Origin of the sequence: Demetria terragena DSM 11295, assembly GCF_000376825.1 — a bacterium.
GTDB lineage: Bacteria > Actinomycetota > Actinomycetes > Actinomycetales > Dermatophilaceae > Demetria > Demetria terragena.
Genome location: NZ_AQXW01000004.1, coordinates 1,771,748 through 1,828,320 on the forward strand (window position 1 = coordinate 1,771,748; position 56,573 = coordinate 1,828,320).

A 56,573-nucleotide genomic window follows, 5' to 3' on the forward strand; every position below is an offset into this window, starting at 1 on the left:
GACAACGAGAAGCCATTGAAGACGCCCGCCACTGCCGTGCCGAGCGTGTCTGCGCGCAGACCATTGGTGACGGTGTCGCGGTCCGCCGGCTTCTCACACACCTCGCCGAGCGCGAGGATGTCGGCCGTCGCCTCAGTCATGATGACGAGCATCACGATGAACAGCGAAATGATGGCGCTCGCCTCAAAAGTGGGCGCTCCGAAGTGAAAAGGCGTCGGCACTTGGAAGGTCTTGGCTTCACCGATCGCGTCGAGGTTGGCCATGCCGAGGGGAATGGCGATCAGAGTGCCGATCACCAATCCGAGCAGGATCGCGATCCGCCCGAAAAAGCCCGGCAGGAACCGATAGATCAGCACAATGATCAGGACGGTCAGTCCCGCCATACCTAGATGTTTGGCCTCACCGAATTCGGGTGACCCCACGCCGCCCATCGCCCAGTCGACCCCGACGGGTATCAGTGACAGGCCGATCATCGTGATGACCGTTCCGGTCACAACCTCAGGGAAGAACCGCAGCAGCCGAGTAAATACGGGCGCCAGGATGAATCCGGCGAGACCCGCGACGATCAGGGCGCCGTAGATCTGCTGCAAGCCCTCGTGCCCACCGCCGGTCGAAGCGCCGATCGCCAACATGCTCGACACCGCCACGAACGAAGTGCCCTGCACGATGGGCTGACGCGCGCCGATCTTCCAGAAGCCCAAGGTTTGAAGCAAGGTCGCCAGGCCAGCCATAAACAGCGAAGCCGAGACGAGGTAGATCTGGTCAGCCGTCGACAGCTTGAACGCACCACCGATGATGATCGGCACCGCGACCACGCCGGCATACATGCTCAGGACGTGCTGGAAGGCGTAGAGAAGTGAAGGCCCCGGTGGCAGGACCTGGTCAACCGGGTGCTTCTCGGTGGCAGGCGCGGACATCTAGCTCACCAACCTTGGCCAGGGTCGAATGCGCTTGATTGCGAAGAGTTTTCGTCGCGTTGGATGGTTGCTTCGATGAGCCCGTACGGCCGGTCGTCGGCGTGGTGGACTTCGCAGTTGTTTTCCAACCCGAACGGCGTCAGGTCGAGCACGAAGTGGTGGTTGTTTGGGCAGGAGAATCGGATCTCCTCTAGTGAGTCGGCTGCGTCCAGGGCAGCGGTCCCCATTTCCCAGATCGTGTGCTGGAGGGCATAGGAGTAGGCATTGGCGAAGGCTTTAGTGATCGCGTCGTACACCGCTGCGAAGGACGCCTCCCAGTCGACCTCCGTCGACCCGTGCCGCCATTGCGCCGTGACGTCCGTTGCCATGACGCGGTCATTGGTCGGCTTGAGCGTCGTGTATTTCTCCTCGTAGAACCCATGGAACTCCGAGTCCGTGGTCTTCAACACGGTCAGGTCTTTCAGCCCGGAGACGACCGCTTCCTCATCCGATGACTTGGTGACGGTGACCGTACGGACATAGTCCTTGTTGCGGACGAACCCGTGCGGGGTTCCGTGAGCGCGCTCCCATGGGAACGCTTCGACCTTGACACGGCAACTCGTGATCTGCGGTACGTCATCGACGAAGTGCCTCGCCAGCGCGAGCGCCAAACCCTCTGGTGTTCGGGCCTGTTCACCGTGTTCCTTCATGAACGCGTTGACGGTGTTTTTGGTGGCGTCAGTCGTCAGGACCTGGGCTTGATCGCCGGTCTGGTGGGCATCGACGAAGTCGCCTTGGTGCGCAACACTGACGTTGTAATCGACCAGGTCGTGTTCGGCCTCGCGGCCGCCGTCGCGATAGACGCGCACGACGTGGATTTCGGCCTTGCCGTATTGGTTGTGCCCCAGCACGTAGGACATGTCTTAGCTCCCTCGATAGGTAGAGAAGGCGAACGGGCTGAGCAGCACCGGAACGTGATAATGCCGGTCGGTGTCCACCAGGAAAGTGATGGCGACCTCGGGGTAAAAGCCCTGAATTCCTTGGGCCTGAAACCAGTCACCGGTGGCGAAGGTGATGCGGTACGTGCTGGGCGCCAGGCCGTCGGGTGCGAGGTCGGGCACTCGCCCGTCGTCATTCGTCCTTCCCGCGCCGACTATCGCCTCGCTGGCGGCATCATCCGCACGGACCGTCACGCTGACCTCGACTCCACGCGCCGGGTTTCCGGTGACGGCATCGAGTACGTGCGTGGACAGTGTTGCCATATCAGCCTCCTGGTGGGGGTCAGTCGGTGAGCAGTCCCTCGAGACGCAGCCGAGTGATCTGTCGAAGTTGTTCGCGGACCTCGGCCCGCTCGGTGTGGTCGTCCTGATCTAGCCGTCGAGTGAGTTCGGCGAGCATGTCTTCCGGGCTGCGACCGGCGGCGCGGATCAGGAAGACCCGGTTGAAGCGTTCCTCGTAGGCGACATTGCCTGCGCGCAGACGGGTCTGAACGTCGGCGTCCGCATCTGCCACGCTCGCCTGTTCCTCGCGGCTCCACTGCGCGTCGGCACCGCTGCCGGCGGCGCGGTCACCGATGCGCGGGTGACCCGACAGCGCGTCGTCAATGGCGGAGTCGCTGATGCCCGCAAACGCACGGTCGCAATCCGCCAAGACATCCTCAACGGTGGCGAAGGGACGATGGGCTAGCAGCGCACGTACCCATTCTGGGCTCGCGCAGCAGGCCAACAGCACGTCACTCAGATTGGTCGATTCTGCCGAGTTCAGTTGTTCCAGAGACAGTTTGGTCGTCATGACGCCTCCGCGCCGCTGTCGAGTTGGGCTGCGAGGCGTCGGGCGACCTTCTGTAGCGCCGGGAGAATCCGGTCCTCCAACGCTGGGTTGAGCCGCGGCTCGGGCGCCGAAAGCGAAACGGCGAATTGGGCCGTTGCGCTTGGGACCGGGACGGCCAGGCATCGCACGCCCGCCTCCATCTCGCCGGTTTCCGCGGCAAAGCCAAGCGTGCGGACCTCGGCAAGTTGGGCGATGAGCGCCTCGGGGTCAGTCATCGTGTGCGGCGTCTGCGCTCGCATCCCGGTACGCCCGAGAATGGCGCGAGCTTGATCGTCCGTCAGCATGGACAACAGCGCTTTGCCCGCCGCTCGGCAGTGCAGCGGTACGTGCTTGCCGAGTTCGGTGAACATGCGCATCGCACGAGGTGCCGGCACTTGGCTGACGTAGACCAACTGATCGCCATCGAGCGTCGCGAGATTGACTGTCTCGCCGAATTCTTTGACTAGAGAGTCAATTTCGCGCGTGCTTCGGGATCCGAAACCCTCACGTGCCGTGTTGCCGAGCGGAATGAGCCGGACGCCTAGGGCGTAGCGACGGTCGGGCAATTGACGCAGGTAGGAGCGATCGACCAGCGTCCTGACCAAGCGATGAATCGTCGGCATCGGCAACTGAGCCTCGGCGCTGATGTGGCTGAGCGTCGCCTCTCCACCAGCGGCGTCCACGACTTCGAGGATCTCCAAGGCGCGCGTCACCGACTGCACACCGCTGGGTCGTGGTTGGCTACACATGGTGTCGACATCCTCCAGATTGAGACACTCTCGTAATTCCGTGCTACGGAATCTACACTCCACAATGTAGAAATCAAGTGCATCGTTGGTGACAAGGAGAACTAGATGTCAGCGCCAAGTCCCGGGTATTCGATCACCGTCCGAGTCGAGTGCCCGACTGACCCGTCTGCGACCGCACGACTTTCGACAGCAATCGCTGAGGCGGGCGGGCAGGTCACGGCGCTCGACGTCGCGGAGAGTCGCCACGACGCGATGATCGCGGACGTCAGCTGCAACGCGTCCGGCGAGGACAACGCCGAGCAAATCACTGACGCCATCGACGCACTCGACGGTTTCGTCGTCAAGAAGACCTCAGACGCGACGTTTCTGCTGCACATTGGCGGCAAGATCGAGGTCAGGCCCAAAGTTGACCTCAAGCACCGTGACGACCTGAGCCGGGCGTACACCCCCGGCGTGGCAAGAGTCTGTCTTGCCATCGCCGAGAAGCCCGAGGACGCACGGCGACTCACCATCAAGCGCAACACAGTTGCCGTCGTGACAGACGGGTCGGCTGTGCTCGGGCTTGGGAACATTGGGCCGGCTGCTGCCCTACCGGTCATGGAAGGCAAAGCGGCGCTGTTCAAGCAGTTCGCTAACGTCGACGCCTGGCCGGTTTGCTTGGACACCCAGGACGCCGATGAGATCGTCAACATCGTGAAGGCGCTAGCGCCGGTCTATGGCGGCGTAAACCTGGAGGACATCTCCGCCCCAAGGTGTTTCGAGATTGAGGAGAGACTGCGCGACGAGCTCGACATCCCGGTCTTCCACGACGATCAACACGGCACGGCCATCGTCACGCTGGCAGCCCTCATCAATGCGCTCAAGGTCGTCAACAAGCGCATCGAGGACGTGCGGATCGTCGTGAGCGGCGTAGGGGCGGCCGGCACCGCGATCATCAAGCTGCTGATTGCGGCCGGTGCGCAAGGAAAGAACATCATCGGCTGCGACAGCAAGGGCGCGGTGACCCACGTCAAAGAGGGCTCCGGCGCAACCCGCGAATGGTTGGTCGAGCACACCAACCCAGAGAAGCGCTCTGGCTCCCTGTCCGAGATGCTCGCCGACGCTGACGTCTTCATTGGTGTCTCCGCCCCGAACATCCTTACGGTCAACGACGTGGCGACGATGGCCGATGCTGCCATCGTGTTCGCCATGGCCAACCCCGTGCCCGAAGTCGATCCGATCGGCGCCGCCGAGCACGCTGCGGTCGTCGCGACCGGACGCAGCGACTTCCCCAACCAGATCAATAACGTGCTCGCCTTCCCCGGCTTCTTCCGTGGACTCCTTGATGGCGGCACCAGCGATATCGAGGACGAGATGTTGTCCGCCGCAGCCGAGGCGATCGCTGGCTGCGTCGCGGACAGCGAACTCAACGCGAGCTTCATCGTGCCCAGCGTCTTCGACCCCGAAGTGGCACCTGCGGTCGCCGAGGCCGTGGCGGAGGTCGCCAAGGCCAAGCGGCAATGACTGAGAACCCACCTCCAGTCGAGTCACTGCTCACCACTCTCGACTCCACCCTCGCCGATGCGGATTCCTTTTTAGCGCAGCACTATCCGGGAGATCGCGTTGACCGGCAGCCGGTGCACACGGTGTATGTGCCTGCCGACCGTTTCTCGGCCGACGCTGTGAGCCAGTGGGGTGCGGAAGCGCGTCGGCTCCTCGATACCTTCGCGCCAGACGTGGGCTCACTTGCTCGCGCCGTGGACGCGCCAGAAGATGAGGTTGCACCGGCATACGAGGCGATGCGGACCAAGTTGGAGCACGAGCCTGTTGAAGACCTGCGCGTCGACTTCGAAGACGGCTACGGAAGGCGTCCCGACGACGTCGAGGACAAACACCTGAGTGCGGCCATTGCGGGGCTCAAGGCGATGGCCGACAGCGGGACCCGTCCGCCTTGGTTTGGCATCCGCTTCAAGTGTTTCGAGGCGCCAACTCGCGAGCGCGGCGTGCGAACGCTCGCCCAGTTTGTGGAAGGCTTCGCCGAGGCCAGAGCGCTTCCGGACGGCTTCACGCTCACTCTGCCGAAGGTCACCTCCGTGGACCAGGTGGAAGCCATGGTGACCGCCGCAGAATGGCTTGAGGCGACGTACGAACTCGATTCTGGCGCTGTCGGATTCGAGATTCAGGTCGAGACGGCACAAGCGATCTTGGGCGCGGACGGCGCCGCTACCGTCGCGGCCATGGTGCACGCCGCACGCGGGCGCGCAACGTCACTGCATTACGGGACATTCGACTACAGCGCGGGCCTTGGCATTGCAGCCGCCCACCAACGCGCCGATCATCCGGCGGCCGATCACGCGAAGTTCGTCATGCAACTGGCCGCCGCGCAGACTGGCGTACGGATGAGCGACGGGTCCACGAACGTGATCCGGTTTGGCTCAGCTGAGGATGCTGCAGCGACGTGGCGGCTTCATGCCGGATTGGTCGACCGTGCACTGGTGCGCGGCATCTACCAGGGCTGGGACATGCACCCTGGCCACTTGGTATCCCGCTACCTGGCGACGTACCGCTTCTTCCGCCGGGCCATGCCAGATGCCTGCGCCCGGCTGAAGTCCTATGTCGCCAAAGTCGAGGGCGACGTGATGGACGAACCCGCCAGTGCGCGCATGCTCTCCCACGCCCTGCTGCGTGGAATGCAGTGTGGCGCCGTGAGTTCCGCTGAGGTTCAGGCCATTTCTGGGCTGGATGAAGACGCCCTCGTCGCGCTTACTCGCTGATCCGGCGTAGGTCACGGACTCGATCCGTGAGTCGGATGGTCTCTTCAATGTTGAGCGCGACAGTGGCTCGACCGAGGAGGTCCGGCAGTTCGTCGAGCGCATACGGCCTCGCCTGTGGTCGCTCTCCGCGACGCCCGACAGTCACAGTCTCGTGCGTGATCGTCGTGAGTGCAGGGGTCCCGTCGCTGGCAACGCCGTGCTGATTGACGGTCAGGCTGCGCCGGAAATGTGAGGCGGGCGCAGTGCTCGTCCAGTGATGACCCATCTCGACGTCAACCGGACGCACGGGCAACTCATCGGTGACGTGCATTCGCTCCCACTTGCCGGTCCGGTTCCGCCACAGTTCCCATGCCACTCCGCCGGGCTGCTCGGCCTGGGTGGCACGGATTCGATGTGGCCATAGCCCACCCCGCAGTTCGCCGCCGTCGCGCAACTCGATCGGCCCAAGCGGCGGCACCCCGATGCCTGGATCGACGAGATAGCGGCGGCCGTCAAGCTCGACGACCAGGTCGAGGTGCGTGCGCGGCGCCGCGTCCGGATCACCGACACGAGCCAGGTGCGGCTGCACGTGATAACCGAGCCGGTCCAGAACGGCGTGAAAGAGCGTTGCGTGTTCGAAGCAATAGCCGCCCCGCCGCCGTTGAACAAACTTCTCCTGCACGGCTGCGAGCGAAACGCCTTGATGCTGAGCCAGCAGAACGTCGAGGTTCTCGAACGGGAAGGTCCGCGCGTGCGCTGTCTGGAGCCGACTCAACGCAACGAGTGAGGGCTCCTCTTCCGAGGCTCCTATCCGGACGAGATAGGCCTCCAGGTCGAGCGCGGTCGTATTCCAAGTCACGTGCGAAGCATGCAACCTCAAGTCGACCTGAAGTCAAGCGAACCCTTGCCCTGAGGCAGGACTACTGCAGTTCGCCACCACATCAATGTGAGTCGCCTGGGTTCGCCCTGCCCAAGGACTGAACTGCCGTAGGAATGTCTGGGCCGAAGAGATTGGTTCTCGCCGTGAGCCGGGGCAGGATGCACGTATGAAGGTCGTCGTCGCCGTAGACAAGTTCAAGGGCTCGCTCACCGCAGCTGAGGTGGGCGACCACCTCCGCCGCGGCTTGACCGCCGACCGCAATGACCTCGAGGTCGTGTGCGTACCCATCGCAGACGGCGGGGATGGCACGCTCGCGGCCGCCCTTGCCGCGGGGTACGCCCCCGTCTCCGTGGAGGTGCGCGGGCCAACTGGCCAGGCGGTCCACACACAGATCGCCGTCTACGAACACACAGCGGTCGTCGAACTTGCGACCACCTGCGGGCTGGAACGTCTCCCGGAGGGTCGCCTCGCCGCACTCACCGCTTCGACCGAGGGCGTGGGCCAGGCGATCGCGGCAGCGTTGGACGCTGGCTGTCGCACGATCGTCCTCGGGCTGGGCGGCAGCGCGAGCACCGACGCCGGAGCCGGCATCCTGACCGCGCTCGGGGCCCGCATCCTGACCGCCGAAGGCACACCGGTGCGGCCGGGTGGGGAGGGATTGGCCTCCGCGGTTGACCTCGAGCTGACTGCAGCGATTGATCGACTGCGCGGTATCAACCTCATCATTGCCAGCGACGTCGACAATCCCCTCACGGGCCGCAAGGGCGCGGCGGCGGTCTACGGGCCACAGAAAGGGGCGAGTGCTGACGAGGTCCGCGTCCTTGACTCCGCGCTCGCGCGGTTTGCTCGCCTCGTCGCAGACGCCACCGGGACGGACTGCAGCCCGCTGCCGGGTGCTGGGGCGGCGGGTGGCGCCGGATTCGCGGCCTATGTCCTTGGTGGCACGTTTCGCCCGGGCATCGAGCTCATCCTCGAACTGGTCGACCTGGAGTCCCACCTCGACGACGCCGATTTGGTCATCACCGGCGAAGGCTCCCTCGATGAGCAGAGCCTCAACGGCAAAGCTCCCGTTGGCGTAGCGGCCGCGGCGACGCGGCACAGCGTGCCGGTGGTGGCCGTTGCGGGGCAGGTCTCGGTCGACCCGGAACGATTGCGTGAGAATGGGATTCGACGGACATACGCCCTGACGGACCTCAACCCCGATGTGGACGAGTGCATCGCGTCTGCCGGGCCGCTCTTGCAGCAGCTCGCTCAGCAAGTCATCGCCATTCACGAGGCAGGAGAGCCGATTTCATGACAGCCCAGTTTGATCTGGTCTTCCGCGCTGACCGCGCAATTGTCAATGGATCCGAGCGTGCCGTGAGCATCGGCATACGCCGCGGCCAGGTCGTCGAGATCGCGGACCGGGATGCGGACCTATCTGCCGCCGAGGTGATCGAGCTCGGTCCGGACGAAGTTCTGATGCCGGGCTTCGTCGATGCCCACGTGCACGTCAATGAGCCGGGTCGCACCGAGTGGGAAGGCTTCGCGTCGGCTACCCGTGCGGCCTTGCGAGGTGGAACCACGACCATCATTGACATGCCGCTCAACTCGCTTCCTCCGACAACGAATGTCGCTGCACTTGAGGAAAAGAAGGCAGCGGCGCAGGGTCAGTGTTTCGTCGACGTGGGTTTCTGGGGCGGTGCTGTGCCAGGCAACATCGATGACCTGCTCCCCCTTCATGACGAGGGCGTATTCGGCTTCAAGTGTTTCCTCCTCGATTCCGGCGTTCCGGAATTCCCTCCCCTGTCACCGGAAGAACTACGCGAGGACCTACGCCGCACCGCACTGATAGGGGCGCTGATGATCGTGCATGCCGAGCGCGCCGAGGAGATCGATGCGGCGCCGCACGTACCCGGCCCCCACTACTCCGACTTCGTTGCGGGACGACCAGATGCCAGTGAGGTCAGCGCAATTCGCTTGGTCATCGACACGATGCGGGACACGGGGGCACGGGCGCACATCCTGCACCTATCCAGCGCGGAAGCACTGCCTCTGATTCGAGACGCAAAGGCCGAGGGGCTACCTCTCACCGTTGAGACCTGCCCGCACTACCTCACATTCACCGCGGAAGCGATCCGAGACGGGTCGACTGCCCACAAGTGTTGCCCGCCCATTCGCTCCAGCGCCAACCAAGATCGCCTATGGGAGGCACTTGCTGACGGGACCATCGACTGCATCGTCAGCGACCACAGCCCAAGCACTCCCGATCTCAAGACTCCGGACTTCGAGTCGGCCTGGGGCGGTGTCTCCTCAGTGCAGGTCGCCGCTGCTGCCGTCTGGTCTGGTGCACGCGAGCGCGGGCACTCGTTGGTAGACCTGGTGCGTTGGATGAGCGAGGGGCCGGCCAGAGTCGCTGGCGTCACCGACAAGGGCGGCATCCGCGTCGGCGGGGACGCTGACCTGATCGTCTTCGCCCCCGAAGACACGCAACACATCGACGCCGCCACACTCGAACACAAGAACAAGGTCAGCGCCTACGACGGTCTTGAGCTTGCGGGCGTCGCCCGCCGAGTCTGGTTGCGTGGCAATGAGATCAGCACCAAGCGCGCTGACGGGCGCTTCCTGACGCGTACGCCCTGACTTGCCCGACAACGCTGGTCGAGTAGCCGCGAGGAACGAGCGGCGTATCGAGACCACCTACTTCGAAGGAGCACGATGACCTACTACGTCCCGCGCGGCGGGCTCCCCAGCCAGACCGACCTGACCACCGAGCGATCGGTGTTCACCGAGTCCTATGCCGTCATCCCGCGGCGCACCATGACCGACATCGTGACGTCATTCCTGCCGTTTTGGGAAGGCATGCGCATGTGGATCATCGCGCGGCCGCTCTCCGGTTTCTCAGAGACGTTCTCGCAGTACATCGTCGAGGTGCAACCCGGTGGCGGCAGCGACAAGCCTGAACTCGACCCGGGTGCGGAGGCGGTGCTTTTCGTCACCACCGGCGAGCTAGAACTCACCATCGACGGCGAGCAGCACACCATGACCGACGGCGGGTATGCCTTCCTGCCGCCAGGCGCTCGCTGGACCCTGCACAACCGAGGCGATGAGGTGGCTGGCTTCCACTGGATCCGGAAGTCCTACCAGCACGTCGACGGCGTGGAGGCGCCCGAGGCCTTCGTCACCAATGAGAAGGAAGTCGCGCCGACTCCGATGCCCGATACCGACGGCGCCTGGGCCACAACGCGATTCGTGGACCTCGCGGATATGCGACACGACATGCACTGCACCATCGTGACCTTCCAGCCCGGCGGAGTAATCCCCTTCCCGGAGACGCACGTCATGGAACACGGGCTGTATGTCCTGCAGGGCAAGGCGATGTATCTCCTCAACCGCGACTGGGTCGAAGTCGAGGCAGGCGATTTCATGTGGCTGCGCGCCTTCTGCCCGCAGGCCTGCTACGCCGGCGGACCGGGCCCGTTCCGCTACCTGCTCTACAAGGACGTCAACCGGCACGCGCCGCTGACGGGGTACTTGCGCTAAGGCCATCGCTCACCAGACGCGTACCGCTGCTGCGTCTCATGTCACCTCGGCCGGGTCGCATGGTGGACATTTGAAAAGTCCTTCGGGCGAATAGACATCACGAGGGTGAATCTTTGCCAGGCTTGTCGACGTCACTGGCAAGAACTACCTCGAAGGATCTTGATGCATGACTCCCGCGCCCTTGTCCGTGGTCGACTGAAGCGTTTCCGGCAGGAGTACCTACCCGCCGCGCTCTACCGCGACCGCACGCCGCTCACGCTGCGGCGCTGGGATGCGCCCGGGGAGCCGGTGCCGTTCGACGAGGCGGCCGGTCAGATATTCGAGCCGTTCGAGGCGGGCGCCGGGCCTGCCTCGCGGTGGGGCAAGCCGTGGGGGACGAGCTGGTTCCGGGTCACCGGTGAGGTGCCGGATGAGTGGGTCTCGACAAGGTCGACCGGCGTAACAAGCTCGACCGGCGTGGTCTCGACAGGCTCGACCGGCGTGGTCTCGACAGGCTCAACCGGCGATGGGCGCTCGACCGGCGATGGGCGAATCGAGGCCGTGGTCGATATCGGCTTCAACTCTGCCGGGCCGGGCTTCCAAGCCGAGGGCACCGCCTATACCGCCGACGGAACCATCATCAAAGGCATCGAGCCACTGAATCTCTGGGTACCACTCGACGGAATCAGCCCAGACGGCAAGCAGATTGACTTCTTCGTCGAGGCAGCAGCCAACCCGTTCATCTCGGAGAACGGTTGGTTCATCCCCACCCCGCTCGGGTCCAAGTCGACTGCCGGAGACGCCGAGCTGTATGAGTTCCGCAGCCTGGATCTCGCAGTCCTGGACGTCGCGGTGTGGGAGTTGACGCGCGACATCGAGGTGCTGGCCGGATACATGGAGGAGTTGCCGCAGGACTCGCCGAGGGTTCACCAGATCGAGGCGGCGCTCGACCAGATGCTCGACGCGGTCGACCCGCGCGACCTCGCCTCCACCGCGTCCGCCGGGCGCGAGGCACTCCAAGGGGTGCTTGCGGCCCCCGCCGTCGCCAGCGCCCACCAGGTTCTGGCCACCGGCCACGCCCACATCGACTCCGCCTGGCTCTGGCCCACCCGCGAGACCGTACGCAAGTGTGCACGCACGTTCTCCAACGTCATCGATCTGATGGACGACGACCCGGACCTGGTCTTTTCATGCTCCTCGGCGCAGCAGTTCGAATGGATCCGGCTGCACTACCCCGCCCTGTTCGAGCGACTCAAGGAGAAGGTTGCCGCCGGACAGTTCGTGCCGGTCGGCGGCATGTGGGTGGAATCCGACACCAACCTTCCCGGCGGGGAAGCACTGGCGCGCCAGTTGATTGAGGGAAAGCAGTTCTTCCTCGACCAGTTCGGTATCGACACCCAAGAGGTATGGCTGCCGGACTCCTTCGGCTACACCGCGGCGATGCCGCAGCTCGTGGAGGCCAGCGGGTCGCGCTACTTCCTCACCCAGAAAATCTCTTGGAACGACACCAACACCATGCCGCACCACACCTTCCAGTGGGAGGGCATCGACGGGACCCAGGTCTTCACTCACTTCCCGCCGGTCGACACTTACAACTCGGACCTGTCTGCGAAGGAGATGCTTCGCGCCGAGCGACAGTTCCGTGAGAAGGGCGCGACCAACATCTCGCTCGTGCCCTTCGGCTGGGGCGATGGCGGCGGTGGCCCCACCCGCGAGATGCTCGGGGACGCCGCACGCCAACGTGACCTCGAAGGCGCTCCACGCGTCGAAATCGGCAGTGCCCAAACGTTCTTCGAGCGCGCCGAGGCCGACTACACCAAGCCCCCGATCTGGTCGGGCGAGCTTTATCTTGAATACCACCGCGGCGTATACACCTCCCAGGCCAACACCAAGAAGGGCAACCGACGCAGCGAACATCTGCTGCGTGAAGCTGAGTTGTGGGCAGCCACCGCGACCGTACGCACCGGTATCGACTACCCCGCCGAAGAACTGCAACGCATCTGGCGCGTCGTGCTGCTCAACCAGTTCCACGACATCCTGCCGGGTTCGTCCATCAGTTGGGTCTACGAGGACGCTGAGCGCGACTATGCCGAGATCGAGAAGAGCCTTGAATCGATCATCGCCCAGTCGCTGGATGCTGTTGTGGGGCAAGGTGATTCCACGATCTGCGTGAACGCCGGCCCGCATGAGCAGGAGGGGGTCCCGGCGCTAGGTGGCACAGTCGCGGCGCATGCGCGAGCCACACGTACCGTCTCGGAGCAAGACGGCGGGGCCGTCCTGGCCAGCGAGCACCTCCGCGTGACGATCGACGCCAATGGCGAGATCGCCTCGATTAGGGACCTGCGGCATGATCGGGAGGTTGTCCCTGCCGGCTGTACCGCAGCACGACTGGAACTCTTCGAGGACATCCCAAACGAATGGGACGCCTGGGACGTCAACGAGCACTACCAGCGAAATGGTCTCGATACGGCCTCCGCAAGCTCCGGCCTACTCGACCAACGTGGGGATGGTCTCGATACGGCCTCCGCAAGCTCCGGCCTACTCGACCAACGTGGGGTTGGGCTCGACCAGGGGGGAGAGGCAGTGGTGATTGCCCAGACAGTTGGCAATTCGACTGTTCGGCAACGTATCTCGCTCAGTCCGGACGGCACCGCGATCGACATGTCCATCGAGGTGGACTGGCAGGAGCGGCAGCGGCTGCTCAAACTCGCGTTCCCGATCGACCTGCACACCGAGCGGGCAACGTCGGAGATCCAGTTCGGCCACGTACACCGCCCCATCCACCAGAACACCTCCTGGGACATGGCCCGGTTCGAAACCTGCGCGCACCGGTGGGTGCATGTCAGCGAGCCCGACTATGGCGTGTCGGTGTCCAATGACTCGACGTATGGCCATGACATTCAACGCATTTCGACCGAAGCCGGGCCGGCCACCCAGGTGCGCTTGTCTTTGCTTCGCGCGCCACAGTTCCCTGACCCCGACGCCGATACCGGCAAGCACTCCTTCACCGTGCGTCTTACCCCCGGCGCAGCCATCGCAGATGCCGTGGCCGAGGGGTACCGGCTCAATGTTCCGCTGCGTGAGGTCACCGGAGCCGAGGCACCCAAGCCTCTGGTGACGTTGGATAACCCTGGCGTCGTCGTCGAAGCCGTCAAACTCGCGAGCGATGGCTCTAGTGACGTGATCGTCCGGGCATACGAGGCGTACGGCCAGCGCGCGACCGCCACCGTCAGCACCTCGTTCAATCATCACTCGGTGGTTGAGACCGATCTTCTTGAGCGTGAGGTGAAGCGCAAGTCCCTACACGAGGATGCGCTCTCCCTACGGCCATTCCAGATCGTGACCCTTCGATTCCGTCGGTGAGGTGATGACGATGCCAGACGTGAGCAGGCGGTCGGTCCTCCGCTTCGTCGGAGGCGCCGTCGCCGTCGCGCCTCTGACGGCGTGCGGCTCCGATCACGCCAACACCCTCCGGATCAGCTACCAACAGTTCGGATCCGGGCGGGTGATGGAGGCGTACATCAAGCAGGCGGCAGCGGACTTCAGTAAGAACCGTCCCGGCACCGCCGTCGAGTTGGTTCCGCTGGTAGCGGCCGAGAATGACTACTTCACCAAGAACGAGCTCATGATGAGTTCGTCTCGCACGGCCTGTGACCTCGTATATGAGGACACGTTCATCCTCGAATCCGACGTGGCTGCAGGCTATTTGCGGCCCATCGACGAGTACATCTCAAAGTGGCCGGAGTGGAAGCGCTACCACGCTGTGACCCGAGAGGCGGTCAAAGCAGAGGACGGCAAGACCTACGGCGTTCCGATCGCCACCGATACTCGCGGAATCTGGTACCACTCAGAGGTTCTCGAGAAGGCTGGCATCAAAGCACCGTGGCAGCCAAAGACCTGGGACGACCTGCTCGAGGCTGCCCGCACCATCAAACGTGAGCTCCCCGGCGTCATCCCACTCAACATCTATGCGAGCAAGGCTTCGGGCGAGAAGACCTCCATGCAGGGCTTCGAAATGCTGCTGTATGGAACGGATTCCACGCTCTATGACGAAGACCAGAAGAAGTGGGTCATCGGGAGCCAGGGTTTCCGTGACAGCCTGCAGTTCATCCGCACGGTGTACTCCGAAAAACTTGGTCCACCCTTGTCGAGCGCGCTCGATCCCAACCTTGCCGAGACCGCTCAGAACGGGTGGTTCCCCAAGGGTGAAATGGCCATGATGATTGACGGTAGTTGGATCAGCCGGGCCTGGTTGGACGACGGTCCGGGCAAGTGGCCGAAGGCGACAGAGGTGGTCAAACTCGCGACGATGCCCACTCAGCGCGGCCAGGGCGCAGGCATCACCACGCTCGCCGGTGGGCACAGTTGGGCCTTTCCCGCCAAGGCCCAACAGCACGATCTCGCGTTCGAGTTCGTCCGTCATCTCTGCTCACTCAAGAACCTGTCCGAGGTCACCATTAACGACCGCAACGTGACAACCCGGACCGACATCGCCGAGTTGCCGGCATACAAGAACTCCTCAACGTTCTTGCCCTTCTTCACCAACCTGGTCAAGGACGCGACCTACCGCCCGGCACTAGCGCCCTACCCACAGATCTCGACGGCCATCCAGGTCGCGTGCGAGCAGGTCATGACCGGCTCCCGTAGCCCCGCTCAGGCGGCCCGGGCCTATGACAACGCTGTCATCGAGATCGTCGGACGCGACCACACCACGAAGGAGGCATGATGGCGACCGCCACGACCTCTGCGCAGTCCGCAAAACCGCGACCGCACATCCGGTGGTCCCGCGGCATGCCCATGCTGCCCACGCTGGTCATTCTGCTGCTGTTCCTTGCTGGCCCAGTGCTTTACAGCGTCTACCTCGCGTTCACCAACCGGGCGCTGCGCGGCGAAGGGGCCAGCGAAACCAGCTTCGTGGGGCTCGATAACTTCACGCAAGCCTTCGACACCAGCGCGTTCTGGAATTCCTTCACGCTGACGATCATTTTCACGCTCGTCTCAGGCGTCATTGGTCAGACCGTGCTTGGTATGGCGCTCGCGCTACTCCTGCGTCGGGCACCCTCGTGGGTGCAAGCGATCACCGGTGCCGTCGTCGTCGGCGCGTGGATCGTGCCGGAGGTGGTGGCCGGATACCTCTGGTACACCTTCCTGTCCGAGGACGGCTCGCTCAACAACATCCTTGACCTCCTGCACCTGCCAAGTCAGGACTGGCTCATCAGCGCACCGATTATTGCGGTGTCATTTGCGAATATCTGGCGCGGCACTGCCTTCGCGATGCTGACCTTCTCGGCGGCGCTCGCACAAATCTCCCCCGAGCTGGAGGAGAGCGCCCAAATCGACGGCGCTGGGCCAATACGTCGCTTTTGGTCAATCACGCTGCCACTGCTGCGACGCGCCATGATGACCGCGCTCATGCTGATCACGCTACAGACTCTCTCAGTCTTCGGACTCATCTATGTGATGACCGGCGGAGGACCCAGCGCACAGAGTCAGACCCTGCCGCTCTACATGTACGAGCAGGCATTCAGTTATGGCCAACTTGGCTACGGCACGGCAATCGCCCTGCTATTGCTCGGGATCGGAGGCATCGCCGCCTTGGCCTACCTGCGCGTGCTGCCGAAGGAGGACAAAGAATGACCACCGACGCCATGACCTCCACGGCAACGTCAACGGTGCCAAAGCGCAGCCGCGCGAGCCGGGTGGAACGTACGACCACGCTGGGCTCGTCGTTACTTCTCATCGGCATCGCGGCAGCGTTCTCGGTCCCGCTGCTCTGGGTCATCCTTGCCTCGCTGAACCCGCAGGCTTCCCTGTCCGTTGAGTGGCCAGCCGAGGCCGGTCTGGACAACTACCGCGGTGTACTCAATACCGAGACGACCTATCGGCCGATCTGGAACTCGTTGCTGCTGTGTGGCGGCGGCACGATCATCACCATGATCTGTGCAGCGTTGGCGGCCTACCCGCTGAGCCGCTTCAGCTCTCGCGCCAAGCGACCGTTCCTGCTGACGATCATCTTCGCGACCGGTTTGCCTATCACCGCCCTCATGATCCCGGTCTACGCGCTGTTCGTTCGGGTCAACCTCATCGACTCAATGCTGGGAGCGGTGTTGTTTCTGTCGGCATCATCTCTTCCCTATGCGATCTTCCTGATGAAGGGCTTCATGGACGGCGTACCCAAGGAGCTCGAAGAGAGCGCCTGGACCGAGGGAGCCGGAACACTTCGCGCACTGTGGGCCATCGTGCTTCCGCTGATGCGGCCAGGAACCGCCGTCGTGACCATGCTGACCTTCGCCAAGATGTGGGGCGACTTCTTCGTGCCGTTCATGCTGCTGCTGTCGCCGGAGAAGCTGCCCGCCTCGGTGAGCCTCTACACCTTTTCCTCGCAATACGGACAGGTGCAGTATGGCCAGCTCGCAGCGTTCTCAGTGCTCTACACCTTGCCGGTCGTGCTGCTCTACCTCGTGCTCGGCCGACGCCTGCGCGACGGCTTCGTGGCACAGGGCGGGCTCAAGGGGTAGGACATCCACGGCCCACTGGTGGGTTGTTGCCCGACTGGTGCGAAGTAACGCACCTGCCGCGTAACAACCCACCAGTGCTTCACCAACTCGCGCGGGAGATGGCCGCGGCCCACCCGAACCCGCCCGTCCAGCTGCCCGGTTCACCCCATCCGCAAGCGCGGCCAGGTCGACCACCCCACGCGCCAGCGCCGCATCCGCGGGGATCACTGCGTCCACCAGACCACCGGCGCATGCACCTTCACTCCCGGCCGCCGAGGCGCCGTGACCTGCGGCCCCACCGACATCACATGGACCGTCGCGACAGGATCCGGAGCCTGCAGCCGGGGCAGATCGTGCAGGCACAACGCCGAGCCGTGACTTGCCACGAACGCGGCCGGGAGCACGTGCAACACCGCCCGGATTCGAAGTCGCTCATGCTCGACCTGCTGTTCGACCGGTGACTGACGTTCCCAACCTGGCTCGCGCTCAGGCGATAGGTAGTACGCACCCCGCGCGGCCTTGACCACTAGCCCGGCGCGTACCCACATCGGAAGGTCCCTGTCCGCGTGTCCGCAGTCGATCGCCTCCGAGCGACTAAACACTCCCCCCTGGCTGAGCGCCCGCAGATGCAATTGCTCGGATAACGACCTCGGCGGCGATGGCATGCTGATGAGCCTGCCGCCGGTGCGCCCTCGGCGCGAGGGGCGCTGCTACGCCTGTGGATTACTCCTCGAACTGTCAGCCGCGCAGACCACGCAACCACTCTCGTGCGCTGGCGTACGACTCATCGGCGGCGGTGCGTACGACGTCAGACGCCTGGCCGTCAGCCCTGGGATAGGACCCCAAGAAGCGGATGTCCGCACTCACCCGTCGCAGCCCGAGCAAGGCCTCAGCGACGCGCTCGTCGTCAAGATGCCCTTCAAAGTCGACCGAAAAACAGTAGGACCCCATCGCCGCGCCCGTCGGGCGAGACTCTAGGAGGGTCAGGTTGATCCCTCGCGCCGCGAACTGCTCCAGCAGCTGGAGCAGGCCGCCGGCGTGGTCGTCGTGCTGGAAGAGCACGACGCTGGTCTTGTCGGCACCGGTCCGGGCCGGCACGAGGCCGCGTCGCCCCACGAGCACGAATCGCGTGACAGCAGAAGCGTTGTCGCCGATGTCGTGCGCCAGCACCTCGAGGTCGAAAACGTCCGCGGCAAGCGGCGCGCATACCGCGGCCTCAAACGGCTGCGCCTCACCCGAAGCCAGTGCCTCCGCGGCCGCCGCCGTCGAGAGCGCGGGCACGTACGCCGCCCGCGGCAACTCCTTGGCCATCCACGCGCGGACCTGCGGCCAGGCGTGCGAGTGCGAACCGACGCCGTTGATGTCCGCACGCTGGGTCCCAGCCCGCGCGGCCAACACAAACTTGATCGGCACCAGCACCTCGCCCTGGATCGACAAGGGGTCACCGCTGTTGAGTGCGTCAAGCGTGGCCGAAACACCACCCTCCACCGAGTTCTCGATCGGCACCATCACGACGTCGACCTCTCCCGTCCGCACCCCATCGAGGGCCGCCGGAACGGTCGCAAATGGCACCGCCTCGGCAAAAGCCGCATCGTCGTCGGCTAGCCAGTCACGCAACGCCATCTGGGTGAAGGTGCCACGTGGGCCGAAGTATCCGTGTCGGGTCATTCGTGCGTCCGGTCCTTCGAACTATCGCGAGCGGCGGTGAGTGCCTGCCGCTCTTCGGGGGAAAGGGTGATCTCGCTGACGCCACCGACCACGCCCTTGGCGTAGGTGCGTGACTCGCCGCGCGCGTGGATCGAGGACAGCACCAACCCATCGCCGGTGTCGTCAACCAGTGCCGCCGAAAAACTCAACCGGCCGCCCATATCGCCGAACGCGTCATAGCGAACCACCGCCACATGGCGCAGCCCGGCAGCCGCCTGACCGTCTAATGAGTCGATCCGCGTGCTCAGTGCCGTGAGGTCACTGCCAAGGCGCGAAACCCGATCGTGCTCTCGTGCCAGCAAACTCACCACGTCGTGGTCCCCATCGGCACCCAGCGCAAGGAGTTGCCGATGGATGGCCCCGGCACGCAGCACCGCGACGAGTGCCACCAGCAGTGCCACCACCGCCACGACACCCGCCACCAGAGCGAGGGTGCTTGAGTCCACCCGATTGAGCGTAGTCACGGGCTCGACCGCCACCATCTCGGGTTGTTCAGGTTTCATACATGCGCCACGACTTAGGCTTGCCCGGTGACCCGCCGCTGGATCGTCCTGACCGCACTGGCAGCGGCGACTTTCTTTGTGGCCAGCCTCGGCCTGTCCTGGATCCTGGCCCGCCCCCCGCACCAGGCCATCAAGCCCGCTGGGCCGATCGTCATGATCACCATGCCCACCCTCACCTGGGACGACGTGTCGGCCAAGCGCACTCCTCATCTGTGGAAGCTCAGCCAGAACGGCGCCGTTGGAAACCTGGTGACCCGTACGACCTCTGGCCACAGTTGTTCCGATAATGCGTGGACCAGCGTGTCGGCCGGAACCCGCACCTCGATCGGCAAATCCCCTCCCGAGACACCGCCAGGCGAGCCCGTCGGTTCCTGCGGTAAGACCGCCGCTCCGATTGTTTACGACACCAACCGGGCGTGGCTGAGCGGCTGGCAAGGCTGGGCCGAGAACGTCGAAGACAAAGGCTTCAAGGCCCGCATCGGGTTATTGGCCGCTTCCCAAGAGAAGAAGGGGCGTTGTGTCGCGGGCGTTGGCGGGATGGCGGCGTACGGCGCCGCCGACCGTGACGGCGAGATCGACCCGTTCTACCCGAACGTCAAGGACGCCGACTTCGACGCTTGCCCGATCACGCTGGTCAACCTGGGCAGCACCCAGGACTCCGCGCTCGGCACTCTGCTCGACAAACTCCCGGACGACGCCACCCTTGTGGTGTCGGGGCACGCCGACGACGCCACCCGCGAGCGACTGCGTACGGTCATCATCTCCGGGCCGGACGTCGAGGAAGGCCTGCTGCGTTCGACCAAGACCCGCCAGCCCGGCCTGCTGCAAGGCACCGACCTCACCGCCCTGCTCATGCAGGGTGCGGCGGCTCCACCCAAGCGCGCACCCTACGAAGCCCGCGAACCCGTCGTTCAGCCCGAGACCGACATGGTCAGCGCCGTCAAGCACGTTCGCGGCATCAGCGTCGCCCTGCGTGACGAGCACCGACTCGTCCCGCCGTTCTTCTATACCTACACGACGCTCGCACTCCTCGCGATCGTCGGCGGCTTGGTCCTTCTGCGCCGCTCGCCACGCCAAGGCCGTCGGTTCTTCGCCGCGTTCGGAGCGTGGGCGGCATCGGTGCCCGTCTCGACATTCCTCATCGGACTGGCGCCCTGGTGGCAGGCAAGCCGGCCCGGAGTCGCACTGATCGGGGGGGTGCTCCTGACCGCCGTGGCCATCGCCGCCATCGCTCTCACTGGCCCCTGGCGGCGATGGATCGCCGGGCCCGCTGTGCTGATCGCAACCACGACGGCCGTGGTCATCGCCCTCGACGTCACGCACAGTTCGCGCCTTCAGCTCATTTCGTTGATGGGCCTGCAGCCGGTCTACGGCGGCCGCTACTTCGGGATGGGCAACGTCGCATACGCCCTCTATGCCAGCTGCGCTCTCCTGGTGACGGCGCTACTCGCGGGACGGTGGATCCAGCGCGGGCAGCCCAGGTTGGCGGCCGCAACGGTAGTCGTCATGGGTTGCTGCACGTTGATCATCGACGGGCACCCGAGTTGGGGCGCTGACGCTGGCGGACCCCTCGCGCTACTGCCCGCCTTCGGGTATCTCGCGCTCAACGCCGGTGGCCTGCGGGTGACCTGGCAGCGAATCCTGGCCGTCGGTGGCGGCGCGTTCGTCGTCGTTGGCGGGTTGGCCTATCTCGACTACCTGCGACCCCCTGCCTATCGAACCCACATCGGCAACTTTGTCGCCGGATTCGTTGAGTCAGGCAGTACGTCAGCGCTAGAACGCAACATCCAGCTCAATCTGAAGATGCTGACCTCCCAGTGGATCAACTTGCTGGTTCCCGTGATGCTCGCGCTGACGATGTACGCCTTGATGCGACCAGAATCCCGCCTCGGCCGCCCATTGCGGAGGCTGACGTCCCGAGTTCGCTTCTTGGGTCACGGCCTGGCGGCGGTCACGATCTGTTGGCTGATCGGTTTCGGCGCCAACGACTCCGGAACGGCCATCCCCCCGTCGGGGATGATCGTCATGTTGCCGTTGGTGATTCTGATCGCGGCCAGCAAGGGACGGTACGCACCCCGCGACGCGCCCGTTACCGCCGGCTCGGTGTTGGAGCCGAGCGCTGGCGGTCCTCGACCTTAGGCGTAGTCCATGCCATGCGCGCCAAACCGAACAAGGTCAGCAGTCCGACCAGGGCGAGGGCATTGTGCGGCACCGCCCACAGCGGGTTCCCGGTGGCGAGATGCCGGTCGAACACCGCATGGCCATTGCCCATGAGCCGCCAATGAGCCCACCACGTGATGTGGAGCGTCAGGATCAGCCACACCGCTGCGCCTGCCGCGATGACGCGACGATCGCGGGTCACGAATCCCCGCGCGACCAGCCAACACACTCCGGGAAGCAGCCAATGGAAGTGGTGCGACCACGACACCGGGGAGACAAGCACGCCCACCATGGCGACCAGAGTGAAGGCCAGGAGCAGTTCGTGGTGGTCATACGCACGCTTGGCGGCGGCATACCCAATGATGACGACGACTGCGATCAACCCGAGCAACAGCAGCGTGCCGAGAGTCCCCTCCGGGCCGACTCGCAGGATGACCGCTCGGATCGACTGATTGGCTGTTCCGTCGTTGTGCCCCAAGCGATCTGAGGCGAAGAGCGCGTCCGTCCAGAAGTCGAGCGACAGTCGAGGCGCGATGAGCAGCACGCCCACGATGGAGACCGCGACGGTGACGATTGACGTTGCGGCTGCACGCCACTGCCGGGTGACCAAGAAGTAGATGATGAAGACGCCGGGCGTCAGCTTGATGGCGGTAGCGAGCCCGACCAGAACACCGTGCAGGGGGAAGCCACCGGGCAGCCGGATCCGCCGCACCAGGTCTGGGCGAGCCACATCGATGAGCACCGCGAGGACGAGGAAAGCATTGACCTGGCCGAAGCGCAGACCGTCGGTGACGGGCAGCGTGTAGGTGATCGCTAACGCGAGCAATCCCCACACCACACCGTGACGCTCGACCCTGGCCAGCAGCGGTGCGGCAGCGATACGCACGGTCACCACGATCGCGACGAGCTGGGCATAGAACCAGATCCAGCCCAACACGGTGAAGGGCACCCAGGCGAGCGGTATGGCGAGGAGCGCCGCAAAGGGCGGGTAGGTAAAGGGCAGTTCCTGCGGCGGCGGGGTCACGTGGTCATAGACCGCGCGCCCGTCAAGGAGCGAAATGCCCGCTTCGCGATAGACGCGCAGATCGACCATCCAGTGACCGGAGTCGGGCGAGAGAAGGAATGCGTATGCCAGGGGCACAGTCCCGACCAGAACAATGAGGATCGGGACCGCCCAGGTACGAGGGGCTGCGCGGCTCGACGATGTCACGCCACCATTGTGGCGGCTGGGGCATCGCACAGTCGCGGCACCTAAGGTGACCCGCATGGTGCGCAGGTGGGTCTACGTCGTGGTGGGTTCTGTGCTCGCGTTCGCTGCGTTGAGCATGGCCGTCAGCCAGATCACCCCGGAGCAGACGCGGCACGCGATGCCGCAGTCTGGGCCGACGGTGGTGGTCGGAGTTCCCGGCTTGGAGTGGTCGGACATCAGCAAGTCCTCACAACCCGGTCTGTGGGCGTTGCTCCAGGCCTCCGGCACCGCGTCCATGACCCCGCGGGCAACATCCTCCCCGACGTGTACGGCCGACGGATGGCTCTCGCTCGGCGCGGGCCGCGCGGCGGACGCGCACTGCAAACTCCCCGGCACCCTCACCAGCGGCAAAAACGTCACCGTCCCCGGCTGGTCAAAGCTGCAGGATCAAAAGGGCGACGCCACGCCGGGTCTCTTGGCATCGACGCTGCGCAAGAACAAGCAGTGCACCACGGCCGTCGGGGTCGGTGCCGCGCTGGCCGCTGCGGACGAGCAGGGCAAGGTGGCCCGCTATTTCGCCGCGCCGTCCGCCGAAGCAATGCAGGCGTGTCCGGTGACGTTCGTCGACGTCGGCACATCCACCGGCGCAGCGCCGAAAAACCTCGAAAAGGCGCTGCAGCCCATCTTCTCCAACATCAAGACGGCGCCGACTGTGATCATCGCGGGCATCTCAGATGGCAAAGACAGCACGACCAAACCGCGGGCACTCTTCGCCGTCGGAGCGACCATCAAGCGTGGCACGCTGACCTCAGAGTCGACCCGCCAGCCTGGCTTCGTCAGCGCCCCTGACATCTCCGCCCACGTCCTCGACCGCGTCAAGAACCCACCGGCTGAATTGGTCGGCTCGGTGTTCACGGTCCGGCCCACCGACGGCCCGGACGCGGCCGTCGCCCAGGAGCGGCGGCGTACGGACATCATGCTGATCCGCTCGCAGGCAGCGTCAATGCCCTTCCAGATCGGCGCCGGCATCCTCACCGCGCTCGCCTTGGGAATCGGTGTATGGCGTTGGAAGAAAAGCGGATCCGCGCCCGCATGGCTGGCCCCGGTGAGCGTGACGTTGGCCTGTTTCCCAGCCGCGTCCTGGCTGGTCGGTTTGGTCCCGTGGTGGCGGGGCGGGCCGACAACTCTCTTCTTCCTGGCCGCATTTGTGGTCGCCGTTTCGCTCATCATGTCGGTCGCGTATGCCGGGCCTTGGCGGGAGTGGTCGGCAGGTCCGCCTCTGATCGTCGCGGCAATCACGCTGGCAGTGCTGGGGATCGACGTCATCAACGGCTCTCGACTGCAGTTCATCGCGCCACAGGGCTTGCAACCACTCGAGGGCGGCCGCTTCTTCGGCATGGGCAATGCAGGCTTTGGGTTCTTCGCCACCGCTGCCCTCCTCCTCGGCGGCTTCATCGCCGCACGACTCGTGTGGTGGGACGATGCCGACGACACCGACGTACGCCTCGCCGGGGCCTCCGTGGCCGTGGTGGGGTTTGCGGCTGCGGTCATTGACGCCTGGCCAACTTGGGGCGCCGACTTCGGCGGCCCACCCGCGCTGCTCGTCGGCACCGGCGTCGCGGTGGTGCTGATTCTCGGCTTGAAACTCTCGGTCAAGCGAGTGCTTCTCATCGCTGCTGGAGCACTCGTCGTCGTCGCGATCGCCGCGCTGGTCGACTGGCGCCGAGACCCCGGTTCGCGTACCCACCTGGGGCGGTTCGTTCAGCAGATCATCGACGGCGACGCCTTCGGAGTGATCCTGGGCAAGCTGGGAGCCAACCTCGCGCTGCTCTTCTCGTCTCCCGTGGCACCGCTCGTCCCGATCCTGATGGTCATCGGCTGGCTCGTAGTCCTGCAACCGGCTGGTCGCTTCGGTCGTCCCGTCGCGTGGCTGTGGGAAGAGATGCCGGTGCTGCGCTGGGTCTGCCTCGGATTGCTGACCTGCTGGTCAATTGCGTTCCTGCTCAACGATTCCGGCGTTGGCGTCCCCGCGACGGGCGCGCAGTTCGCCATTCCGTTGCTCGTGGCCATCGCGGTCGTTGCCCGCCGCGAGCGAGACGCCCCGGTCTAACGGGTCAGCTGGCGACGTGATCACGTCGTGTTGACCACCGACCCGGATCGCGTGGGGATCCACTCGTTGTGTTCAATTCTTGACGCCAACACCGTTGTGGGTCAGGCTCTGCGTGTGACCCCCGCCTCACCTGGCTCTCAAAGCGCACTCCGCCGCCGCAATCGCGAGACGGTGCTCAGCGCACTGCGCTCCGGGCCGTCCACGCAGGCCGCTCTCGCGCGCCGGACTGGGCTGAGCGGAGCAACCATCTCCAACATCGTCCGCGCTCTCACGCACGAGGAACTCGTGGCGACGTCGCCCACCACCACCTCGGGTCGACGAGCGGTGTCGGTTCGCCTGCTCAACCGGGAGAGCGCGGTCGCCGGAATCGATATCGGCCGGCGCCACGTTCGCGTAGTCGTGGCCAGTCCTGGCTATGAGCTTCTGGGTGAGCGAACTCGGGATCTGCCCGTGGGGCACAGCGCTCAGGATGGCACCAACGCTGCCGTGGAGACCTACCACCAGGTCCTGAGCGATGCAGGCCTTGAGGCGAGCGCGGTCGTGGGGGCCGGGATCGGGCTGCCCGGACCGATCGAGCGGGGAAGCCGCCTCGTGTTGGACGGTTCAATCTTGCCCGAATGGGTGGGCGTCGACATCCAGTCCGAGTTCGAGCGGCGCCTCCACGTGCCCGTCCTCATTGACAATGACGCCAATCTTGGCGCGCGCGCCGAGGTCACATGGGGTGATCACCAGCAGGTTGAGGACCTGATTTTCGTCAAGATGGGCACGGGCGTCGGCGCAGGTTTGATCATCGGTGGCCAACAGCATTACGGCGCGAGCGGGCTGGCCGGCGAGATCGGGCACGCGACCATTGACGAGCGCGGGCCCACCTGCCGATGCGGAAATCGTGGCTGCCTTGAGTCGTATGCCTCGACTTCGGTGATGATCGATGCACTGCGGACCGGAAGCGAGCCACTCGGCACAGCCGACCTCGTGCGCCTGGCACTCCAGGGCGATACGGCGACGTTGCGCATTCTTGATGACGCTGGCTTCGCCGTCGGCCGGGTCATCGCGAGCCTCGCGAACTTCATCAATCCGCATGTCGTCGTGATCGGCGGCCCTCTCGCGGCCGTCGGAGACGCGCTCACCCGCCCGGTTCACCGCGGATTCGTCAAGCACGCACTCCGCGCCATTGGTGACGCCACACCAGTCGTAGTCTCCGAGCTCGGCGACCGCGCGGAGGCCCTCGGCGCCGCTGCTGCCGTCATCCAAAAGTCGTCGGGTACGGCGACTTTGTCTTAATTGCTTGACAGCAACTAGAACCTGCGCCTTAATTAAACGAAGTGTGAAGCCGGACACAATCGCCCAGCCTGGGCGGCAGTCGGCCAGATACCGGAGGGCACCCATGCACACGGAGACGCCCGGACCCGGACAACACCTCCTGCAGATGCGGGACATCACCAAGCGATTTCCCGGGGTCTTGGCTCTCTCCGAGGTCAACCTGACGGTGTCCGTCGGCGAGGTCCATGCCATCTGCGGTGAGAACGGTGCCGGCAAGTCGACGCTGATGAAGGTGCTGTCCGGCGTCTACCCCCACGGCTCCTACGACGGCGAAATCCTCTACCGGGGAACTCCCGCCGCCTTCCGGACCATCCGGGACTCCGAGTCCGAGGGCATCGTCATCATCCACCAGGAACTCGCGCTGATCCCCGAGTTGTCGATCACCGAGAACATCTTCCTCGGCAACGAACCCGCGCGACGGGGCGTCATTGACTGGGGCCAAGCCAAGCAACGGGCCCGGGAACTCATGGACTGGGTGGGCCTTCGTGAAGACCCTGACACGGCCATCAAGGAGATCGGCGTCGGTAAGCAACAACTGGTCGAGATCGCCAAGGCGCTCAATAAGGACGTCAAGCTCCTCATCTTGGATGAGCCCACCGCCGCTCTGAATGAGAACGACTCCGCACATCTGCTTGGTTTGATCAGCGATCTGCGCGAGCGCGGCATCACTTCAATCATGATTAGTCACAAGCTCGGCGAGATCGAAGCCGTCGCCGACTCCATCACGATTCTGCGGGACGGGCGCTCCATCGAGACTCTCGATGTGCGGGCCGGGCAGGTTGATGAGGACCGCATCATCCGTGGCATGGTCGGCCGCACCCTCGGACACCGCTTCCCAGATCGCAGCGGAACCGCTGGCCCGGTCTTCTTTGAGGTACGTGACTGGACCGTTCGCCACCCGCGCGCCGCCGATCGCCTGGTGTGCAAAAACGCCTCATTCACCGTCCGTCGGGGCGAGATCGTGGGCTTTGCCGGTCTGATGGGGGCGGGGCGTACCGAACTCGCTCGCTCGATCTTCGGTCGCTCCTACGGCGGGTATGTCTCGGGCACGATCATCAAAGACGGCCGCGAGATCGCCCCCACGAGCGTCGCCGCCGCCATCGCCGAGGGTTTGGGCTACGTCACCGAAGACCGCAAGAGTCTCGGACTCAACCTGCTCGACGACATCAAGCGGACCACCGTCAGCGCGGCCCTCGACTCCATCTCCCGGCGCAGCGTCGTGAACGCGCACGAAGAGCACCGCGTCGCCGAGGGGTACCGGCAGAAGTTGCGTACTAAGGCCCCGTCCGTTGACGTCGGCGTGTCCAAACTGTCCGGCGGCAACCAGCAAAAGGTCGTCCTGGCCAAGTGGCTCTTTACCGACCCAGACCTCCTGATCTTGGATGAACCCACCCGCGGCATCGACGTGGGCGCCAAGGCTGAAATCTACGGGTTCATCAACGAACTGGCCGACCAGGGGAAAGGCGTCATCGTCATCTCCTCCGAGCTACCCGAACTCTTGGGTCTTTCCGATCGCATCTACACCCTCTTCGAGGGCTCCATCACCGGTGAGCTCGCTCGTGGGCAAGCCGACCAGGAGTCCTTGATGCGCCTCATGACCCAGCCGTCCGCCCACACCCGAACCGCCTGACTCGGCCACGAAGGAATCCCGACGCCATGAACGCTCCTGCCGATCCTCCGGTCGCCGCTTCGCACCTCGAACCCGAGGCCGAGGTACGTGGCGGTAACGCCTTGAACCAGCTCTTCGGTGGAAACCTCCGCCAGTTCGGCATGGTGGGTGCCCTGCTCCTCATCGTGGTGGTCTTCCAGGTCTCGACCGGGGGCACGCTGTTGACCTCCGATAACCTCATGGCGCTCCTCAACGGCAACGCCTACATCCTGGTCCTCGCCATCGGCATGGTCATGGTCATCATCGCCGGGCACATCGACCTCTCGGTCGGCTCCGTCGCAGCCTTCGTGGCCATTCTGGTGGCCAAGTCCGTCACCGAATGGGGATGGCCCTGGTGGTTGTCGGTCCTGTTGGGGCTGGGCGTGGGTCTCCTGGTCGGTCTCTGGCAGGGCGTCTGGGTGGCATACATCGGTGTTCCCGCGTTCATCGTGACCTTGGCGGGAATGCTCATCTTCCGCGGTGCCAACCAGTTGGTCGGTAACTCCCAATCGGTCCCCGTGCCCGAGCAGATCCAGTACCTCGGCGGTGGATACCTCCCCGAAATTGGACCGAACACCGGGTACAACAACCTGACGCTGCTCCTGGGGATCCTTGGCTGCCTCGTCGTCGCCGGTGGTATCTGGCGAGCCCGCCTGACGGCCATCCGGCTGGGCTCCACGATCGACCCGCTCTGGGTCACCATCGTCAAGATGGTGGTCCTGAGCGGTGCGATCCTCGCGCTGACCTACCAGTTCGCGACCGGCCCCGAAGGCACCTCGTTCCCGATTCCCGGTCTGGTGCTCTTGGTCCTGGTCATCGTCTACACCTTCATCACCTCACGGACCGTCCTCGGCCGGCACGTCTACGCCGTCGGCGGCAACAAGCAAGCCGCTGAACTGTCTGGGGTGAAGAGCAAGCAGGTCAACCTGCTGGTCATGACCAACATGGGCTTCCTCGCTGCGATCGCCGCCATTCTGTTCATCGGCCGGTCGACTGCGTCCGGTCCGGCCGACGGAGATATGTGGGAACTCGACGCTATTGCAGCCGTCTTCATTGGCGGTGCCGCAGTCAGTGGTGGAGTCGGCACCGTTCCCGGGAGCATCATCGGTGGCCTGGTCATGGCCACCCTCAATAACGGTCTTCAACTCGAAGGCATCGGGGCCGACGTCACCTCGATCATCAAGGGCCTCGTCCTCTTGGCCGCGGTGGGCATCGACGTATGGAACAAGAACCAGGGCAACTTTTCGATCATCGGCTCCCTCATGAAGTCTGGGCGCTCCCGTCAAGAAGCCCCAGCACACCCGAGCTAGGCCACCGGCCAGCACAACATGGAAGGAACCATCCAATGACACACAACCCACACTTCCGGGTGGCGGTGGCCGGGGCCGCCGTTCTGGCGCTCACCCTAAGCTCCTGCGGCGGCCGCGATTCCGGTGGCGGCAGCGACTCCTCAGCAGACAAGGGCAGCGACAAAGCAGCATCCAGCGGCTTCGCAAAGGACGCCACCATTGGCGTCTCGCTACCTCAGAAGACCAGCGAGAACTGGGTCCTAGCCGAAAACCTGTTCAAGGCGGACCTCAAGAGCGCTGGCTTCAAGCCCAACGTGCAGTTCGCCAACGCCGGCGTCAGCGAGCAGCAGAACCAGATCAGCAGCATGATCACCAACGGCGCCAAAGTGATCGTCGTCGGCGCAGTCGACGGAGCACAGTTGGGCACCCAGCTCAAGCAGGCTAAAGACGCGGGCGCCACGGTCATCGCGTACGACCGCCTCCTGCTGAACACCCCCAACGTCGACTACTACGTGGCCTACGACAACTTCAAGGTTGGCGAACTCCAGGGCAAGGCTCTGCTGGAGGGCATGGAAAAGAAGGGGAAGAAAAACAGTTACAACATCGAGCTCGTCGCGGGCTCGCCCGATGACGCCAACGCGAAGGTCTTCTGGGACGGTGCCATGTCGGTGCTGCAGCCCAAGATCAAAGACGGCACGCTGAAGGTGGGCTCGGGTCAGAAGTCCTTCCAGCAGGCTGTGACACAGGGCTGGAAGCCGGAAAACGTGCAGAAGCGTTTCGACGCGATCATCCCCGGAACCTACGGTTCGAAGTCTCTCGATGGTGTGCTGTCGCCCAACGACACCCTGGCGCGGGCCGTGATGACCTCGGCGAAGTCCGCAAAGAAGCCGAATCCCGTTGTCACTGGCCAGGACTCAGAGAAGGAGTCGGTGAAGTCGATTGTGGCCGGCGGCCAGTACTCCACCATCAACAAGGACACCCGCAACCTGGTCAAGCAGACCATTGCGATGGTCAAGGACCTGCAGGCAGGCAAGAAGCCGAAGGTCAATGACACCGAGAGCTACAACAACAAGGTCAAGGTCGTTCCGGCCAACCTGCTGACCCCGGTCATCGTGACCAAGGACAACGCCAAAGAGGCATACGCCAACGACCCGACGCTGTCGAAGATTGTCGCGGCGGGCAGCTAAGTCAAAGATCTCCTCATCCAAACGTCCCGTCGGCCGATGGCCGACGGGACGTTTGCATGGTGACCTTAGGTCTGGTGTTGCAGCGGTGGCTTGCGCGGTGGAATCGGTGGCAGGTTTTGCCGGTGTAGTTCACGCCAGCACAGCCACACCAGCAGGACCAGGAAGAGCGTGGTGAACCACGGCGCGATGTTGATCCGGAAGTTCAGCGTGAACGCCTCGACTCCGGGGCTTAGCCCGAGTACACGACCCGGCACGTAGGCCAACACCATGAAGAGCGCTCGCCCGACGAGCGCTGCGTCCCAAGCCATTTCGAGCAAGATTGGCAAAAGCGCCCAGACCAGTGCGTCGTACCACGGCAGCGCGTAGGGCGCACAGAAGACATACGCCGTGGAGAGCGCCCAGGTCGTGACGACAGCTTGGCGAGTGATCGCGTCCGGGATGCGCCGCCCGAGGCGAACTCGATAGGCGACCCGATGCAGCAGCCACGCCAGCCCGATCATGGCCGAGGCAGCCAACACGAATACCACTGCACCGACAGCCCATTCGGGCAGCACATGGCGCAGGGCAATCCACAGCGGCGCAGCAGGTGTGGCGAACGAGAACGATCCCCCGGCGGCTCCAAGCTGCTTCAAGACATGCGGCCCAGCGACGAGATAGCAAGGCACCACGACCGCCAACGCTCCGATCACGAGGTCACGCACTCGCTCGCGTGTGCCTGAGGTACGCCACGGGTCGACCAGTTGCCGCAGTCGCCCTCGCGCCGAGTCGACGCGCCAGGCGGGATGACGCAACACCGCCGCGCGCCAGGCCCACACGATGCCCAGGGCCACGACCGCATAAGTCACCTTGGTGCTCGCGGCAGCCCCTACGAACATGCCTGCGACTAATGGACTTCGCGGCAAGGCAACCAACGCTGCCACGGCCAGCGCCGCAGCGATCAGATCGACATGGGCACCCAGGACCAAGGGTCCGAAGACGAGCGGGTTGAAGGTCCACAGCACATCAACGCGCCCCTGAGCCCGCTCACCGTCGCACAGCCGAAAGAGCAACCACCGCATCGCTAGCCATGCGCCGACGATGAAGACCTGCCAGATGCCCACCGTCAGACGCAGGTTGTCCCCGCCGATCCACGAGGACACTGCCATCAGGGCGGTCGCAAACGGGCCGTAGATGCTCGGCGTATCGCGCCATGGCGGCTGCACCGAGGCCGTGATCGGATCGAGCCCGCCCCGCCAGTCCTCGGGGGATGCGCTGTAAGGGTCACCGCCTTGAATAGCGATCCGCCCATATGCCGCGTAGTTGGTGTGGTCGCCACTGCCGATCGGCGACGTGAGGAGGACCAGCGCACCGAGCAACAGCACCCATGCGGTTGCTCGTCGGGCGATCAATGGACGTGCCAGCCCGGCGAGTACGGCGAGCGCACCGGCGATGTAGGCACCGAACAGCAAGATGGTGACCGCACGGGCGCTGGGGTAATACCCCATCTCTGGCAGCCAGGTGGTGGTGCCCAGCGGCGGCTTTGCCGCATTTGCCTTGGCCGCGCCGACGAGCAGCAACAGGCCAAAAGACACCAGCAGTAGCGGGATACGAGCGGGCGCAAGGGCTTTCACCGTTCAACCCTCCGGTGCCGAAGTCGCCGCACAGCCAGGGCTAGCGCGACATCGCGGTACTGCGCGGCCCGATGCATCTGCCCTCGCCAGTCCGCACCCGTGACGCGATGGTGCAACTGACATGGCACCTCGCGCACCACTAGGCCAGCGCGCAGCACATCAATCGTCATCGCCGTCTCAACGCCCCAGCCACGGGCGAAAGGCTGCGCAGCGGCGTAGGCCGCCCGCGTCATACACCTCATCCCCGAGAGTGGTTGCTGGGCCTCGTATCCGGTGAGCGCGCGAATTCCCTTGCGGGACAGTCGTACGACGAAACCTCGGCCCCCACCGGCGGAGGTCTGAGGGGGCAACACCGCAATGGTGAGATCGGCCTGTCGCGACAGCACCGGATCGATCAGCACTCCCAATTCTACGGCGGAGTCCTCCAGGTCAGCATCGACGAACAGCACGGGGGCATCGGTATGCCCGGCCGCCCAAGCATGCTCGGCACCGGTCATCATGGCGGCCGCTTTGCCTCGGTTGCTGGCGTGGACGACCACGTCTGCACCGGCCTCTCGGGCCAACTGCGCAGTGTCGTCACTGGACCCATCATCGACCACGATCACCGCGCCGACCGTCGGCAACGAGGCGACAGCGCGGACCGTACGACCGATCCGCTCGCCTTCATCCTTGGCCGGTATGACCGCGGCGCACTCCCCCATGGCGTTCCCAGCCCTATCGCAGGGTGATCTGCCGGCTCACGAATCCGTTGCGCGCGCTTCGCTCCTGCGCGGTGAGCGGGGTGTCCTCGGCGAATGCGTCATCGAATCTCGACACAAGGTCGGCCATTGGGTCATTCCACGCGGCTGCCTCGGCCTGCGCGTCGACTTCCCATACCGGCACAAGCAGGCCACACGCTCGGAACGCTCCGAGCAGTCGGCCGTCGCCAAGGCCACCGCGACCGGCGGCGGACAACCTCGCGAGCGCATTGGTTGCGGCGTCGTCATCCTGCGGAAGCACCCAGCGCACATAGCACCGGTCGCCGATCTGGCACCAGAAGGCTGAACCGCCATGATCGAGCCGAACCGTCGGGGCAGCTGCTTCGTTGGCGCGGGAGAGCGACTCCGCACTGTTGGCGTCGAGCTCGGCCTCCCCGACCCAGAAGTCGAAACCGTCGTGGACGTCCGCCTTCAGCGGGGTATCGGTGTCGAGCAGGTCTTGGAGTCGTGGACTGGAGGCGGTGGCGGCCGGAGTCCGTTCCAGCGGCTGGCCCGGCTCAGTCGAGGCTGCCGCGACCAGCGCCACCGCGATGTCTCGACTCACGTCCCCACTGGTGCCACCGGCCTGCAGTGCTACGAATAGGTCGCCGTTGTCGCGGTGCATCGCGGGCCAGGCGAGTGGGAGCACGGTGGCGATCGTCGCCTCACCCTTGAGGCCGTCGATCTGATAGCTCACGCGTGCCGTTGCGGCGGGCACGATCTCCCGCATCGCGACCCACTCGGTCTCCCCGGGGAGTCCCTCAAACGGGCGGCGCGCGTACGGCGGTGGCATCGCGCTCGGGTCCTTCGGCGCCTTTTTCCGGCGGCTAGCTTTTCCCATGGTTCGCCAGCCTAGTCGGCGTGGCCTGCTAGGGACGGCGGCGGGACGGCCCGCCGAGTGAAACCCAGACGGTACGTCCCACCTTCTCGTCGGCCACGCCCCACTCATGCGCCAGGCTGCGCACGATGCGAAGGCCACGACCAGCGGGGGCCCACTCGGCCTGCGGTCGCGGCATGGGGATCTCAGGCCCACCGCCATCGGTGACCTCGAGTTCAACCCGCGGCGCTCGCACCTTCCAGTGCACCCGGATGCTGCCATCTGGCAGCGCCTTGGCATGGCGAACGGAGTTGGCGACCAACTCGCTGACCACGGTCTCGGCCTCGTGCACCGTGTCCTCGGCGACCGCACCCTGAAGGTCTTCAACGATGTCGTGGCGGATCTGCGTGACGGCCTCAAGGCTCCATGGCAGGCGCACCGTACGCACACGTGAGCGGGATCCGCGCTTGGACTGGGCAGTCTCGTCGTTGGCGTCGTCATCGTTCACGTGCAGAGAATCCCACACGCCCGCAAGGCCGGCTGGCCAACCCCCACGGGTACGCGGCACGGACCGATGCCCCCTGCCTATGGTTTGGGCATGGACTCCATCGCACAGGACCCACAACCCGCTCCCGGCACCGAGGAGGTTCTGCACGTGCGCACCGGCGCGGTCGCGCGGATCATCCTCAACCGACCGCGCGCGATCAACGCGCTCACCCTGCCGATGATCGAGGCGATCTCTGCCCTGCTCAATACCTGGGCGGACGACACGAGCGTTCAAACGGTGACGATCGAGGGCGCCGGAGAGCGGGGGCTGTGCGCTGGCGGCGACGTCGTCGCAGCCCGGCGCGAGGCTCTCGCCGGGACCGACCACATGGCGTTCTTTGCGGCGGAGTACGCCATGAATAGTCGCCTGGCGAGTTATCCGAAGCCGGTCGTCGCGTTCATGGACGGCATTGTCATGGGCGGCGGCGTCGGAGTGGCCGCCTTTGCCCGACAGCGACTGGTGACCGAGCGGTCCAAGGTGGCGATGCCCGAAACGATCATCGGCTTTTTCCCTGACGTCGGCGCGATGTATCTGTTGAGTCGCGCGCCGGGCGAGCTCGGCACGCACCTGGCCTTGACCGGCGCCACCGTGCGAGGCGGCGACGCGATCGCGACCGGACTCGCGGACAGGCAGATCGACAGCGGCCAGTGGCCCGAGTTGCTCAACGCGCTCGCCGACGGTGGCCCGTTGCCGCCGGTAGGCGATACGGCGCCATCCAGCGAGCTCAGCGACCAACGGTCGTGGATCGATGAGTGCTATGCCGGGGACGACGCGGCGGCCATTGTGCGGCGTCTTGAAAACCATCCGAACGAGCAGGCGCGCGGAGCGGGCGAGATCCTGCGACAGCGTTCTCCCCTATCCGTGGCGGTGACCCTTGAGGGGTTGCGCCGCGCAGCGACGATGGAGACCGTCCAGGAGGTTCTTGACCAGGATCTGCAGATTGCCGACCACCTGGTGACGAAGGGTGACTTCGCCGAGGGCGTACGCGCTCAACTGGTTGACAAGGATCGTTCACCGAAGTGGAAGCACGCCCGGCTCGAAGATGTGACACGCGATGAGGTCATCGCCGCGTTTGGCTGAGACGGGTCCGCCCGTCGGCGGGTTGTTTACCGGATGGCGCGGTGCAGCCTGCCACCCTGTAAACAAGGCACCGACCGACTGCGTCATGGGCAGTCTCGGAGGATTGCCGCCCGAATTCGGCGGACTAGGGCCGGGATGTCCCTGAAATCCGCCCACGTAACCCGGACGACTACGTACCCGGCCCGGTGCAGTCGCTGCTCGCGGATCTTCTCCCGATGCAACTCCTCTGGACCGCGATACTTGTCGAGACCATCGAACTCCAGCACTGCCCGCGTACCGTCGACCAGAAGGTCGACCCGGCCGATTCGCTTCGTCCATCCACGAGCCCGACCACCTCGGCCAGGCCGGTCGACCCAGGCAATCCGGCAGCGCGGGCGATCGCCTCGTCGAGCTCTGCCCTCTCGAGGTCCCCTCGAGCCACGGCCGCGTCCGCCGGGATCAGTGCCCCGATGAGGCCTCCCTGGCAGCCGGCCTGCGCGATGGCATCCGCGACCGAGACCGCTCGAGCAGGCCGCAGGACGGTCCGAGTTCCAGCCGGCATCCGGTGTGTCTTCACGCCGGGGCGCCGTGGCCGGGTCGGCGTCGCGGCGGTCGCCATGAGGTGGACATCCGCGCACGCCGTCGGGGTCGAAACGGTCGGCAACCCGTGCAAGCGCAGCGCGGTGTCATGGCTCGCCGCGAAACACTCCGGCACGACGTGTAGTACCGCGAGCGCTCTCCTGCGTTCATGCTCAAGTTGCTGCTGAGGCGACGTCAGGTCTGACCATCCGACGCCGTCGTTCGGCGTGAGGTAGTAGCCACCGCGGGTGGCCTGCAGGACCTGGCCGGTGCGTACCCACAGATGGAGGTCCATGTCGTGATGACCCAGATCGATCGCATCGCGGCGACTGAACACCCCACCGCGAGCGAGTGCTCGGGTGCGAAGCCGGCTGGAGATGGGGCGTGCGCGCCGTGTCATGACACGAGACTGAAGCGCCGGGCGACCCGTGCGCACCCTCGGCACCCGCGTCTGTGGACAAGATGACTATGTGCGGACTATGTGGTGGGTTATTCACACTTAGGCGTGAAGCATCACGCAAGGTTGTGAACAACCCGCCAGTCACTCGGCCAGGAGTTCGGTGACGACGGTGGCATCGTGGAAGTCGACGTCGCCAGTCGGCAGGTGCTGTACGTGCTCATGGCCCTTGCCTGCGACCACGACAACATCCCCGGGACGCGCAACCTCCAGCGCCTGCCGGATCGCCGCGCGCCGATCGAGCACCACCGTGGTGTCACGGGCATCGGCACCTGCCATCACCTGATCGGCGATCTGCTGAGGATCTTCGGTGTAGGCGTCGTCAGTGGTGATGATGTTGAGGTCAGAGAGCCGCGAGGCCACCTGTCCCATCAACGGCCGCTTCGCCGGGTCCCGATCACCGGCAGCGCCATAGACACAGATCAGTCGGCCCGTACCGCCTTGCGCCTGAAGCACCTCGCGGGCTACCTGCAGGACCAATTCCAGACCAACATCGGTGTGCGCATAGTCAACGACCACCTCAAAGCCACGCCCCCGAGCCTCGGGCACCCGCTCGAATCGCCCTGGCACTTGGGCCATTTCGGTGACGGCTCGCTCCAAGACGTGGGCGTCCATGCCGGTCTCCAGCGCGATCGCGGCCGCGCCGGCGACGTTGTGCACGTTGTAATCCCCCAGCAGTGGGGTCTTCAGCCTCAGTTCGCCATGCGGAGAATTCAGGACGAATTCGGTGCCCGCCCCCACCACGCGCACGTCAGCGATGCGGTAGTCGGCGTCTTCGGCGCGACCAAACGTCAGCGTCCCGGGAACCTCCTGGGCCAGTCGCGCGCCGTACTCGTCATCGACGTTGCTCAGTTTGGGACCGTCACACCATTCGAACAACTGGCGCTTGGTCAGGTAGTAGTCCTCCATGGACCCGTGCAGGTCAATATGGTCACGCGTGAGGTTGGTGAATAACGCTGCGGCATAATGGGTTCCGCGCACCCGGTGCAGGTGGATTCCGTGCGAGGACGTCTCCAACACCACATGAGTGACTCCGGCATCGCGCATCCGATTGAGATTGCCCTGGACGACTGGCGCCTCGCCCGTGGTGCGTACGGCCACCTCGCGGTCGTGTCCGACCACGATCTCGGCAGTAGTCATCACACCGGTGCGTTCGGCGCCGTAGGCAGCAGTGAGGATCGCATGGAGGACGTACGAACTCGTGGTCTTGCCATTTGTTCCGGTGATGCCGTAAACGACCAGGTCGCGCGAAGGGTGTCCAGCGATCGCGGTCGCCAGGTCCGCCAGCGCAGCACGCGCATCGGGAACGACCACGGTCGGAGCGTTCGAGACATCCTGTTCGGCCACAACCAGCGCGGCACCACGCTGCATCGCCTGTGGAACGAAAGTAGTGCCATCGACGGTGAACCCGGGGATCGCCACGAACGCTCCGCCCGGCTCGACGGCGCGGGAATCGTGGGTGACCGCCCCGACCGAGCGGACTGACTCCGGGACGTCGACGCCGAGAATCTTGGACAGTTGTTCACGCTCGATCTGCACCGGCCGACTCTAACAACCGCCTCGCTACCGTCGAAGCAGTTACTCGATGTTGGCGTATCTCAATATCTATGGTGAGTCTTAGATTTGTTTAGACACTGGCATCGAGTTGCGCGATCAGGCGCTTCGGCGCGGTGTTGCGATAGGACATGTCGAGCAGTTCAGCGATGAGTTCCCAATCTGGGTCGGTCTTCAGGTCGCATGCGACCCAGCCCGAGGGGCCGATATAGCTCGGCGCGAACCAGCCTTCCTCAAGCAGCGCTAGCCGCTCCTCCGGATCGGGCTTGATGGCCACCGTCTGGAACGTGTCGGGATTGCTGTGATCGCTCTTGGCGCGAAAGCCGTAATAGGCGAACACCTTGGTGGTGAAAAAGTTCGGATGCCCGTGACTGACCTTCTCGGCAGCCCCCGGGAACGCGAGCGCGAGCTGTCGCACCCGAGCCAGCAGCGGATCATCCGGGTCAAAGCGAGAGGGGTGACTCATAGCCATCACGGTAGACATTGCCGCGCCTACGCGACACCCATCAACTCAAACGTCGTCTTGCCGTCTAGTTGCTCGCGGATGATGTCCGCATGCCCCGCGTGCCGGGCGAGCTCTTCAATCTGGTGGAGCAGATAAAAGCGGGCCCGGATCGGCACCGCCTCCATTCGTCCAAACCACGGCGCGGCAGGCTCCAGCACTTCCTCGTCAGGGTCCATCTGCGCGATGGCAGAGAGATAGCGCTCGGCCGCAGCGTCGTACGCCTCCAGTGTCGCCGCGAACGACTCGGACTCAAGCAACCGAAAGCCGTTCTCAAACATGGGAAGCAGCCGCTCGTATTCCTCTTGTGTCATCGCTCCGGTCGGATTCGCCGCCCGCTGCGCGGGGCCCGAGAAGACGAAGGTGACGTGCTTGAGCAGCCCGCCGATCGACAGGGCGCTTGCGGTCGGCGTCTCGCGAGCCTGGTCTTCGGTGAGGCCTGAGGCGGCCGCCCGCAGTGCCTGAGTTTGCTCGGTGATGTAGGCGAGAATCTCTTCGCGTTCGGTACGGATCGTGGGCTCGGTCAACATAATGCTGTCCTCCTGGGTGGGGTGCTGAACGCAGCATCTCCACCCAAGAGGACAGCATCGGTCCTCAAGCGCCCATCGACTTCCCGGTTTCCAAGAGAGTCTTGAGCCCGGACAGGCACCATGGCCAACCACCGCCTCCCTGAGCGGGCTCTCCGCCGCCGGCGACTTCGGCGGCATACTCCGGAGCGGCCGTCAGATCGTGGGTCAGCACGACACGCGTCAGGCCGGACGGGAATTCGGTGAGTTCCCAGGTCAGGCGAGTCGGATTCGATTCCGGGTGCCACGCAGGCGACCAGTCGAGCACAAGCCTGGTCGGCTCCTCGACCTCGACGACCGTCCCGCTCACCGCGACGTCGCCCATGCCCATCTGCTTCATCTCGTCCGTGGTCAGGTTCCGGTAGTCCCCGCCTGGAGTCAGGTCGTACTCGGTCTCGCCGCCGTAGCCCCACTGGGTCGTGTATTCCGAGGTCGTGATCGCATCCCACACCTTCTTTGCGGGTGCGTTGATATAGATGCTGTAGACCTGGATCTGGCTGTCACTCATGACTTTTCATCCTCCGTGGACTGGTCCGGGCCGGATGCCTCGGACTCTTCGAGCCGTCGTTTCATGCCGAGCAAGGCGGACGCGACGCCCGCACGTTCGGCGTACTTGCCGATCCAGCGCTCATGGATCTGCTGGATCGGCACTGGATTGAGGTGGTGGACCTTGGTCCGCCCGTCTTTCCGAGAGATGACGAGATCGGCCTGTTCCAGCACCTTCAGGTGCTTGGCCACCCCGAACCGGGTCATCTCGACCTGCGCGTTCACGGCGCGCTCGATGTCGCCGAGGGAACGCCCGTCCTGTTCAAACAACGCGTCCAGAATCAGCCGACGGATCGGGTCCGCCATGGCCTTGAACACGAGGTCTTCCTGCATGACTTAAACAATAGGTGACCATTTGGTCACCTGTCAACGGCCCCGTACGCTCCTCGTCATGTCGGAGCACATCGCCCAGATCAGCTGGAGCCGGGACGGCCGCGAGTTCACGTATGACACCTACGACCGCGATCACACCTGGAGCTTCGATGGGGGTGTCACCGTGCCGGCGTCGGCCAACCCCGCCTTCTTGGGCAGTCCCGGGCCGGTCGACCCTGAAGAGGCGTTCGTTGCCGCGCTCTCCTCGTGCCACATGCTGACCTTCCTTGCGATCGCCGCGCGCAAGCGACTCGTGGTGGAGTCATACGACGACCGCGCCGTCGGCGTCATGGAGAAGAACGCCGCCGGTCGCCTCGCGGTGACCCGGGTGATCCTGCATCCGACGATCACGTGGGGAGGCCCGGAACCGGACCCGGAGCAGATCGAGAAGGTCCACCACCTCGCCCACGAGCAGTGCTTCATCGCCAACTCGGTAACGACTGAGGTGACTGTTGCCGGGGATTCCGGCATTTGAGGTGGCAGTTCGATGAGCCTTGCGTCCAGTTTCCCGCAATGTCGGGAACACCGTCAGCGACCTTCGTCGAACTGCCCCCGCAAATGGTCGGCGTGGCTACCGTGAGAACCATGACTGCGACGCCTGACTCGACCGAGGCCTACCGCGCTGCCCGAGACCAGCTGCTCGACTGGCGCGGCCAGCCCGCCCGGGCAGCGTCAGAGTTCCAGTGGCCAGACGTCGGCGACTCGTTCAACTTCGCGATCGACTGGTTCGACGCGAATGCCCGCGGTAACGACGCCCCCTGCTTGACGATCGTCGAGGCTGACGGCGCCACCCTCACCGTGACGTATGACGAGATGGCCCGCCGCTCGGACCAAGTCGCCCAGTTGTTGAGCAAGCACGGCGTTCGTCGCGACGACGCCGTCATCGTCATGCTCGGCAACCAAGTCGAGCTCTGGGAAACGATGCTCGCCATCATCAAGCTCGGCGCTGTCATCATGCCGACGACCACCGCGGTCGGGCCGGCCGACCTCGTTGACCGGATGGAGCGCGGCCGGGCCAAAGCGGTCGTCACGAATGCGAGCGAGACGCACAAGTTCGACGCGGTGCCAGGGGAATACGTGCGGGTCTCGACAGGCTCGACCGGCGAGGTCTCGACAAGCTCGACCGGCGAGGGCGAGGGCGAGGGCGACGAGAGCTCGACCAGCGCAGGGTGGGTCAGCCTGCGCGACGCCTACAACCTCAACCCCACGCCCGCGCAACACCCGGGCAACGCCAGCACTGACCGGATGTTGCTCTATTTCACCTCCGGCACGACGTCCAAGCCCAAGCTGGTCGAGCACACCCACGTGTCCTATCCGGTCGGGCATCTGACCACGATGTATTGGCTAGGCCTGCAGCCGGGCGACGTGCACCTCAATATCTCGAGTCCAGGGTGGGCCAAGCACGCCTGGTCGTGTTTCTTCGCTCCGTGGATCGCCCAGTCCACGATCTTCATCTACAACTTCGAACGGTTCGAGCCCGCCGCGCTGCTGGAAACGCTCGCCCGGCACGAGGTCACCAGTCTGTGCGCGCCACCCACGGTGTGGCGGATGCTGATCAAGTCCGACATGGGCCACAAGCCCGCCAGCCTGCGTGAGGTTATCGGCGCGGGCGAGCCACTCAATCCAGAGATCATCGAGCAGGTACGCGCCGCCTGGGGACTCGCACTGCGCGACGGCTACGGGCAAACCGAGACCACGGCGTCGGTCGGCAACGTCCCAGAGGCCGAACTCAAGCCCGGGTCGATGGGGCAACCGCTGCCGGGCGTACCGGTGGTGCTGGTCGACCCACTGACCGGCACGCCTGCCGAGCCCGACGAGCAGGGAGTCGCCGAAGGCGAGCTCTGCCTGGACCTGGCCGCCAAACCGCTCACGCTCATGACCGGCTACCAAGGCGACCCAGAGCGCAATGCCGTTGCCATGGCGGGCGGTTTTTATCACACAGGTGACGTGGCGACCCGCGACACCGACGGCTACATCACCTATGTCGGACGCACGGATGACGTGTTCAAGGCCAGTGATTACAAGATCAGCCCGTTCGAGCTGGAGTCGGTGCTGATCGAGCATCCAGCCGTCGCCGAGGCCGCGATCGTCCCGGCGCCGGATTCGGTGCGCCTGTCGGTGCCGAAGGCGTACGTCGCGCTCGCGGCGGGCCATGAACCCACCGGCGAGACGGCAGAGAAAATCCTGCGCCATGCCCGCGAGCGCCTGGCGCCGTGGCAACGCGTACGGCGAATCGAGTTCTACGAGTTGCCCAAGACGATCAGCGGCAAGATTCGCCGGGTCGAACTGCGCCAGCGGGAGGCGTCCCACCCCTCCGACCAGCCGCGTCCCGATGGGGTCATCGGCGACGGACGCGAGTGGCGCGACGACGAGTTCGGCTTGCGTGAGTAGATCTTTCTTCTTCTGATGACAACCTCACGGGTTGGTGTGACGTCCTCCACGTATGAAGCCCGCCGCAGGGGGTGGCGGGCGATCAGATAAGGGGAAATCACATGCGACGCACCATCGCGATCCTGGCTACGACCGCGGCTCTTGCCGGGGGCATGACCGTGACGGCAACGTCATCCAGCGCGTGCCACGGCGGCCCGGCACCCGTCCCAAGCGCATCATCCAGCACAGCGACTTCCCTGGAGAAGGCCACCAAGGCACTCCAGAAGAAGACCGGTGAGGAGCACGTCACCGTCGTTGCTGGCAAAGGATTCTCCGGACAGTCGATGTACTTCGGCATGGTGATCGATCAGGACAACCAGGCGACGTTCTGGGAGCGGGACGGCTCCACATGGACGATCACTCCGGGACGCGCGCCCGTACCGCTGCCAACCTCTATCGACACCTGCGACCTTGGAACTGAAGGGGTGTTCGTCGATGGTGTGACCTATCCAGTCTTCATCGTGCAGGGCCGCTTTGACTCCGTGGGCGCGGTCAATGCGGTCGCGGTCGGCTACAACAAGGCCACCGACGCTTGGGGCCCGCTCCTTGGTAGCGGCGAACAGCTTTGGCCCGCCTCGCACTTTGGCCTCCCGCCGCACCTTGATGGTGCGGAGATCAGTTACTCGGTCGAGGACGGCGAACTGGTCACGCGGTCTCTATGGGGCACCGACGACCCAACCTATGACGAGCTTCGCCAGCAGATTGCCGACCCGATTCTGCGCACGTGGTCTGGAAACGGGGACGAGGTCCTGACCATGCGCTCGGAGACTGGCGGCCCGACTGACTGACGCAAGACCTCTGCGGGGGCGGTCGCCGATTGGCGTCCGCCCCCGTACTGCGTCTTATGGTGGCTCGGCAGTTTCCATGAGGGAACTGGCGAGAAAGGCAGATGCGAATGTCGACCGCTACATCGTCCACCGGTTCTGACAAGACGTTCTTGGGCCATCCACGTGGCCTCTCGACGCTGTTCAACATCGAGATGTGGGAGCGCTTCTCCTATTACGGAATGCGCGCGATCCTGCTGTATTACCTGGTCGACACTGTCGCCAATCACGGCCTCGGACTTGAGGATTCGATCGGCGAAGCCGTCGTGGCGACGTACGGCGCCTCGGTCTATCTGCTCTCGATCGTCGGCGGCTGGCTCGCCGACCGGCTGATCGGTGCACAGCGCAGCGTGCTCTATGGCGGCGTTGTCATCATGGCCGGCCATCTGTCGCTGGCAGTCCCGGCAGCAGCGTTCTCCTGGTTGGGAATTGCGCTGGTTGCCTTTGGCACCGGCTTGCTCAAGCCAAACGTCTCGACCATGGTCGGTCACCTCTACGAAGATCGTGACCCACGGCGCGACAGCGGCTTCACCATCTTCTACGTCTCGATCAACATCGGGGCCTTCTTCGCACCGTTCGTCGTCGCCTTCCTGCGCGACCATTGGGGCTATCACGCCGGATTCGCGGCGGCCGCCTTCGGTATGGGTCTCGCCCTGGTGATGTACGTCCTCGGCAAGGGCAGCCTCGCGCCAGAGAGCACGCACGCACCCAACCCACTCCCACAGGACGACCGCACCCGCGTCGTGCCCGTGATGTCGGCAGCGGCCGTAGGCACTGTCGTCGCCGTCATCCTGCTCGCTCGCCTCTGGCGGGACTCCTGGATCGGTGCCGTCATCGACTCGGTCGCGATCCTCTCGGTCGGTGCGTCAATCGCCTATTTCGTCGTCATGTTCCGTAGCCCGCGCGTGACTGCGGACGAACGGCGACGGTTGCGGGCCTACATCCCCATGTGGATCGCCGCGGTGCTCTTCTGGATGATCTTCGAGCAGGCCGCGGTCAAGATGGCCAGCTTTGCCGCCAACCGTACGAACCTGGACTCCCTGGGCTTCATCACTTTTAAAGAAGAGTGGTTCCAGTCGATCAACCCCATCACGATCACTCTCCTGGCCCCGCTCTTCGGCCTCCTGTGGCTGAGGCGATCTGGTCGATTCCCCAGCACGCCAATGAAGTTCGCGATCGGTGTTGCGATCGCTGGCCTATCTTTCCTGGTCCTCGGCTTGGGGGCCATGGCGTACGACGGCCCGACTGCGCCGGTGATCTTGCTCGGCAGCGTGTTCGTCATCCAGACCATCGCTGAGCTGAACATCTCCCCGGTGGGCCTGTCGGCGACGACCGTGCTGGCGCCGACCGCGTTCGCCTCACAGGCCATGGCCCTGTGGTTTCTCTCTTCGGCCACCGGGCAATCCATTGCTGCGCAAGCGATTCGGCTCACCGAAGACATGCCCGACGCGCAGTTCTATCTGATCCTCGGCACGATCGCAGTCGCCTTCGGTGTCATCCTCGCAGCGCTATCTCCCTGGGCACACCGACAGATTGCCGACGCCGAACCCGAGACCAAGGAGCAGTACGACGCCGAGCACGCGAGCTGATCGCGACCGGACTCAGGCCAGCCGCGCCACAGCCTCAATCTGCGCCAAATAGCGGTGACCGAAGTCGGTCACGGTGAAATCCTTGCGCTGCGCGCCGGTTCGCGGCACCGGCACGTCGACAGTGGCCAGCAGGCCGCTGGAGGCAAGACGCCGAAGCGTGCGATAGAGGCCGCGCTCGGTCAGGTCCCAGCCGGTGCGTCGCGCCAACTCTGCACCGATCTCAGCTGCCGGGGCCGGTCCGATCGCGTCAATGATGCGAAGCAGGACGAGGGACGTCGCGGACTTCTTGTAGACCTCGACCCAACTGCCGACCAGCTCCTCTAACCATTCGTCGGCCGCATCGTCCTCGGACACTCCGCTCACCGAGACGCCTCAAAGCCCCGGCTTGTGGCCGCCCCCACGCCATGCAGCACCAGACCGACGCCCCACAGCGCGGGCATAGCCACCGCCGCGCCAAACCAGCCGCCATCCATGACGAATCCGCTGCCGCCCGCACCTGCGACGACATCGCTATCCATCACCGCGAGGATGAAGAAGTGCAACCCGAAGCCGACGTTGACACAGGCATAGGTGATGGCGTGGACGACAAACTTGCCGAATCGGAGCTTGCCGAGAGCGTCGCCGTAATGCAGCAGATAGGCCGCATAGCCCACGGCGATCACCGCTGTGAGGGTTCCCGCAAGGAGGCCAATCTGATTCCCTCTGGCCGCAATCACGATCTGAAGCAACAGGTTTGCCGCAACCATCGCGCCCGCGAACGCCGGCAGGCTCTGCGCTGCTGATCCGATTCTGTGCTCAACCGAAGTCTCCATCGAACTCTCCCCAATGGTACTGAACCTTAGGTTCACTACCTTAGTGGAGGGCGCTGGTCAGTCAAGGACGAATTCGCCGCCCACCGCCAGTACCAGGTCTGCGCCAAACAGCCGAGCCGGAGTCCACGCCCCCGGATGCCCTTCACCCCGCGCCAACCGGAGCGCAACCTCGGCCGCCGTGGCCGCCGTGAAATCCATCGCCTCCCCAGCGCGCATCCAGCCCTCGCGGACCAGCCCCGAGGGCCACTCAACACGCGCATGCCCCCAGGTCGACTCCCGCGGACGCTCCTTGGCCTTCTTCACCTCGATTTGCGCAAGTCGCCGGGTAGCGAAGTCCGCGACGCCGGGCGCGCGCAGCACCGCACCCAGTCCGAGCAGGCCAGCGCGCGCGATCGGGCCGGTGGGCGCCAATCCGGACGCACCGACGACGACACTCGCACCCGAAGCCTTCCAGGCGGCGAACAACTCGCCACTGCTCATCGCAGCCGTGCGCACCTCATCACCGTCTGGCGATGTCAGCGGCTCGACTGCAGCTCCGGCGCGCGTACGCACGAGGCGTCCTCCCCGCACCTCGCGGCCGCCATCGCGGAGGCCTGACATGATGCTCGCGGCCAATGGCTCACCGACCCGGCCAGGCTCGGTCGCGACCGAGCTGATCGAGTCGACCCGCACTGCAGACGGGACGCCCCGCCCCTCCAGCAGTCGGACAAGGATGCCTTCGGTGCCGAGAACGCCAAATCCAGCGCCCGACACCGCAGTTCGCCCGCTGCCGAGGAGCTCGCCATCCATGCGTTGCAACGCCTCGAAGGAGCTCAACTCATTGGAAACATCGACATAGTGCGTCCCCGAAGGACAGGCGCGCACAACCTGCTCGGCGCGACTGGCATACGGCCCGACCGTGCTGAGCACGACCGCCGGAGCCTCCACGGTGATCCGCTCACACACCTCTTCCACCGAGCCGACCACCGCCCTGGCTTCGGGCGCGACCGCCGCCAGCCGTTCACGGCTGCGGCCCGCCACGACCACCCTGGCTCCGGCCGACTGCAACCGCGGGAGCACCTCTCGCCCAACCCGACCGGTCGCGCCCAGCACCCAGATCTCATCCCTCACGGCTCCTCCTTCATCGATGACACGTCGTGTCATCACTATGGCACATGACGACACGTCGTGTCATCACGGTTAGGGTGGCCACCATGAGTCGATGGCAGCCGAACTCGCGTGAGCGCCTCGAGCAAGCCGCGCTCGAGCTATTCGGCGAGCAGGGCTTCGATGACACGACGGTGCCGCAGATCACCGAGCGCGCCGGACTGACTACGCGCACGTTCTTTCGCTATTTCGCGGACAAGCGGGAGGCGTTGTTCGGAGGCGAGGAGCACATCCCAGAACAGGTGGCCGCCTTCATGGCGGACGTCCCGCCCTCCGTCGGCCCGATGGAGTTGATCGAACGCGGCCTGGCACCCGCCGCCGCGGTCGCGTTCGAGGGACGCAACCTGGATTACCTCCAGCGCCGCCGTGCGGTCATCGCCGCCGAGCCTGCGCTGCGCGAGCGCGAACTACGGAAGTTCGCCCTCATGTCGGATGCGATGACTCAAGGATTCCTCGACCGCGGTCTGAGCGCGCTCGACGCCCGGCTCGCGGCAGAGGTCGCTGTCACCGCTTTCCGCATCGGCGCGACGCAATGGATTGACCAAGGCTGCACGTCCGACCTCACCACGACCATACGGAAAACGTTGCGGGCACTGCAGACCCTCGCGACGCCATCGAGTCGTTAGTTTCTGCGGGTGATCGTCGCCTGACACCCGCAGAAACTCCCGAGTCGATGCCTCCTGTGGATAAGTCGGCCGGGGCGGACGCCGGATCTGCCACGGTTTCTGCATGCTGCGCGCTCCGCTCCCGGACGACCTCCCATCCACATTCACCGTTCGCGAGGCCCGTGCGCACGGCGTACGCCCCGGTCGGCTCCGCGCCGCTGACCTGGCTACCCCCTTTGCGGGAGTACGCCTACCCACACCGCTCGCGCACGACCGCCTCGCTCAGTTGCGCGCGCTTGCCCAGTTGGCGCCACACGCGGCGCTGAGCCATCAGACGGCTGCCACGGTGTGGCGACTGCCGCTGCCTTCGCGGCTCGAGCGCGACATGAACGTGCACGTCACCGTCCCTGTAGGCACCGACCGTATGCAGCGGTGCGGCGTGGTGGGGCACAGCTCCGAGCGGGTCGTGGTGACCCACTCCAGCGGTCTGCGAGTCACCGACCTCGGGGAGACATGGTGCGACCTGGCGACGCAGCTGACGTTCACCCAACTCGTCCAGGCCGGTGACGCGCTCATCAACCGGGAGGGGTGGGATCTCGAACGCCTCGGGGCACAGGTCGAGCGGGCGCGGCGTCGGCGAGGCGTGCGTACCCTCCGCGCCGCACTGGCCATGCTGCGACCGGGCAGCCGCTCACCCCGCGAAAGTGAGTGTCGGCTGCTGTTCGACGGCTGGGCACTGCCGGCGCCGGAGCTCAACGCTGACCTGTTCAATGCCTCCGGATGGCTCGCGTGTGTCGACTTCCTCTGGCGCGACCGGCGCGTCGTCGCCGAGTACTACGGGAAGGTGCACGGGCCGACGTGGCAGGCAGACCTGGCGCGTGCTGCCCTCATCGAAGACGAAGGCTATGCCGTAGTGGTCATCACTGACGGCGACCTCGGAGGGCGCCAAGCTCGGTTGCGCGATCGCCTGGTTCGTCTACTCACCTGAGGTCGCATCGAGTCGTGAGTTTGTGCGGGTGATCATCGGCCAACACCCGCAGAAACTCCCGAGTCGATGACCGACCTAGCGGCGCAGCCGCGACAAGAACCGCTGGGTACGCGCCTCCCGCGGCGCGTCGAGCACCTGCTCGGGTCGACCGCGCTCCAGCACCACACCATCGGACAGGAAGCAGACGGTGTCGGCCACGTCGCGCGCGAAACTCATCTCGTGGGTGTTGAGGATCATCGTCATTCCGTCTGCGCGCAGCTCAGCGAGCAGATCAAGCACCTCGCCGACCAGCTCGGGGTCAAGCGCAGAGGTCACCTCGTCCAACAACATCAGCCGCGGCTGGTTGACCAGTGCGCGCGCAATCGCCACCCGCTGCTGCTGCCCGCCGGACAGATCATCCGGGCGAGCAGATGCCTTATCCGCCAGGCCAACTCGCTCCAACATGGCCATCCCGCGTTCACGCGCCTGAGCCTTGGGCACGCCGTGTACGCGTACCGGCGCCAAGGTGATGTTCTCCAACGCGCTGAGGTGAGGGAAAAGGTTGTACGCCTGGAAGACGATGCCCATCTGCGACCGGGCGCGGTCGACATCAAGGCGCGGATCGGAGATGTCTTGCCCGTCCAGCCAGATCTGACCATCGTCAACGGTCTCCAAAACGTTCACGCAGCGCAGCAGCGTCGACTTCCCGGAGCCCGAGGCACCGATCAGGACGACGCATTCGCCTGGTTCGACCTCCAGCGACACATCTCGCAGAACAACGTTGTCACCAAACGACTTTCGAACGTTCTGCAGGGACAGCAGACTCATCGCACACCTCCGGCAGCACCAGAGAGGCCGTGGCGGCGGGCGTACCAGTCGGTCAGGCGCGTCATCGGGATGGTGAGCGCGAGGAAGAGCGCACCCGCGACGACGTACGGCGTGTAGTTGAAGTCGGTGGACGACTCGATCTGTGCGGCGCGGATCGCATCGACTACGCCGAGGACAGCGATCAACCCTGAGTCCTTCTGCAGCGACACCACGTCATTGAGCAGCGCGGGCATGACGCGCCGCACGGCCTGCGGCAGGACGACAAAGCGCAATGTCGCCGGATAGGACAACCCCAGCGAACGCGCCGCCGCCCACTGCGATGCGTGCACCGACTCGATCCCCGCCCGCAGTACCTCCGCGACATATGAGGAGTAGCAGAGCACGAGCGCGAGCGCACCCCAGAAGAGCACGCTGGTGGGCAGACCGGACAGTTCAAGGGCCGGCACCCCAAAGCCCAAAAGAAAGACCACAAGCAGCAGCGGTAACCCGCGGAACACATCGGTGAATACCGTTGCCAGCAAACGCAAAGGGAAGAGCACCGGATTGCGCAAGGTACGCATGACGGCCACCGCGGTCGAGACCACAGCGATGGCAATTCCACAACCGATCAGCAGCCGGACGTTCAGCCACAGCCCTTCAACCACAGCGCCGAAGGACGACTTCGCCTTCGCGATGTTGAAGAAGGTCTCTTGGAACCGGGGCCAGCCGGGGCTCGTCACCAGCAGCGTGGCGATCACCGCGAGCACGACGAGCGTGCTCAGCGCGGCGATCACGATCGATCGGATGCGACGCGACCGGCGATAGGCCGCTCGTTCGCGCTCAACTGTGGACGGTTGCCAGGATTCGGCGTCCGTCGCGGCATCAGCGGTCATGGCACGTCCTTTACGACAGCGCTGGCGCGCCCTTGCGGCTTAGCCATTGCGTCTCGAGCTTCTTCAGCGTTCCGTTGTCCCGCAGGGTGTCGACCGCCGTGCTCACGCAGTCCGTCAGAGGCGAGTCCTTGGCGAGCACCGCACCAAGCTGCTCCGTCTTGCTCGCGGACTTGGGGAGCTGACCCACGATCACACCGTTTTCGAGTTGCGCGGAGGTCGTATAGAACGCCGTCGGCAGGTCAACGACAATCCCATCGACCTGCTTGTTCTTGAGTGCCTCAACCGCCTGGACGTTCGTGTCGAAGACCGCCGGTTTGGCGTTGGGCTTGATCTGCTCGGTGATCGCGGTGTACGACGTCGTCCCGACTTGTGCCCCCAACTTCGCCGGGCGCAGGGCCGCCATGCTCTTGGCGTTGGCAATCTTGCTGCCTTTGGTGGTGATGACCGTCTGGGTCACGTCGTAATAGCCGCTGGAGAAGTCCACAGCCTTGGCCCGCGCTTTGCTGATCGACACTTGATTGAGGTCGAAGTCGAACTTCTTCTTGCCAGGCGTGATGACCAGGTTGAAGGGCACCTTTGCCCAGGTCACGTCGCCCTTGGCGTAGCCGAGTTGCTTGGCGATGGCATACCCCACTGCGGCCTCATAGCCCTTGCCGTTGGTGGGGTCATTGTCCTGAAACCAGGGGGCGTAGGCGGGGTTGTCCGTACCGATGGTCAGCGTCCCGTCCTGGTACGTCTTCATGGACGCCGGCGAGCAACTCTTGGCTCCGCTCGTGGCGGTATCGGGGCTCGACGCCGCCTCGTCTTTGGGGGCGCCACAGGAGGCAAGCCCGAGCGCAGCAACGGCCAGGAGTGCAGGAAAAGCGCGCGAGGTCTTCATGACCGACGATTCTGCCGCGTGCCGTCGCATTTGGTGTGTCGAGTCTCAGAACACGCGACTCATGGGACTGCAGCGGCCATCCGGCGTACGGCCTCATCGAGGATCTCTTCGGACGTCGCGATGTTGAGTCGCGCCCAGCCGGCACCCCCATCGGGGTCATACGCGAAACCCGACGTCAGCGCGACCTTCCCGCGCTCACGAAAGACCTTCGCCGGGTCGTCGACACCAAGTTCGCGGCAGTCAAGCCAGGCGAGATAGGTGGCGTTCGCCGGGATGACCCGGATCTGCGGGAGACGTTCGGCCAGCAGAGCCTCGGTGTATGCCCGCCGCGCCGCGATCTCCTCTAGCAATTGATCCAGCCATCCCGACTCGTCGCTGTAGGCGACGGTCTGGGCCAGGACCCCGAGATGGTTGGCGCCGTGCGTGACGACTTCGTGCAGGTCGGTCAGCCGCTGGCGCGCTTCCGGGCCCGGAACGGCCAGCGCGGCCTTGATTCCAGCGAGGTTCCACGCCTTCGAGCCGCTCACCAGTGCAACTCCGCGAGAGGCTTCCGGCACGCTTAGATAGGGGGAGTAGGTAGTCCCAGGCTGGACGAGTGGCGCGTGAATTTCGTCTGATATCACCAGGATCGAGTGCTGATCGGCGAGCCTGGCCAACTGCGCCAACTCCTCGGCGGTGTGCACCGTGCCGGTCGGGTTCTGTGGGTTGCACAGAAGGTAGGCAGAGCCTGGGCCCGCGTCGGTGAACGCCCGCTCGAGCGCCTCAAAGTCCAGCCGGAACTCGTCGTTCAGCGGTGCTGTCACCAGCCGCCGGCCGACGGAGGCAATGAATCCGTAGAAGGAGTCATAGACCGGCGGGCTCACTACGACCGCCGACTCGCGCGGCACGTGTCGGTGAAGGAGTTCCTCTATGCCGATCATCACGTCGGGGATGCTCGCCATGGTGGCGGGGTCCGGCGACCAACCCCAGCGCCGTTGCGCGAATCCTGCGACGGCCTCGGCGTATTCGCTGGGCCAGGCATACCCGGTGTCGCCGCGCTGTAGGGCGCTCGTCAAAGCCTCCACCACTGCCGGGCACTGGCGCGAGTCCATCTCGGCAACCCAGACCGGCAATACCTCGGGACCGAAGACCCGCCACTTCACGCTCGTACGAGTTCGACGCAGTTCCTCGAGGGAAGCACCCAGAATCGGCTCAGCCATAGTGCTCATGGTGGCACGCCGCCTACCAGTTGCCGGAAGTTCGCCCTCACGTCGCCCGAGTTTGGTGAAGTAGGTCCATGAACCGCACCCATTCAGTCGCGCTCGCCCTTGGCCTGGCCCTCGCCGCTAGCTCGCTCAGCAGCTCCGCCCAGGCGCGCGAACACCGACCAGACCACGACGTACGCTTCGCCACCTTCAATGCCTCGCTCAACCGGGCGGGAGAGGGCGACCTGGTGCGTGACTTGTCCGGGCGGGACAACACGCAGGCACGCAACGTTGCCGAGACGATTCAGCGGACCAACCCAGACGTCGTGCTCGTCAACGAGTTCGACTACGTCAAAGGCGGCGCCGCCGTCGATTTGTTCCGGAAGAACTACCTTCAGGTCGGGCAGCGCGGCGCGGACCCGGTGCGCTATCGCTACGCCTACAGCGCACCGGTCAACACCGGAGTCCCCAGCGGGATGGACCTAGACAACAACGGCGAGATCGGGGGCGCCGGTGACGCCTATGGGTTCGGCGATTTTCCCGGGCAGTACGGCATGGTCGTGCTGAGCAAGTACCCCATCGACACACGTAAAGTCCGCACCTTCCAGAAGTTCCGCTGGGCAGACATGCCAGGGGCGCGCCTACCCGATGACCCGGCCACCCCGGCGCGGTCCGACTGGTTCTCGCGGACGGAACTCAAGAAGGTTCGGCTCTCCAGCAAGTCCCACTGGGATGTGCCAATCCGCTTGGGGCACAGGACTGTTCACTTTTTGGCGTCTCATCCCACCCCGCCGGTATTCGACGGGCCCGAGGACCGCAATGGGCTGCGCAACGCTGACGAGATCCGGTTCACCGCTGACTACCTCAGCGGCGGGCGGACGGCGCGCTACATCTACGACGACCAGGGTCGCCGCGGTGGCCTGCGGCCGGGAGCATCGTTCGTGATCGCAGGAGATCAGAACAGCGACCCGCGCGATGGTGACTCGGCGCCCGGCTCGGCGGACCAGTTGCTCGACAACCGGCGGGTCAACACCTCGACGACGCCAACCTCACGCGGCGCCGTGGAAGCCGCGCGCCTCCAAGGTGGCGCCAACAATGAGCACCTCAGTCGAGCGAAGTACGACACCGCCGATTTCGCCGAACCGCCGGGCAACATTCGGGCCGACTATGTGTTGCCGAGCCGGAATCTGTCGATTAAGAGGGCGCGGGTGTTCTGGCCTACGAGCGGCGATCCACTGTCGCGGTTGACCGGCACCTACCCGCCTCCGACCAGCGATCATCGGCTCGTGTGGGTGGACGTACGACTCACCCACCATTGCCACTGACTTAGGCAAGGCTGACCTAGGAGTACGCTCCAGAGCGTGGGTAAAAAGTCCAAGAAGGGCATACCGAAGAAGAAGTGCTGCGTGTCGTCGACACGCTGCAAGCGCTGCCCCATTCGGATGCTCAAAGAGGGCACCCTGCCAGCGGGTTACACCGTCAAGAAGCGTCGCCTGGTCAAGGCGGCCTGAGCCCCGGGCACGGCCTAGGGCAGGATCGCCCCGCGCTGCATCGCTGAGGCATACACCGAGGACACGATGGCACCCTCCATGAAGTCGGTCAGCCGCTCCGCCTCGACTGCGAGCGCGGCCTCGCCCGCTCGCCCAACCTCCTCGCGCAACACGGGTCGAACGGACCCGTCTTTGTCTTGCACCCAACACCCCACGACGCGGCCGTTCCACCACGCCGTGGTGCCGCCGTTTCCGTTGGTATCGAACAGATAGGGGCGGTCCTTCGGGTCGAGATAGAACTCGCGCTCCTTCCACCCCATGAGGGTTGGATCGAGTGTCGGCGCCAGCGCAGCCCACGGCTCCACCTCCTCATCGAGATCCAGGTCGTCCGGCAGCACATAGCCGGTGCCGCCGCCGTCGAGGCCGACCTCAACGGCCTCCAACGTGGCCAGAGCGGTACGCACCGCCGACTTGGTCGACCCAAGCCACCACACGATGTCCACCTCGGTGGCTGGCCCGAAGGTGCGTAGGTAGCGCTCGATGAGGCGGGCGTACCCGGTCTGGGCGTCCTCGGGCGTGGGCGCCTCGCCGAGCCACGTCGCCATGTCAGTCCAGCGTGCCCGCGGGTTTCGCCACTGACCATCCGGCAGTCCGCGTACCGCGCGGGCCTCCAGCCCCAGTTGGGTCAGCGCCCATGGTGCGATCTGCACGGGCTGCGCCCAGGCCGAGGTGCTGTTTGGGTTTGTGTTGACCCGCACGTCGAGTTCTGGCACCAAAGCGCGAATTTCCTTTGTAGCCAACCCTCCTGGAGCATTCGCGAGCAACTCTGCCACCCGGCTGCGCGTCTCCGTGAACCACCGATCGCCGTGGTCACTGATGCCCGCGCGCTCGACCGCCTTCGCGACCCGTCGCCCCTCCGCCTGAGCGACCCGGGCAGATGCGCTGCCCCAAGCTGCGGGCAATAGATCCCGGGGGAAGACGAACAAGGTCCGCCGCATCGCCAGTTGCTTGACCAGTGATCGGTCGCGATAGAGCGCGGTGTCGATGTCCGCGAGCGTGCACCCGTCCACCCGGGCCGCGACTGCGAGGTGCACGCTCGCCGCTTCGGTGGCGTGCAAGACGGTCATGGCCCGCGTCGCCGCGAGCGCATCGGCGACCCGATGCGCAGGCGCTAGCGCGTGTCGTCTGGCCAGGCGCGTACGTCGTTGTTCGTCGGAGATGTGGGGACGGGTGGTCATCCCGCCATGGTCGCGCACCAGGCCAGGCAATTTCGTGACACCGCGCACATCACCTCCGTATCGTGAGGGTCTAGGTCGCTCCTCCCGTCACTGGTTGCTTGGCCCTTGCTCAGGAAGGACGTACGTTATGAACTCATTGGTGCTCTTAGTGATTGGCCTGGCGATGTTCACCGCCGGCTACCTCATCTACAGCAAATTCCTGGGCCGGAAGATCTTCCAACTTGATCCCGCCTTCTCCACGCCAGCCCACGAGATGACCGATGGCGTCGACTATGTGCCGACCAACAAATACGTCCTCTGGGGCCACCATTTCACCTCGGTCGCGGGCGCAGCGCCCATCGTCGGTCCCGCTATCGCGGTGATCTGGGGTTGGCTACCAGCCTTCCTGTGGGTCACCATCGGCACCGTCTTCTTCGCAGGGATGCACGACGCCGGCGCGCTCTGGGCATCGGTACGCAACCGTGGCCAATCGATGGGCATGTTGTCCGGGCGCTACATCGGCGCACGCGGCCGCAACCTCTTCCTGGTTGTCATCTTCCTGCTGCTCCTGATGGTCAACGCTGCCTTCGCGGTGGTCATCAAGAACCTGCTGATCAGCACGCCTACTTCCGTCATTCCGGTGTGGGGTGCCATCGTGGTCGCGGTCATCGTCGGACAGATGATCTACCGCTGGCGGATGAATCTCGCGCTTACGACGATCATTGGCGTCACCGCGCTGTACACCCTCATCGTCATCGGGGACAGCAATCCGATCGAACTGCCCGAGTCGACCCTGGGTATGGCTCCGGGGACAGCCTGGATCGTTCTGCTCTTTGCGTACGCCTTCCTCGCCTCCCTGCTGCCGGTCTGGGTTCTCCTGCAGCCGCGCGACTACATCAACGGTGTTCAACTGTTCATCGGGCTCGGGATCCTTTATGGCGCAACGCTTCTCGAAGCACCGAAACTGGTCGTTCCGGCATTCAATGACAACGTGCCCGATGGCACGCCCGGCCTCGTCCCACTGCTGTTCGTCACGATCGCCTGCGGTGCCATCTCCGGCTTTCACGGCATGGTGTCCTCCGGAACCTCCGCCAAACAGCTCGACGCCGAGCCCGACGTACGTTTCGTCGGATATTTCGGCGCGGTCGGCGAAGGCCTCCTTGCGCTCGGCACCATCATCGTGACCACCTCAGGCTTTGCGACCCTCGCTGATTGGGAGAAGGTCTACACCGAGTTCGGCGCTGGCGGAGTCGGCGCGTTCGTCCAAGGCGGTGGCTCCATCGTCAACGCTGGCCTCGGTATCCCCACCTCGCTGAGCGCCACGATCCTGGCGACCATGGCGGTACTCTTCGCCGCCACCACGATGGACACCGGCGTACGCCTCCAACGGTTCGTCGTGCACGAGATCGCCGAGGTCCTCGGCACCTCCATCAGCAAGATCGCGGCGACCACGGTGGCCGTGCTGGTCGGGTTGGGGCTGACCTTCAGCCAGGGCTCCAGTGGCGAAGGCGGGATGCGAATCTGGCCCCTGTTCGGCACCACCAACCAGCTTCTGGCCTCGCTGACACTGGCCATCATCACGGTGATGTTGCTGCGCAAGCGGCGCAACCCGTGGCCTGCCCTCATCCCGCTGGCGCTGGTCTTCGTCATGTCCTTCTATGCCGCGCTGGTCCAACTACGCGACCTGTACGACGCCAAGGATTGGCTGCTACTCGGCATCGACGCCATCATCATTGTCGCCGCGCTGTGGGTCGCGTTCGAGGCTGTCATCGCGATGCAGAAGGCGCGCACCGAGCCAGCGGAGGCCGAAGACGCCGATCTGATCTCGGCGCGGTCCGGCCAGTAGCCCGAATCGATGGTTCCCACCCTCAGCGAGCGCTGGGCTGCCTTTCAGGCCGGACTAGATGAGGTCTATGCCGGGCCATACCGCCGCACGTTTGCCCGCGCCCAGCAGGAGGAGGACGACCTTTTTCTGCTGGTCGTCCTGGCCGAGGCCCTGGGAGTTCCCGACCCGGCCGCGTATTACACCGCCGAACTGATGCCAGCGGCCTACCCGCAGTTTCATGCCTGGCATCTGCGGATGGGGTTGGATCGCACCCCGCTGGAGCACATCCGGTGCTGTTAGGGGACGTCGCCGGCCGTCAGGTCCTCTTCGTGGGCGGCAAGGGAGGGGTCGGCAAGACCTCCGTCGCCTCCGGAATTGCAC

At 64.9% G+C, this 56,573-nt stretch carries 55 protein-coding genes (2 of these 55 running past the window's edge); 27 read left to right on the top strand and 28 right to left on the bottom strand.

Annotated features, from left to right (window positions below; genetic code table 11):
- The 5 genes in view from F562_RS0112840 to F562_RS0112860 are tightly spaced (at most 19 nt apart) and all read right to left on the bottom strand, a layout consistent with a single transcriptional unit that may run on beyond the window.
- On the bottom strand, window positions 1-917 hold the 5' portion of the coding sequence (locus tag F562_RS0112840; RefSeq protein WP_018157372.1) for a nucleobase:cation symporter-2 family protein. 565 nt of this gene lie to the left of the window's left edge; the window shows 917 of its 1,482 coding nt (coding positions 1-917); it begins with the start codon at window positions 915-917; the stop codon falls past the left edge of the window.
- Between the two features lie 5 nt (window positions 918-922).
- Window positions 923-1,816, bottom strand: coding sequence for a factor-independent urate hydroxylase (gene pucL, locus F562_RS0112845; RefSeq protein WP_018157373.1), 894 nt, complete (start codon window positions 1,814-1,816; stop codon window positions 923-925).
- A 3-nt stretch (window positions 1,817-1,819) separates the two neighbouring features.
- Window positions 1,820-2,158: a hydroxyisourate hydrolase gene (gene uraH, locus F562_RS0112850; RefSeq protein WP_018157374.1), complete on the bottom strand. Its 339-nt coding sequence runs from the start codon at window positions 2,156-2,158 to the stop codon at window positions 1,820-1,822.
- A gap of 19 nt (window positions 2,159-2,177) precedes the next feature.
- A complete protein-coding gene (gene uraD, locus F562_RS0112855; RefSeq protein WP_018157375.1) occupies window positions 2,178-2,687 on the bottom strand; it encodes a 2-oxo-4-hydroxy-4-carboxy-5-ureidoimidazoline decarboxylase in 510 nt (169 codons plus the stop codon).
- Window positions 2,684-3,454 carry an IclR family transcriptional regulator gene (locus tag F562_RS0112860; RefSeq protein ID WP_211206458.1) on the bottom strand — a complete coding sequence of 257 codons (771 nt, stop codon included), beginning with the start codon at window positions 3,452-3,454 and terminating at the stop codon, window positions 2,684-2,686. Before F562_RS0112860 ends, uraD begins: the two co-directional genes overlap by 4 nt.
- Before the next feature lie 105 nt (window positions 3,455-3,559).
- On the opposite strand from F562_RS0112860, the gene F562_RS0112865 reads away from it, so the two are divergent.
- Together F562_RS0112865 and F562_RS0112870 are read left to right on the top strand one after the other, a co-directional pair.
- Window positions 3,560-4,957, top strand: coding sequence for an NAD-dependent malic enzyme (locus F562_RS0112865; protein WP_018157377.1), 1,398 nt, complete (start codon window positions 3,560-3,562; stop codon window positions 4,955-4,957).
- Window positions 4,954-6,207 (top strand): DUF6986 family protein, encoded by a 1,254-nt coding sequence (locus F562_RS0112870; RefSeq protein WP_018157378.1) that lies wholly within the window; start codon window positions 4,954-4,956, stop codon window positions 6,205-6,207. The genes F562_RS0112865 and F562_RS0112870 overlap by 4 nt, the downstream gene beginning before the upstream one ends.
- On the opposite strand, the gene F562_RS0112875 is transcribed toward F562_RS0112870, so the two are convergent.
- Window positions 6,197-7,045 carry an arylamine N-acetyltransferase family protein gene (locus F562_RS0112875; RefSeq protein ID WP_018157379.1) on the bottom strand — a complete coding sequence of 283 codons (849 nt, stop codon included), beginning with the start codon at window positions 7,043-7,045 and terminating at the stop codon, window positions 6,197-6,199. The genes F562_RS0112870 and F562_RS0112875 overlap by 11 nt on opposite strands.
- A 187-nt stretch (window positions 7,046-7,232) precedes the next feature.
- Between F562_RS0112875 and F562_RS0112880 the strand changes: the two genes are divergently transcribed.
- The 7 genes from F562_RS0112880 to F562_RS0112910 all read left to right on the top strand — a co-directional run bounded on the left by F562_RS0112880 (window position 7,233) and on the right by F562_RS0112910 (window position 17,085).
- Window positions 7,233-8,363 carry a glycerate kinase gene (locus F562_RS0112880; RefSeq protein ID WP_018157380.1) on the top strand — a complete coding sequence of 377 codons (1,131 nt, stop codon included), beginning with the start codon at window positions 7,233-7,235 and terminating at the stop codon, window positions 8,361-8,363.
- Window positions 8,360-9,688 carry an allantoinase AllB gene (gene allB / locus F562_RS0112885; RefSeq protein ID WP_018157381.1) on the top strand — a complete coding sequence of 443 codons (1,329 nt, stop codon included), beginning with the start codon at window positions 8,360-8,362 and terminating at the stop codon, window positions 9,686-9,688. Before F562_RS0112880 ends, allB begins: the two co-directional genes overlap by 4 nt.
- A 75-nt stretch (window positions 9,689-9,763) precedes the next feature.
- Window positions 9,764-10,588 (top strand): bifunctional allantoicase/(S)-ureidoglycine aminohydrolase, encoded by an 825-nt coding sequence (locus F562_RS0112890; RefSeq protein ID WP_018157382.1) that lies wholly within the window; start codon window positions 9,764-9,766, stop codon window positions 10,586-10,588.
- A gap of 162 nt (window positions 10,589-10,750) precedes the next feature.
- Window positions 10,751-13,930, top strand: coding sequence for an alpha-mannosidase (locus F562_RS0112895; protein ID WP_018157383.1), 3,180 nt, complete (start codon window positions 10,751-10,753; stop codon window positions 13,928-13,930).
- A gap of 10 nt (window positions 13,931-13,940) precedes the next feature.
- A complete protein-coding gene (locus F562_RS0112900; RefSeq protein ID WP_425386858.1) occupies window positions 13,941-15,293 on the top strand; it encodes an extracellular solute-binding protein in 1,353 nt (450 codons plus the stop codon).
- Window positions 15,293-16,204, top strand: a complete 912-nt coding sequence (locus F562_RS0112905) for a carbohydrate ABC transporter permease (protein ID WP_018157385.1) — start codon at window positions 15,293-15,295, stop codon at window positions 16,202-16,204. Before F562_RS0112900 ends, F562_RS0112905 begins: the two co-directional genes overlap by 1 nt.
- Entirely contained in the window at window positions 16,201-17,085 is an 885-nt protein-coding gene (locus tag F562_RS0112910; protein ID WP_018157386.1) for a carbohydrate ABC transporter permease, read from the top strand. Before F562_RS0112905 ends, F562_RS0112910 begins: the two co-directional genes overlap by 4 nt.
- A 203-nt stretch (window positions 17,086-17,288) precedes the next feature.
- Here the strand turns inward: F562_RS0112910 and F562_RS0112915 are convergent, their stop codons facing one another.
- From F562_RS0112915 to F562_RS0112925, 3 genes are all read right to left on the bottom strand, one after another.
- Complete coding sequence (locus F562_RS0112915; protein ID WP_156822649.1) at window positions 17,289-17,729, bottom strand: type IV toxin-antitoxin system AbiEi family antitoxin domain-containing protein; 441 nt, start codon at window positions 17,727-17,729, stop codon at window positions 17,289-17,291.
- 73 nt (window positions 17,730-17,802) lie between these two features.
- A complete protein-coding gene (gene pheA, locus F562_RS0112920) occupies window positions 17,803-18,732 on the bottom strand; it encodes a prephenate dehydratase (protein WP_018157388.1) in 930 nt (309 codons plus the stop codon).
- Window positions 18,729-19,217 (bottom strand): DUF4446 family protein, encoded by a 489-nt coding sequence (locus F562_RS0112925; RefSeq protein WP_245553648.1) that lies wholly within the window; start codon window positions 19,215-19,217, stop codon window positions 18,729-18,731. The genes pheA and F562_RS0112925 overlap by 4 nt, the downstream gene beginning before the upstream one ends.
- An 84-nt stretch (window positions 19,218-19,301) precedes the next feature.
- Between F562_RS0112925 and F562_RS0112930 the strand changes: the two genes are divergently transcribed.
- Window positions 19,302-21,413, top strand: coding sequence for a hypothetical protein (locus F562_RS0112930; RefSeq protein ID WP_018157390.1), 2,112 nt, complete (start codon window positions 19,302-19,304; stop codon window positions 21,411-21,413).
- On the opposite strand, the gene F562_RS19140 is transcribed toward F562_RS0112930, so the two are convergent.
- The gene (locus F562_RS19140; protein WP_169333387.1) at window positions 21,364-22,644 is read right to left on the bottom strand and encodes a glycosyltransferase 87 family protein; all 1,281 of its coding nucleotides are present in this window, start codon (window positions 22,642-22,644) and stop codon (window positions 21,364-21,366) included. The genes F562_RS0112930 and F562_RS19140 overlap by 50 nt on opposite strands.
- 55 nt (window positions 22,645-22,699) lie before the next feature.
- On the opposite strand from F562_RS19140, the gene F562_RS0112940 reads away from it, so the two are divergent.
- From F562_RS0112940 to F562_RS0112960, 5 genes are all read left to right on the top strand, one after another.
- On the top strand, window positions 22,700-24,733 hold the full coding sequence (locus tag F562_RS0112940) for a DUF2339 domain-containing protein (RefSeq protein WP_018157392.1): 2,034 nt from the start codon (window positions 22,700-22,702) through the stop codon (window positions 24,731-24,733).
- Between the two features lie 114 nt (window positions 24,734-24,847).
- A complete protein-coding gene (locus F562_RS0112945) occupies window positions 24,848-26,014 on the top strand; it encodes an ROK family transcriptional regulator (RefSeq protein WP_245553649.1) in 1,167 nt (388 codons plus the stop codon).
- 103 nt (window positions 26,015-26,117) lie between these two features.
- Window positions 26,118-27,683, top strand: a complete 1,566-nt coding sequence (gene mmsA / locus F562_RS0112950) for a multiple monosaccharide ABC transporter ATP-binding protein (protein ID WP_018157394.1) — start codon at window positions 26,118-26,120, stop codon at window positions 27,681-27,683.
- Between the two features lie 26 nt (window positions 27,684-27,709).
- Window positions 27,710-29,011, top strand: a complete 1,302-nt coding sequence (gene mmsB, locus F562_RS0112955; RefSeq protein WP_018157395.1) for a multiple monosaccharide ABC transporter permease — start codon at window positions 27,710-27,712, stop codon at window positions 29,009-29,011.
- Window positions 29,012-29,046: 35 nt separating this feature from the next.
- Complete coding sequence (locus F562_RS0112960; protein WP_040385329.1) at window positions 29,047-30,177, top strand: substrate-binding domain-containing protein; 1,131 nt, start codon at window positions 29,047-29,049, stop codon at window positions 30,175-30,177.
- A 65-nt stretch (window positions 30,178-30,242) separates the two neighbouring features.
- On the opposite strand, the gene mptB is transcribed toward F562_RS0112960, so the two are convergent.
- The 4 genes from mptB to F562_RS0112980 are packed head-to-tail and all read right to left on the bottom strand — an operon-like array spanning window position 30,243 to window position 33,849.
- A complete protein-coding gene (mptB, locus tag F562_RS0112965; RefSeq protein WP_018157397.1) occupies window positions 30,243-31,787 on the bottom strand; it encodes a polyprenol phosphomannose-dependent alpha 1,6 mannosyltransferase MptB in 1,545 nt (514 codons plus the stop codon).
- Window positions 31,784-32,488 (bottom strand): glycosyltransferase family 2 protein, encoded by a 705-nt coding sequence (locus F562_RS0112970; protein WP_018157398.1) that lies wholly within the window; start codon window positions 32,486-32,488, stop codon window positions 31,784-31,786. Before F562_RS0112970 ends, mptB begins: the two co-directional genes overlap by 4 nt.
- 13 nt (window positions 32,489-32,501) lie before the next feature.
- Window positions 32,502-33,365: a DUF5926 family protein gene (locus F562_RS0112975; RefSeq protein ID WP_026181256.1), complete on the bottom strand. Its 864-nt coding sequence runs from the start codon at window positions 33,363-33,365 to the stop codon at window positions 32,502-32,504.
- A 28-nt stretch (window positions 33,366-33,393) separates the two neighbouring features.
- Window positions 33,394-33,849: an ATP-binding protein gene (locus F562_RS0112980; protein WP_018157400.1), complete on the bottom strand. Its 456-nt coding sequence runs from the start codon at window positions 33,847-33,849 to the stop codon at window positions 33,394-33,396.
- Window positions 33,850-33,939: 90 nt separating this feature from the next.
- Here F562_RS0112980 and F562_RS0112985 point away from each other — a divergent pair, with 90 nt between their 5' ends.
- Window positions 33,940-34,968, top strand: coding sequence for an enoyl-CoA hydratase/isomerase family protein (locus F562_RS0112985; RefSeq protein ID WP_018157401.1), 1,029 nt, complete (start codon window positions 33,940-33,942; stop codon window positions 34,966-34,968).
- Between the two features lie 169 nt (window positions 34,969-35,137).
- Here the strand turns inward: F562_RS0112985 and F562_RS0112990 are convergent, their stop codons facing one another.
- The 6 genes from F562_RS0112990 to F562_RS0113015 all read right to left on the bottom strand — a co-directional run bounded on the left by F562_RS0112990 (window position 35,138) and on the right by F562_RS0113015 (window position 39,484).
- Window positions 35,138-35,926 (bottom strand): type IV toxin-antitoxin system AbiEi family antitoxin domain-containing protein, encoded by a 789-nt coding sequence (locus F562_RS0112990; protein WP_156822650.1) that lies wholly within the window; start codon window positions 35,924-35,926, stop codon window positions 35,138-35,140.
- A gap of 141 nt (window positions 35,927-36,067) precedes the next feature.
- Entirely contained in the window at window positions 36,068-37,522 is a 1,455-nt protein-coding gene (locus F562_RS0112995) for a UDP-N-acetylmuramoyl-L-alanyl-D-glutamate--2,6-diaminopimelate ligase (RefSeq protein ID WP_018157402.1), read from the bottom strand.
- 88 nt (window positions 37,523-37,610) lie between these two features.
- Window positions 37,611-38,003 carry an MmcQ/YjbR family DNA-binding protein gene (locus tag F562_RS0113000; RefSeq protein WP_018157403.1) on the bottom strand — a complete coding sequence of 131 codons (393 nt, stop codon included), beginning with the start codon at window positions 38,001-38,003 and terminating at the stop codon, window positions 37,611-37,613.
- Between the two features lie 26 nt (window positions 38,004-38,029).
- Window positions 38,030-38,569, bottom strand: coding sequence for a mycothiol transferase (locus F562_RS19145; protein ID WP_018157404.1), 540 nt, complete (start codon window positions 38,567-38,569; stop codon window positions 38,030-38,032).
- A gap of 64 nt (window positions 38,570-38,633) precedes the next feature.
- Window positions 38,634-39,113, bottom strand: coding sequence for an SRPBCC domain-containing protein (locus F562_RS0113010; protein ID WP_018157405.1), 480 nt, complete (start codon window positions 39,111-39,113; stop codon window positions 38,634-38,636).
- Entirely contained in the window at window positions 39,110-39,484 is a 375-nt protein-coding gene (locus F562_RS0113015; RefSeq protein ID WP_018157406.1) for a helix-turn-helix domain-containing protein, read from the bottom strand. The genes F562_RS0113010 and F562_RS0113015 overlap by 4 nt, the downstream gene beginning before the upstream one ends.
- Before the next feature lie 58 nt (window positions 39,485-39,542).
- Here F562_RS0113015 and F562_RS0113020 point away from each other — a divergent pair, with 58 nt between their 5' ends.
- The 4 genes from F562_RS0113020 to F562_RS19150 all read left to right on the top strand — a co-directional run bounded on the left by F562_RS0113020 (window position 39,543) and on the right by F562_RS19150 (window position 44,366).
- On the top strand, window positions 39,543-39,998 hold the full coding sequence (locus F562_RS0113020) for an OsmC family protein (RefSeq protein ID WP_018157407.1): 456 nt from the start codon (window positions 39,543-39,545) through the stop codon (window positions 39,996-39,998).
- Between the two features lie 110 nt (window positions 39,999-40,108).
- A complete protein-coding gene (locus F562_RS0113025; protein WP_040385933.1) occupies window positions 40,109-41,914 on the top strand; it encodes an AMP-binding protein in 1,806 nt (601 codons plus the stop codon).
- Window positions 41,915-42,015: 101 nt separating this feature from the next.
- A complete protein-coding gene (locus F562_RS0113030; protein WP_018157409.1) occupies window positions 42,016-42,741 on the top strand; it encodes a hypothetical protein in 726 nt (241 codons plus the stop codon).
- A 107-nt stretch (window positions 42,742-42,848) separates the two neighbouring features.
- Window positions 42,849-44,366, top strand: a complete 1,518-nt coding sequence (locus F562_RS19150) for a peptide MFS transporter (RefSeq protein ID WP_018157410.1) — start codon at window positions 42,849-42,851, stop codon at window positions 44,364-44,366.
- Window positions 44,367-44,378: 12 nt separating this feature from the next.
- Here the strand turns inward: F562_RS19150 and F562_RS0113040 are convergent, their stop codons facing one another.
- Genes F562_RS0113040 through F562_RS0113050 form a run of 3 tightly spaced genes read right to left on the bottom strand, consistent with a single transcriptional unit; the run spans window position 44,379 to window position 46,288 of the window.
- Window positions 44,379-44,729: a PadR family transcriptional regulator gene (locus F562_RS0113040; protein WP_018157411.1), complete on the bottom strand. Its 351-nt coding sequence runs from the start codon at window positions 44,727-44,729 to the stop codon at window positions 44,379-44,381.
- Window positions 44,726-45,178 (bottom strand): hypothetical protein, encoded by a 453-nt coding sequence (locus F562_RS0113045; protein ID WP_018157412.1) that lies wholly within the window; start codon window positions 45,176-45,178, stop codon window positions 44,726-44,728. Before F562_RS0113045 ends, F562_RS0113040 begins: the two co-directional genes overlap by 4 nt.
- 57 nt (window positions 45,179-45,235) lie before the next feature.
- Window positions 45,236-46,288: a saccharopine dehydrogenase NADP-binding domain-containing protein gene (locus F562_RS0113050; protein ID WP_156822652.1), complete on the bottom strand. Its 1,053-nt coding sequence runs from the start codon at window positions 46,286-46,288 to the stop codon at window positions 45,236-45,238.
- Between the two features lie 83 nt (window positions 46,289-46,371).
- Here F562_RS0113050 and F562_RS0113055 point away from each other — a divergent pair, with 83 nt between their 5' ends.
- Complete coding sequence (locus tag F562_RS0113055; protein WP_026181260.1) at window positions 46,372-46,950, top strand: TetR family transcriptional regulator; 579 nt, start codon at window positions 46,372-46,374, stop codon at window positions 46,948-46,950.
- Window positions 46,951-47,053: 103 nt separating this feature from the next.
- Window positions 47,054-47,917: a TniQ family protein gene (locus F562_RS0113060; protein ID WP_018157415.1), complete on the top strand. Its 864-nt coding sequence runs from the start codon at window positions 47,054-47,056 to the stop codon at window positions 47,915-47,917.
- 75 nt (window positions 47,918-47,992) lie between these two features.
- Here F562_RS0113060 and F562_RS0113065 read toward each other — a convergent pair whose 3' ends face one another.
- Genes F562_RS0113065 through F562_RS0113080 form a run of 4 tightly spaced genes read right to left on the bottom strand, consistent with a single transcriptional unit; the run spans window position 47,993 to window position 51,675 of the window.
- Entirely contained in the window at window positions 47,993-48,724 is a 732-nt protein-coding gene (locus tag F562_RS0113065) for an amino acid ABC transporter ATP-binding protein (RefSeq protein WP_018157416.1), read from the bottom strand.
- Window positions 48,721-49,596 carry an amino acid ABC transporter permease gene (locus tag F562_RS0113070; RefSeq protein ID WP_018157417.1) on the bottom strand — a complete coding sequence of 292 codons (876 nt, stop codon included), beginning with the start codon at window positions 49,594-49,596 and terminating at the stop codon, window positions 48,721-48,723. The genes F562_RS0113065 and F562_RS0113070 overlap by 4 nt, the downstream gene beginning before the upstream one ends.
- A gap of 10 nt (window positions 49,597-49,606) precedes the next feature.
- Window positions 49,607-50,476, bottom strand: coding sequence for an ABC transporter substrate-binding protein (locus F562_RS0113075; RefSeq protein WP_026181261.1), 870 nt, complete (start codon window positions 50,474-50,476; stop codon window positions 49,607-49,609).
- Between the two features lie 59 nt (window positions 50,477-50,535).
- A complete protein-coding gene (locus F562_RS0113080) occupies window positions 50,536-51,675 on the bottom strand; it encodes a MalY/PatB family protein (RefSeq protein WP_018157419.1) in 1,140 nt (379 codons plus the stop codon).
- 77 nt (window positions 51,676-51,752) lie between these two features.
- Here F562_RS0113080 and F562_RS0113085 point away from each other — a divergent pair, with 77 nt between their 5' ends.
- Both F562_RS0113085 and F562_RS20940 read left to right on the top strand, forming a co-directional pair.
- A complete protein-coding gene (locus F562_RS0113085) occupies window positions 51,753-52,985 on the top strand; it encodes an endonuclease/exonuclease/phosphatase family protein (protein ID WP_018157420.1) in 1,233 nt (410 codons plus the stop codon).
- 36 nt (window positions 52,986-53,021) lie between these two features.
- Window positions 53,022-53,171, top strand: a complete 150-nt coding sequence (locus tag F562_RS20940) for a hypothetical protein (protein ID WP_169333388.1) — start codon at window positions 53,022-53,024, stop codon at window positions 53,169-53,171.
- Window positions 53,172-53,185: 14 nt separating this feature from the next.
- Here F562_RS20940 and F562_RS0113090 read toward each other — a convergent pair whose 3' ends face one another.
- Window positions 53,186-54,388: a winged helix DNA-binding domain-containing protein gene (locus F562_RS0113090; RefSeq protein WP_026181262.1), complete on the bottom strand. Its 1,203-nt coding sequence runs from the start codon at window positions 54,386-54,388 to the stop codon at window positions 53,186-53,188.
- A 127-nt stretch (window positions 54,389-54,515) separates the two neighbouring features.
- Here F562_RS0113090 and F562_RS0113095 point away from each other — a divergent pair, with 127 nt between their 5' ends.
- The 3 genes in view from F562_RS0113095 to F562_RS0113105 are tightly spaced (at most 9 nt apart) and all read left to right on the top strand, a layout consistent with a single transcriptional unit that may run on beyond the window.
- Complete coding sequence (locus tag F562_RS0113095; protein ID WP_018157422.1) at window positions 54,516-56,213, top strand: carbon starvation CstA family protein; 1,698 nt, start codon at window positions 54,516-54,518, stop codon at window positions 56,211-56,213.
- Between the two features lie 9 nt (window positions 56,214-56,222).
- On the top strand, window positions 56,223-56,492 hold the full coding sequence (locus F562_RS0113100; protein ID WP_018157423.1) for a cory-CC-star protein: 270 nt from the start codon (window positions 56,223-56,225) through the stop codon (window positions 56,490-56,492).
- On the top strand, window positions 56,483-56,573 hold the beginning of the coding sequence (locus tag F562_RS0113105) for an ArsA family ATPase (RefSeq protein WP_018157424.1). It continues 875 nt past the right edge of the window; 91 of the gene's 966 nt are visible here — the first part of the coding sequence; it begins with the start codon at window positions 56,483-56,485; its stop codon lies off the right edge, out of view. The genes F562_RS0113100 and F562_RS0113105 overlap by 10 nt, the downstream gene beginning before the upstream one ends.

Coding starts and splice junctions, on each gene's coding strand:
- F562_RS0112895 (WP_018157383.1), top strand. CDS start 10,751: ATGCATGACTCCCGCGCCCTTGTCCGTGGTCGACTGAAGCGTTTCCGG.
- F562_RS0112905 (WP_018157385.1), top strand. CDS start 15,293: ATGGCGACCGCCACGACCTCTGCGCAGTCCGCAAAACCGCGACCGCAC.
- F562_RS0113015 (WP_018157406.1), bottom strand. CDS start 39,484: ATGCAGGAAGACCTCGTGTTCAAGGCCATGGCGGACCCGATCCGTCGG.
- F562_RS0113000 (WP_018157403.1), bottom strand. CDS start 38,003: ATGAGTCACCCCTCTCGCTTTGACCCGGATGATCCGCTGCTGGCTCGG.
- F562_RS0112975 (WP_026181256.1), bottom strand. CDS start 33,365: ATGGGAAAAGCTAGCCGCCGGAAAAAGGCGCCGAAGGACCCGAGCGCG.
- F562_RS0113045 (WP_018157412.1), bottom strand. CDS start 45,178: ATGGAGACTTCGGTTGAGCACAGAATCGGATCAGCAGCGCAGAGCCTG.
- pucL (WP_018157373.1), bottom strand. CDS start 1,816: ATGTCCTACGTGCTGGGGCACAACCAATACGGCAAGGCCGAAATCCAC.
- F562_RS0112970 (WP_018157398.1), bottom strand. CDS start 32,488: ATGGGGGAGTGCGCCGCGGTCATACCGGCCAAGGATGAAGGCGAGCGG.
- uraH (WP_018157374.1), bottom strand. CDS start 2,158: ATGGCAACACTGTCCACGCACGTACTCGATGCCGTCACCGGAAACCCG.
- mmsB (WP_018157395.1), top strand. CDS start 27,710: ATGAACGCTCCTGCCGATCCTCCGGTCGCCGCTTCGCACCTCGAACCC.
- F562_RS0113075 (WP_026181261.1), bottom strand. CDS start 50,476: ATGAAGACCTCGCGCGCTTTTCCTGCACTCCTGGCCGTTGCTGCGCTC.
- F562_RS0112865 (WP_018157377.1), top strand. CDS start 3,560: ATGTCAGCGCCAAGTCCCGGGTATTCGATCACCGTCCGAGTCGAGTGC.
- F562_RS0112940 (WP_018157392.1), top strand. CDS start 22,700: ATGGTGCGCAGGTGGGTCTACGTCGTGGTGGGTTCTGTGCTCGCGTTC.
- F562_RS0112910 (WP_018157386.1), top strand. CDS start 16,201: ATGACCACCGACGCCATGACCTCCACGGCAACGTCAACGGTGCCAAAG.
- pheA (WP_018157388.1), bottom strand. CDS start 18,732: ATGACCCGACACGGATACTTCGGCCCACGTGGCACCTTCACCCAGATG.
- F562_RS0112860 (WP_211206458.1), bottom strand. CDS start 3,454: ATGTGTAGCCAACCACGACCCAGCGGTGTGCAGTCGGTGACGCGCGCC.
- F562_RS0113055 (WP_026181260.1), top strand. CDS start 46,372: ATGAGTCGATGGCAGCCGAACTCGCGTGAGCGCCTCGAGCAAGCCGCG.
- F562_RS0113010 (WP_018157405.1), bottom strand. CDS start 39,113: ATGAGTGACAGCCAGATCCAGGTCTACAGCATCTATATCAACGCACCC.
- F562_RS0112900 (WP_425386858.1), top strand. CDS start 13,941: ATGCCAGACGTGAGCAGGCGGTCGGTCCTCCGCTTCGTCGGAGGCGCC.
- F562_RS0113025 (WP_040385933.1), top strand. CDS start 40,109: ATGACTGCGACGCCTGACTCGACCGAGGCCTACCGCGCTGCCCGAGAC.
- F562_RS0112880 (WP_018157380.1), top strand. CDS start 7,233: ATGAAGGTCGTCGTCGCCGTAGACAAGTTCAAGGGCTCGCTCACCGCA.
- F562_RS0113095 (WP_018157422.1), top strand. CDS start 54,516: ATGAACTCATTGGTGCTCTTAGTGATTGGCCTGGCGATGTTCACCGCC.
- F562_RS0113090 (WP_026181262.1), bottom strand. CDS start 54,388: ATGACCACCCGTCCCCACATCTCCGACGAACAACGACGTACGCGCCTG.
- F562_RS0112890 (WP_018157382.1), top strand. CDS start 9,764: ATGACCTACTACGTCCCGCGCGGCGGGCTCCCCAGCCAGACCGACCTG.
- F562_RS0113020 (WP_018157407.1), top strand. CDS start 39,543: ATGTCGGAGCACATCGCCCAGATCAGCTGGAGCCGGGACGGCCGCGAG.
- F562_RS0113065 (WP_018157416.1), bottom strand. CDS start 48,724: ATGAGTCTGCTGTCCCTGCAGAACGTTCGAAAGTCGTTTGGTGACAAC.
- F562_RS0113100 (WP_018157423.1), top strand. CDS start 56,223: ATGGTTCCCACCCTCAGCGAGCGCTGGGCTGCCTTTCAGGCCGGACTA.
- F562_RS19145 (WP_018157404.1), bottom strand. CDS start 38,569: ATGTTGACCGAGCCCACGATCCGTACCGAACGCGAAGAGATTCTCGCC.
- F562_RS19150 (WP_018157410.1), top strand. CDS start 42,849: ATGTCGACCGCTACATCGTCCACCGGTTCTGACAAGACGTTCTTGGGC.
- F562_RS0112960 (WP_040385329.1), top strand. CDS start 29,047: ATGACACACAACCCACACTTCCGGGTGGCGGTGGCCGGGGCCGCCGTT.
- F562_RS0112990 (WP_156822650.1), bottom strand. CDS start 35,926: ATGACACGGCGCGCACGCCCCATCTCCAGCCGGCTTCGCACCCGAGCA.
- mmsA (WP_018157394.1), top strand. CDS start 26,118: ATGCACACGGAGACGCCCGGACCCGGACAACACCTCCTGCAGATGCGG.
- F562_RS0113085 (WP_018157420.1), top strand. CDS start 51,753: ATGAACCGCACCCATTCAGTCGCGCTCGCCCTTGGCCTGGCCCTCGCC.
- F562_RS0113060 (WP_018157415.1), top strand. CDS start 47,054: ATGCTGCGCGCTCCGCTCCCGGACGACCTCCCATCCACATTCACCGTT.
- allB (WP_018157381.1), top strand. CDS start 8,360: ATGACAGCCCAGTTTGATCTGGTCTTCCGCGCTGACCGCGCAATTGTC.
- F562_RS0112870 (WP_018157378.1), top strand. CDS start 4,954: ATGACTGAGAACCCACCTCCAGTCGAGTCACTGCTCACCACTCTCGAC.
- uraD (WP_018157375.1), bottom strand. CDS start 2,687: ATGACGACCAAACTGTCTCTGGAACAACTGAACTCGGCAGAATCGACC.
- F562_RS0113080 (WP_018157419.1), bottom strand. CDS start 51,675: ATGGCTGAGCCGATTCTGGGTGCTTCCCTCGAGGAACTGCGTCGAACT.
- F562_RS0112915 (WP_156822649.1), bottom strand. CDS start 17,729: ATGCCATCGCCGCCGAGGTCGTTATCCGAGCAATTGCATCTGCGGGCG.
- F562_RS0112985 (WP_018157401.1), top strand. CDS start 33,940: ATGGACTCCATCGCACAGGACCCACAACCCGCTCCCGGCACCGAGGAG.
- F562_RS0113070 (WP_018157417.1), bottom strand. CDS start 49,596: ATGACCGCTGATGCCGCGACGGACGCCGAATCCTGGCAACCGTCCACA.
- F562_RS0113030 (WP_018157409.1), top strand. CDS start 42,016: ATGCGACGCACCATCGCGATCCTGGCTACGACCGCGGCTCTTGCCGGG.